60 protein-coding genes (2 of these 60 cut by a window edge) are annotated in these 57,671 nt (G+C 37.0%); 48 read left to right on the top strand and 12 right to left on the bottom strand.

Going from position 1 to position 57,671, the window contains the following annotated elements:
* The 5 genes from TTE_RS12495 to TTE_RS12475 form a co-directional block, all read left to right on the top strand.
* Positions 1 to 1,600, top strand: partial view of a S8 family serine peptidase gene (locus TTE_RS12495; protein ID WP_041587241.1) — the end only. Its footprint begins 4,349 nt before the window's first position; the window shows 1,600 of its 5,949 coding nt (coding positions 4,350-5,949); its start codon lies beyond the left edge, outside the window; it ends in the stop codon at positions 1,598 to 1,600.
* Between the two features lie 141 nt (positions 1,601 to 1,741).
* Positions 1,742 to 2,827, top strand: coding sequence for a pyridoxal-phosphate-dependent aminotransferase family protein (locus TTE_RS12490; RefSeq protein WP_011026609.1), 1,086 nt, complete (start codon positions 1,742 to 1,744; stop codon positions 2,825 to 2,827).
* A gap of 26 nt (positions 2,828 to 2,853) precedes the next feature.
* Entirely contained in the window at positions 2,854 to 4,455 is a 1,602-nt protein-coding gene (gene serA, locus TTE_RS12485) for a phosphoglycerate dehydrogenase (RefSeq protein WP_011026608.1), read from the top strand.
* An 85-nt stretch (positions 4,456 to 4,540) separates the two neighbouring features.
* A complete protein-coding gene (locus TTE_RS12480; RefSeq protein WP_011026607.1) occupies positions 4,541 to 4,816 on the top strand; it encodes a hypothetical protein in 276 nt (91 codons plus the stop codon).
* Positions 4,806 to 5,066, top strand: a complete 261-nt coding sequence (locus TTE_RS12475; RefSeq protein ID WP_011026606.1) for a type II toxin-antitoxin system RelE family toxin — start codon at positions 4,806 to 4,808, stop codon at positions 5,064 to 5,066. Before TTE_RS12480 ends, TTE_RS12475 begins: the two co-directional genes overlap by 11 nt.
* 27 nt (positions 5,067 to 5,093) lie before the next feature.
* Here TTE_RS12475 and TTE_RS12470 read toward each other — a convergent pair whose 3' ends face one another.
* Positions 5,094 to 5,912 carry a histidinol-phosphatase gene (locus tag TTE_RS12470; protein ID WP_011026605.1) on the bottom strand — a complete coding sequence of 273 codons (819 nt, stop codon included), beginning with the start codon at positions 5,910 to 5,912 and terminating at the stop codon, positions 5,094 to 5,096.
* Positions 5,913 to 6,229: 317 nt separating this feature from the next.
* On the opposite strand from TTE_RS12470, the gene TTE_RS12465 reads away from it, so the two are divergent.
* The 4 genes from TTE_RS12465 (at position 6,230) to TTE_RS12450 (ending at position 10,915) form a co-directional block, all read left to right on the top strand.
* Complete coding sequence (locus TTE_RS12465) at positions 6,230 to 7,843, top strand: CTP synthase (RefSeq protein WP_011026604.1); 1,614 nt, start codon at positions 6,230 to 6,232, stop codon at positions 7,841 to 7,843.
* A gap of 103 nt (positions 7,844 to 7,946) precedes the next feature.
* A complete protein-coding gene (locus TTE_RS12460; protein WP_011026603.1) occupies positions 7,947 to 8,219 on the top strand; it encodes a type II toxin-antitoxin system Phd/YefM family antitoxin in 273 nt (90 codons plus the stop codon).
* A complete protein-coding gene (locus tag TTE_RS12455; protein ID WP_011026602.1) occupies positions 8,216 to 8,632 on the top strand; it encodes a putative toxin-antitoxin system toxin component, PIN family in 417 nt (138 codons plus the stop codon). The genes TTE_RS12460 and TTE_RS12455 overlap by 4 nt, the downstream gene beginning before the upstream one ends.
* Positions 8,633 to 8,743: 111 nt before the next feature.
* Entirely contained in the window at positions 8,744 to 10,915 is a 2,172-nt protein-coding gene (locus TTE_RS12450; RefSeq protein WP_011026601.1) for a stalk domain-containing protein, read from the top strand.
* A 22-nt stretch (positions 10,916 to 10,937) separates the two neighbouring features.
* Here the strand turns inward: TTE_RS12450 and TTE_RS12445 are convergent, their stop codons facing one another.
* The 3 genes from TTE_RS12445 to TTE_RS12435 form a co-directional block, all read right to left on the bottom strand.
* Positions 10,938 to 11,606, bottom strand: a complete 669-nt coding sequence (locus tag TTE_RS12445) for an S-layer homology domain-containing protein (RefSeq protein ID WP_011026600.1) — start codon at positions 11,604 to 11,606, stop codon at positions 10,938 to 10,940.
* Positions 11,607 to 11,633: 27 nt separating this feature from the next.
* Entirely contained in the window at positions 11,634 to 13,331 is a 1,698-nt protein-coding gene (locus TTE_RS12440; RefSeq protein ID WP_011025469.1) for an IS1634 family transposase, read from the bottom strand.
* A gap of 159 nt (positions 13,332 to 13,490) precedes the next feature.
* The gene (locus TTE_RS12435; RefSeq protein WP_041587382.1) at positions 13,491 to 14,423 is read right to left on the bottom strand and encodes a polysaccharide deacetylase family protein; all 933 of its coding nucleotides are present in this window, start codon (positions 14,421 to 14,423) and stop codon (positions 13,491 to 13,493) included.
* A 382-nt stretch (positions 14,424 to 14,805) separates the two neighbouring features.
* On the opposite strand from TTE_RS12435, the gene TTE_RS12430 reads away from it, so the two are divergent.
* Together TTE_RS12430 and TTE_RS14370 are read left to right on the top strand one after the other, a co-directional pair.
* Positions 14,806 to 16,530 carry an S-layer homology domain-containing protein gene (locus TTE_RS12430; protein ID WP_102008951.1) on the top strand — a complete coding sequence of 575 codons (1,725 nt, stop codon included), beginning with the start codon at positions 14,806 to 14,808 and terminating at the stop codon, positions 16,528 to 16,530.
* Positions 16,531 to 16,598: 68 nt separating this feature from the next.
* A complete protein-coding gene (locus TTE_RS14370) occupies positions 16,599 to 17,171 on the top strand; it encodes a hypothetical protein (RefSeq protein ID WP_102008950.1) in 573 nt (190 codons plus the stop codon).
* A gap of 83 nt (positions 17,172 to 17,254) precedes the next feature.
* Here TTE_RS14370 and TTE_RS14525 read toward each other — a convergent pair whose 3' ends face one another.
* Genes TTE_RS14525 through TTE_RS14355 form a run of 4 tightly spaced genes read right to left on the bottom strand, consistent with a single transcriptional unit; the run spans position 17,255 to position 18,156 of the window.
* Positions 17,255 to 17,431, bottom strand: coding sequence for a transposase (locus tag TTE_RS14525; protein WP_259082548.1), 177 nt, complete (start codon positions 17,429 to 17,431; stop codon positions 17,255 to 17,257).
* Complete coding sequence (locus TTE_RS14365) at positions 17,394 to 17,744, bottom strand: transposase (protein ID WP_259082431.1); 351 nt, start codon at positions 17,742 to 17,744, stop codon at positions 17,394 to 17,396. Before TTE_RS14365 ends, TTE_RS14525 begins: the two co-directional genes overlap by 38 nt.
* A 17-nt stretch (positions 17,745 to 17,761) precedes the next feature.
* Positions 17,762 to 17,905: a hypothetical protein gene (locus TTE_RS14360; RefSeq protein WP_226990140.1), complete on the bottom strand. Its 144-nt coding sequence runs from the start codon at positions 17,903 to 17,905 to the stop codon at positions 17,762 to 17,764.
* Positions 17,902 to 18,156 (bottom strand): transposase family protein, encoded by a 255-nt coding sequence (locus TTE_RS14355; RefSeq protein WP_226990206.1) that lies wholly within the window; start codon positions 18,154 to 18,156, stop codon positions 17,902 to 17,904. The genes TTE_RS14360 and TTE_RS14355 overlap by 4 nt, the downstream gene beginning before the upstream one ends.
* 279 nt (positions 18,157 to 18,435) lie before the next feature.
* Between TTE_RS14355 and TTE_RS12420 the strand changes: the two genes are divergently transcribed.
* From TTE_RS12420 to TTE_RS12360, 13 genes are all read left to right on the top strand, one after another.
* Positions 18,436 to 19,296 carry an FAD-dependent oxidoreductase gene (locus TTE_RS12420; protein WP_011026598.1) on the top strand — a complete coding sequence of 287 codons (861 nt, stop codon included), beginning with the start codon at positions 18,436 to 18,438 and terminating at the stop codon, positions 19,294 to 19,296.
* A 354-nt stretch (positions 19,297 to 19,650) separates the two neighbouring features.
* Positions 19,651 to 20,772 (top strand): ROK family transcriptional regulator, encoded by a 1,122-nt coding sequence (locus TTE_RS12415; RefSeq protein ID WP_011026597.1) that lies wholly within the window; start codon positions 19,651 to 19,653, stop codon positions 20,770 to 20,772.
* Between the two features lie 201 nt (positions 20,773 to 20,973).
* Positions 20,974 to 21,366 carry a hypothetical protein gene (locus TTE_RS13620; protein WP_041587240.1) on the top strand — a complete coding sequence of 131 codons (393 nt, stop codon included), beginning with the start codon at positions 20,974 to 20,976 and terminating at the stop codon, positions 21,364 to 21,366.
* A 212-nt stretch (positions 21,367 to 21,578) separates the two neighbouring features.
* A complete protein-coding gene (locus tag TTE_RS12405) occupies positions 21,579 to 22,874 on the top strand; it encodes a transporter (RefSeq protein WP_041587239.1) in 1,296 nt (431 codons plus the stop codon).
* A gap of 80 nt (positions 22,875 to 22,954) precedes the next feature.
* Positions 22,955 to 24,460, top strand: coding sequence for a DUF4127 family protein (locus TTE_RS12400; RefSeq protein ID WP_193328912.1), 1,506 nt, complete (start codon positions 22,955 to 22,957; stop codon positions 24,458 to 24,460).
* 25 nt (positions 24,461 to 24,485) lie between these two features.
* Entirely contained in the window at positions 24,486 to 25,166 is a 681-nt protein-coding gene (locus TTE_RS12395; RefSeq protein ID WP_011026592.1) for a hypothetical protein, read from the top strand.
* A gap of 24 nt (positions 25,167 to 25,190) precedes the next feature.
* A complete protein-coding gene (locus tag TTE_RS12390; RefSeq protein ID WP_193328926.1) occupies positions 25,191 to 27,338 on the top strand; it encodes a hydantoinase/oxoprolinase family protein in 2,148 nt (715 codons plus the stop codon).
* Between the two features lie 4 nt (positions 27,339 to 27,342).
* The gene (locus TTE_RS12385) at positions 27,343 to 27,873 is read left to right on the top strand and encodes a hypothetical protein (protein WP_009610522.1); all 531 of its coding nucleotides are present in this window, start codon (positions 27,343 to 27,345) and stop codon (positions 27,871 to 27,873) included.
* Between the two features lie 9 nt (positions 27,874 to 27,882).
* Entirely contained in the window at positions 27,883 to 29,220 is a 1,338-nt protein-coding gene (locus tag TTE_RS12380) for an FAD-dependent oxidoreductase (RefSeq protein ID WP_041587238.1), read from the top strand.
* Between the two features lie 130 nt (positions 29,221 to 29,350).
* Positions 29,351 to 30,181: a DeoR/GlpR family DNA-binding transcription regulator gene (locus TTE_RS12375; RefSeq protein WP_041587237.1), complete on the top strand. Its 831-nt coding sequence runs from the start codon at positions 29,351 to 29,353 to the stop codon at positions 30,179 to 30,181.
* Positions 30,147 to 31,079, top strand: coding sequence for a 1-phosphofructokinase (gene pfkB, locus TTE_RS12370; protein ID WP_041587236.1), 933 nt, complete (start codon positions 30,147 to 30,149; stop codon positions 31,077 to 31,079). The genes TTE_RS12375 and pfkB overlap by 35 nt, the downstream gene beginning before the upstream one ends.
* Before the next feature lie 5 nt (positions 31,080 to 31,084).
* Complete coding sequence (locus TTE_RS12365) at positions 31,085 to 31,531, top strand: PTS sugar transporter subunit IIA (protein ID WP_031314292.1); 447 nt, start codon at positions 31,085 to 31,087, stop codon at positions 31,529 to 31,531.
* 22 nt (positions 31,532 to 31,553) lie between these two features.
* Positions 31,554 to 32,912 carry a PTS fructose transporter subunit IIC gene (locus TTE_RS12360; RefSeq protein WP_011026586.1) on the top strand — a complete coding sequence of 453 codons (1,359 nt, stop codon included), beginning with the start codon at positions 31,554 to 31,556 and terminating at the stop codon, positions 32,910 to 32,912.
* Positions 32,913 to 32,946: 34 nt separating this feature from the next.
* On the opposite strand, the gene TTE_RS12355 is transcribed toward TTE_RS12360, so the two are convergent.
* On the bottom strand, positions 32,947 to 33,378 hold the full coding sequence (locus TTE_RS12355) for a PIN domain-containing protein (RefSeq protein WP_031314291.1): 432 nt from the start codon (positions 33,376 to 33,378) through the stop codon (positions 32,947 to 32,949).
* Entirely contained in the window at positions 33,365 to 33,631 is a 267-nt protein-coding gene (locus tag TTE_RS12350) for a CopG family transcriptional regulator (RefSeq protein ID WP_011026584.1), read from the bottom strand. Before TTE_RS12350 ends, TTE_RS12355 begins: the two co-directional genes overlap by 14 nt.
* A 183-nt stretch (positions 33,632 to 33,814) precedes the next feature.
* On the opposite strand from TTE_RS12350, the gene TTE_RS12345 reads away from it, so the two are divergent.
* From TTE_RS12345 to TTE_RS13970, 3 genes are read left to right on the top strand one after another with little or no spacing between them, the layout of a single operon-like run.
* Positions 33,815 to 34,060: a hypothetical protein gene (locus TTE_RS12345; protein WP_011026583.1), complete on the top strand. Its 246-nt coding sequence runs from the start codon at positions 33,815 to 33,817 to the stop codon at positions 34,058 to 34,060.
* Positions 34,047 to 34,262, top strand: coding sequence for a hypothetical protein (locus tag TTE_RS14350; RefSeq protein ID WP_011026582.1), 216 nt, complete (start codon positions 34,047 to 34,049; stop codon positions 34,260 to 34,262). The genes TTE_RS12345 and TTE_RS14350 overlap by 14 nt, the downstream gene beginning before the upstream one ends.
* A 40-nt stretch (positions 34,263 to 34,302) precedes the next feature.
* The gene (locus TTE_RS13970; RefSeq protein ID WP_022588737.1) at positions 34,303 to 34,470 is read left to right on the top strand and encodes a hypothetical protein; all 168 of its coding nucleotides are present in this window, start codon (positions 34,303 to 34,305) and stop codon (positions 34,468 to 34,470) included.
* Between the two features lie 146 nt (positions 34,471 to 34,616).
* Here the strand turns inward: TTE_RS13970 and TTE_RS12330 are convergent, their stop codons facing one another.
* Complete coding sequence (locus tag TTE_RS12330) at positions 34,617 to 35,054, bottom strand: Hsp20/alpha crystallin family protein (RefSeq protein WP_011026580.1); 438 nt, start codon at positions 35,052 to 35,054, stop codon at positions 34,617 to 34,619.
* Between the two features lie 161 nt (positions 35,055 to 35,215).
* Between TTE_RS12330 and TTE_RS12325 the strand changes: the two genes are divergently transcribed.
* Together TTE_RS12325 and TTE_RS12320 are read left to right on the top strand one after the other, a co-directional pair.
* Entirely contained in the window at positions 35,216 to 36,118 is a 903-nt protein-coding gene (locus TTE_RS12325) for a CPBP family intramembrane glutamic endopeptidase (protein WP_011026578.1), read from the top strand.
* Positions 36,119 to 36,200: 82 nt separating this feature from the next.
* Positions 36,201 to 37,214 carry a LacI family DNA-binding transcriptional regulator gene (locus TTE_RS12320; protein ID WP_041587235.1) on the top strand — a complete coding sequence of 338 codons (1,014 nt, stop codon included), beginning with the start codon at positions 36,201 to 36,203 and terminating at the stop codon, positions 37,212 to 37,214.
* A gap of 76 nt (positions 37,215 to 37,290) precedes the next feature.
* On the opposite strand, the gene murC is transcribed toward TTE_RS12320, so the two are convergent.
* Positions 37,291 to 38,673, bottom strand: coding sequence for a UDP-N-acetylmuramate--L-alanine ligase (gene murC, locus TTE_RS12315; RefSeq protein WP_011026576.1), 1,383 nt, complete (start codon positions 38,671 to 38,673; stop codon positions 37,291 to 37,293).
* A 171-nt stretch (positions 38,674 to 38,844) separates the two neighbouring features.
* Between murC and purR the strand changes: the two genes are divergently transcribed.
* From purR to TTE_RS12225, 19 genes are all read left to right on the top strand, one after another.
* On the top strand, positions 38,845 to 39,666 hold the full coding sequence (gene purR, locus TTE_RS12310; RefSeq protein ID WP_041587234.1) for a pur operon repressor: 822 nt from the start codon (positions 38,845 to 38,847) through the stop codon (positions 39,664 to 39,666).
* Positions 39,667 to 39,699: 33 nt separating this feature from the next.
* Entirely contained in the window at positions 39,700 to 39,828 is a 129-nt protein-coding gene (locus TTE_RS14520) for a hypothetical protein (RefSeq protein ID WP_259082439.1), read from the top strand.
* 5 nt (positions 39,829 to 39,833) lie between these two features.
* Entirely contained in the window at positions 39,834 to 40,109 is a 276-nt protein-coding gene (gene spoVG, locus TTE_RS12305; RefSeq protein ID WP_011026574.1) for a septation regulator SpoVG, read from the top strand.
* Between the two features lie 102 nt (positions 40,110 to 40,211).
* Positions 40,212 to 41,585, top strand: coding sequence for a bifunctional UDP-N-acetylglucosamine diphosphorylase/glucosamine-1-phosphate N-acetyltransferase GlmU (gene glmU / locus TTE_RS12300; RefSeq protein WP_011026573.1), 1,374 nt, complete (start codon positions 40,212 to 40,214; stop codon positions 41,583 to 41,585).
* Between the two features lie 7 nt (positions 41,586 to 41,592).
* The gene (locus TTE_RS12295; RefSeq protein ID WP_011026572.1) at positions 41,593 to 42,543 is read left to right on the top strand and encodes a ribose-phosphate diphosphokinase; all 951 of its coding nucleotides are present in this window, start codon (positions 41,593 to 41,595) and stop codon (positions 42,541 to 42,543) included.
* A 69-nt stretch (positions 42,544 to 42,612) separates the two neighbouring features.
* Positions 42,613 to 43,293 carry a response regulator transcription factor gene (locus TTE_RS12290; RefSeq protein ID WP_011026571.1) on the top strand — a complete coding sequence of 227 codons (681 nt, stop codon included), beginning with the start codon at positions 42,613 to 42,615 and terminating at the stop codon, positions 43,291 to 43,293.
* A 2-nt stretch (positions 43,294 to 43,295) separates the two neighbouring features.
* Complete coding sequence (locus tag TTE_RS12285; RefSeq protein WP_011026570.1) at positions 43,296 to 44,705, top strand: sensor histidine kinase; 1,410 nt, start codon at positions 43,296 to 43,298, stop codon at positions 44,703 to 44,705.
* Positions 44,706 to 45,071: 366 nt separating this feature from the next.
* Positions 45,072 to 46,313, top strand: coding sequence for a S1C family serine protease (locus TTE_RS12280; RefSeq protein WP_407636732.1), 1,242 nt, complete (start codon positions 45,072 to 45,074; stop codon positions 46,311 to 46,313).
* A gap of 104 nt (positions 46,314 to 46,417) precedes the next feature.
* On the top strand, positions 46,418 to 46,975 hold the full coding sequence (gene pth, locus TTE_RS12275) for an aminoacyl-tRNA hydrolase (protein WP_011026568.1): 558 nt from the start codon (positions 46,418 to 46,420) through the stop codon (positions 46,973 to 46,975).
* 12 nt (positions 46,976 to 46,987) lie between these two features.
* Positions 46,988 to 47,356, top strand: a complete 369-nt coding sequence (locus TTE_RS12270; protein ID WP_011026567.1) for a hypothetical protein — start codon at positions 46,988 to 46,990, stop codon at positions 47,354 to 47,356.
* A 6-nt stretch (positions 47,357 to 47,362) separates the two neighbouring features.
* Positions 47,363 to 50,872, top strand: coding sequence for a transcription-repair coupling factor (gene mfd, locus TTE_RS12265; protein WP_011026566.1), 3,510 nt, complete (start codon positions 47,363 to 47,365; stop codon positions 50,870 to 50,872).
* Positions 50,873 to 50,917: 45 nt separating this feature from the next.
* Positions 50,918 to 51,838: a peptidylprolyl isomerase gene (locus TTE_RS12260; RefSeq protein WP_011026565.1), complete on the top strand. Its 921-nt coding sequence runs from the start codon at positions 50,918 to 50,920 to the stop codon at positions 51,836 to 51,838.
* A 100-nt stretch (positions 51,839 to 51,938) separates the two neighbouring features.
* Positions 51,939 to 52,490 carry a stage V sporulation protein T gene (spoVT, locus tag TTE_RS12255; RefSeq protein ID WP_031314282.1) on the top strand — a complete coding sequence of 184 codons (552 nt, stop codon included), beginning with the start codon at positions 51,939 to 51,941 and terminating at the stop codon, positions 52,488 to 52,490.
* A 69-nt stretch (positions 52,491 to 52,559) separates the two neighbouring features.
* Positions 52,560 to 53,414, top strand: coding sequence for a sporulation peptidase YabG (yabG, locus tag TTE_RS12250; protein ID WP_011026563.1), 855 nt, complete (start codon positions 52,560 to 52,562; stop codon positions 53,412 to 53,414).
* A 183-nt stretch (positions 53,415 to 53,597) separates the two neighbouring features.
* Positions 53,598 to 53,864: a Veg family protein gene (locus tag TTE_RS12245; protein WP_011026562.1), complete on the top strand. Its 267-nt coding sequence runs from the start codon at positions 53,598 to 53,600 to the stop codon at positions 53,862 to 53,864.
* Positions 53,865 to 53,970: 106 nt separating this feature from the next.
* Complete coding sequence (locus TTE_RS12240; protein WP_011026561.1) at positions 53,971 to 55,497, top strand: DUF3794 and LysM peptidoglycan-binding domain-containing protein; 1,527 nt, start codon at positions 53,971 to 53,973, stop codon at positions 55,495 to 55,497.
* A gap of 93 nt (positions 55,498 to 55,590) precedes the next feature.
* Positions 55,591 to 56,454 (top strand): 4-(cytidine 5'-diphospho)-2-C-methyl-D-erythritol kinase, encoded by an 864-nt coding sequence (gene ispE, locus TTE_RS12235; protein ID WP_011026560.1) that lies wholly within the window; start codon positions 55,591 to 55,593, stop codon positions 56,452 to 56,454.
* A complete protein-coding gene (locus TTE_RS12230) occupies positions 56,451 to 57,128 on the top strand; it encodes a GntR family transcriptional regulator (RefSeq protein ID WP_011026559.1) in 678 nt (225 codons plus the stop codon). The genes ispE and TTE_RS12230 overlap by 4 nt, the downstream gene beginning before the upstream one ends.
* A gap of 5 nt (positions 57,129 to 57,133) precedes the next feature.
* A protein-coding gene (locus TTE_RS12225; RefSeq protein ID WP_009610893.1) for a nucleotidyltransferase family protein crosses the window boundary here: on the top strand, positions 57,134 to 57,671 show its 5' portion. Its footprint extends 182 nt past the window's final position; the window shows 538 of its 720 coding nt (coding positions 1-538); its start codon is at positions 57,134 to 57,136; its stop codon lies off the right edge, out of view.

Raw genomic sequence — 57,671 nt, 5'->3', positions numbered from 1 at the left:
AGTGGCTCAATACATTGATGGAACAGTTAAAGGGTTAATGCCAGGCAAAGCAGTTCTAACAGCAATATATGATATTCATTCAATCAATGTACCAATTACAGTAACAGACCCAGTTCTTGAAAATATAACAGTACAACCGTCTTCTATTGAAATAAAAGTTGGTGATACGGCAAAATTGACAGTTACAGCTTACTATTCAGATGGTACTACAAAAGATATAACTGCAAATGCACAATATACTTTTGATCCAAATATAGTTTCAGTTGATAAAGGTGTTGTAAAAGGACTTAAAGCAGGGCAAACAACAATTACTGTAAGTTATAATGACAAATCTGCAGAAGTAAAAGTAACTGTTAAAGAAAAAGAAATTACACCGCCACCTGGAGGAGGTATAATACCGCCACCTGCACCAGTGACACCGCCTGCAAGTACTGAACAGCCAAAAGAAACGCCAAAAGCTGAAGAAGCATCTCAGGGCAAGGTGGTTGTAGAAGGAAATACTACAGTACTTGTGGTAGAAGAGAATAAAGTAGCAAATGAGATTAAGGATGCCACAAAGAAAGAAGTAGTATTTGATTTGACCAATGTAGGAGATACTTCTTCAAAAGCAATAGAAGTACCAGTCAAAGTGCTCAATATGATTGCAGAAAATAACAAAAATGTAGTAGTGAAATCTGGAGAAGTTGCGCTTTCAATAGATCCAAAAGCGATGACAGTATCTGAAGAAACACTTAACCTTATAAACAAGACAGGTTCAGTAAAACTTGTAGTAGAAGATAAAGGCAAAAAGGTGGCAAATTCATTAATACCAGTATCAAACGCCTATGACATAACGATAAAAACAGGAGAAAACAAGATAAAGTTAGATTCACCTGTTAAACTAACATTTGAAGTAAAGGACGTAAAAGACATAAGAAAAGTTGGAATATACTACTTAAACGAGGTAACAGGTAAATGGGAGTATGTAGGAGGTAAAATTGACAAGAATGCAAACACAATAACCTTTGAAGCAAAGCACTTCTCAACCTATGGAGCCTTTGAATATGACAAGCAGTTCAAAGATGTAGAAAAAGACTTCTGGGGCTATGATGTAATAAATGTACTGGCATCAAGGCATATAATAAAAGGCATGACAGAGGATACCTTTGCGCCAAATGCAAAAATAACAAGAGCAGAATTTGCAGCATTAATGATAAGGGCATTAGGTATACCCGAAGAACCATATAAAGGAGAATTTGAAGATGTAAAAGAAGGTATGTGGTATGCAAATGCGATAGAGGCAGCATATCAGGAAGGGATAATGCTTGGAGATGGCAAGAAGATGAGGCCAGATGACCCGATAACAAGAGAAGAGATGGCAGCAGTAATAATGAGAGTATACAGTAAACTTGCAGGCTATAAAGAGGAAAACATAGGAAATACAACTTTTGCAGATAACAACAAGATAAGTGAATGGGCAAGGAATGTAGTAGCGAATGCAGTAAAGCTTGGAATAGTGAGAGGATATGATGACAACACCTTCAAGCCCAAAGACAACGCAACAAGAGCAGAGGCTGCAGCAATGCTTTACAGAATTTTAGAAAAATCAGGGAATATATAATCAAAAAGTAAAAGAGTGCACCAGTCTGGGTGCACTCTTTTATAATGTCCTTACTTCACGGACACATGTATTTTTCACTTGCATTTTTCACTTCATTGATTTATCATATTAAATATACACCAAGTGACGGGGAGTGGGAAAATGGAAGATATGCTACTTATGACGCCGGGGCCGACAATGGTACCAGAAGAAGTGAAAAAAGTTGCAGGTATGCAGCCTTTTCATCACAGGACAGAAGAATTTTATCAATTATTCTCCAAGCTCAATGAAAATTTAAAGAAAATATTTCAGACAAAAAATGAAGTTATAACTCTTACCTCTTCAGGAACAGGTGGAATGGAAGCCGCTGTAGCTAATCTTTTCTCTGCGGGAGATAAAGTCTTAGTTGCAAGTATAGGATATTTTGGAGAGAGATTTTATGATATAGCTAGGGCTTATGGGCTTGATGCGGAAATTTATGACTTTGGGTGGGGAAATGCAGTAGATTTAGATATATTAGAAGATAAACTTAAAAAAGGGAATTATAAAGCCCTTTTAGTTACTCATAATGAAACCTCAACAGGAGTGACAAATAATATAGAAAATATAGCAAAAATCGCAAATAGGTACAATGTTCCCGTGATAGTAGATGCGGTAAGTTCATTGGGGGGAATACCGCTTAAAATGGATGAATGGGGGATTGACGCCGTCATTACTTGCTCCCAGAAGTGCTTAATGTCGCCCCCAGGTTTAAGCTTCATCGCCTTAAGTGATAGAGCATGGGAAATGACTAAAACATCCAATCTACCAAAATACTATTTTGACCTTAGAAAAGCGAGAGAAGGAGTATTAAAGCCTAAGCCTGATACGCCTGCTACTCCTGCTGTATCCACAATAATGGCTGTAGCAAAGGCGACAGATATGCTTTTAGAAAAAGGATTAGATAATGTATACAAAAAACAATCCGAGTACGGCAAAAAAGTGAGAAAATATGTAAAGGAATTAGGTTTAGACCTACTTCCTAGTGAAGAGGTAGCTTCTAATTTAATTACTGCTATAAAAGTTCCAGAAAGGTACAAAGCATCAGATATAATAAACTATATGAAGGAAAAGCACAGAGTTTTAATCACAGGAGGACAGGGGCCTTTAAAAGGCAAGATTATTAGAATTGGCCACATGGGTTATCTGACAGATGAAATGTTAGATAAAGCATTATATGCCCTAAAAGATGCCATATCCTCACTGTGAATTGAAGAAATGGGAGGGAAAGGATTTTGAAGATAATTGTCACAGAAAAAATCTCAGAAAATGGTATCGATTATCTTAAAAAATACGCTGATGTTGACGTAAAGACCAATATTTCTAGGGAAGAGCTTTTAGAGGTTATAAAAGATTACGACGCCATAATAGTTAGAAGTGCCACCAAAGTAGACAGAGAACTTATAGAAAAGGGAGAGAAACTGAAAGTCATAGGCAGAGCTGGTAATGGTGTTGACAATATTGATGTTGAAGCGGCGACTCAAAGAGGCATTCTAGTTGTAAATACTCCTGCAGGAAATACCATTGCCGCTGCTGAGCTCACTATTGGCCTTATGCTTGCCATTGCCAGAAATATACCACAGGCATACCATGCAGCTTTAAACGGCGATTTCAGAAGGGATAGGTTTAAAGGAGTAGAGCTAAACGGTAAAACGGTTGGTATAATAGGATTAGGTAGAATTGGTTCTTTGGTTGCGTCTCGCCTTGCGGCTTTCAATATGAGAGTGATTGCTTATGACCCCTACATGCCAGATGAGAGATTTGAAAAGTGCGGTGTCAAGAGAGTTACATTGGATGAGCTATTAGAGCAATCGGATTTCATCACTATTCACATTCCCAAGACTGAAGAGACAAAAAAGATGATAGGAGAAAAAGAATTTAAAAAAATGAAAAAAGGTGTGAGAATAGTAAATGCTGCAAGAGGTGGCATTATAGACGAAAAAGCGCTTTACAATGCTATAAAAGAAGGTATAGTGGCAGCTGTAGGGCTGGATGTTTTAGAAGTAGAGCCAAAGTATAATGTGGAGCATCAGGATTTTCACAATCCTTTGTTAGAACTTCCCAATGTGGTTTTTACTCCTCACTTAGGAGCTTCTACTTATGAGGCGCAGGAAAATATTAGCATAGCAATTGCGCAGGAAGTCATATCAGCGTTAAATGGCAATCTCTATGGCAACATAGTAAATCTTCCCGGACTTAAATCAGATGAATTTTCTCGGTTAAAACCTTACATGAAATTGGCAGAAGTATTAGGAGCCCTTTATTACCAGATAAATGAAACACCTGCAAAATTAATTGAAGTCATATACAGAGGAGAAGTTGCAAAGAGCAATACAGAAATTGTTACCCTGTATGCTATTAAAGGATTTTTAAAGCCTATATTAGAGGAAGATGTAAGTGTTGTGAATGCAAAGTTAAGAGCAAAAGAAATGGGCATAGAAATTGTAGAAGGAAAAATTGAAGAGATAGACCATTATTCCAGCCTTGTCATTTTAAAAATTACAGATACCAATGGCAAAAGGACACAATTTGCTGGAACAACATACGGAGAAGAATTGAGAATTGTGGAGTATATGGGACATAAAGTGAATTTTGAGCCTACAGAGTACATGCTTTTTGTCAAGAATAAAGACGTGCCGGGAGTTATAGGCCACATAGGAAATGTATTAGGAGATTTTGGTATAAACATCTCTACTATGCAGGTAAGCCCCAATAAAAATGACGGTACAGCCCTTATGCTTGTAAGCACCGATAAAGAAATTCCAGAGGAGGCCGTGGAATCTTTAAACAAACTAAATAGCATAATTAAAGCAAAAGCGGTAAAAGGGTTGGTGTGAAAATACTTGTAGCCTTTTTGAAATATTGGAATAATGATATAATAAAAGTACAGGCTTAAAATAATCTTGGGTTAAGGTGATATCAATGAGCAATAGCTACATGGTAAAAAAACTTAATGAGGTAATTAAGTCATTAAATGAGCGTGAATTATCTGAGGTAATTGATTTTGCTGAATATCTTAAAGAAAAGAAGAAAAAGGAACTTTTAAAAAGATTCGATGAATGGGAAAAAACACTTGATTTAGAAGAAATTGATATAGATGAAGAAAAAATGTTAGAGCAATTGCATGAGGATGAGAAAGATTATGTAACACTTGAGGAAACGAAGAGAATACTGGGGATAGAAGACAATGAAGTTTGAGTACAGAATTATCGTAAATAAGAAAGTATTAAAAGAATTAGAAAAACATGATAGAAAAACTGTCGAGAGAGTTATTAAAGCTATAGAAAAATTACCGTTTGAAGGTGATGTTAAAAAATTAAAAACTTCTAAAAAAGAAAAATTATACAGACTAAGGGTAGGAGATTATAGGATAATTTTCGAAGTTGATAATGAAAATTTTGTAATTAAAGTAAAAGATTTCGATTCAAGAGGGGATGTGTACAAATAATAAAGGAGCAAGGTTACTCTTGCTCCTTTAAATATTGTAAGGTATCCTTTTTCTCCCCTCAAAATAATAAAGCCTCTTTATACCGAATTCTTTTACATAGTTATAGGCTTTTTCAAATTCATATCCCACATGTTCAGGGTAGTGAGCATCGGAATTTACTACAACAGGGATATTGTATTTCTTAATCATCGCCATTATCTCTTTTGAAGGATAAATTTCTCCAACAGGTTTTCTCAATCCCGCAGTTGAAACCTCAATCACTATGCCAGTCTTAGAAATTTCTTCAATATTTCTTTCTATCTTTTCAAAAACTTTATAATTGGGTCTAAATCCAAAAATTTTCACGAGGTCAATGTGCCCTATTATGTCAAAAAGTCCTGTCTTGGCCATTTTTTCAATTATATTAAAATACTCCAGGTATACTTCATCAACATTTCTTCTGTGCCATTCCTCTATTGATTCTTCAAGGTCTATTCCCCAATCGTCAATCCAGTGAACAGAGCCTATTATAAAGTCCCACAGGTAAAGAGTTAGGAAATCCCTTATTTCTTTTTCCTTTCCCGGAAAATAATCGGCTTCAATTCCCAGCTTAACTGGAAGACCCATTTGTTTTGCTTCTTTGATAAGTTCCACGTAATCTTCAATACTTTGGTCCATGTAAGTTTTTATCCACTCTGTTCTGAATCCATCGCTTTTGTAAGCCTCAAAACCTTCTTTAAACCTGTGACCGTGTTCAGAGATACCTATTTCTTTTAAACCTCTTTTTAACCCTTGATTTACAAATTCTTTGAGCCACTCAATAGTAAATGGGCCATTTTCTATATGTACATGGTAATCTGCTGGCATAAAACCACATCCTTTCTCACATCTTTAGTGCCATTATAATATTTTGAAAAAAGGAAATCAATTTGTGGTATAATAAAATAAATCGATCTCCTCTTTACTTTTCTACTCAAATCCTATATAATGAGAAAGTATGTATGGGTTATGAGGTGTTTTTCAATGGAAAGAAGTAAAGTTTTAAAACAGAAAAGCACACTAAGAATTTTTTATTAAAGGGGTACAAGTCTCTATTTTTCTCAAAAATAGAGATTTTTTTATGTGTTAAAAGAGCTAAAAAATTATTATCAAAAAACGATATACTCATCAAGAGGTGAAAAAAGATGGCAAAGTATATTTTTGTAACAGGAGGAGTAGTCTCCTCTTTAGGTAAAGGCATAACTGCTGCATCATTGGGAAGGCTACTAAAAAGCCGCGGGCTTTCTGTTGCTATGCAGAAATTTGACCCGTATATAAACATAGACCCTGGGACAATGAGCCCTTATCAGCATGGAGAAGTATTTGTAACAGAGGACGGAGCAGAAACGGACCTGGATTTGGGGCATTATGAAAGATTCATAGATGTAAATCTGACTAAAAACAGCAATGTCACTGCGGGCAAAATATACTGGTCTGTTATCACAAAAGAAAGAAAAGGAGATTATCTCGGCGCTACTGTTCAGGTAATACCCCACATTACTGATGAAATAAAAGAAAGAGTGTACAGAGTAGCAAAAGAAAAAAATGTAGATGTGGTTATAACAGAAATTGGTGGAACAGTAGGAGACATAGAAAGCCTTCCTTTCTTGGAGGCAATAAGGCAGGTGGCTATTGAACAGGGAAGAGAAAATGTTATGTTCATTCACGTAACGCTTGTTCCACATCTGGGCAACACAGGTGAACTGAAAACAAAGCCTACACAGCACAGCGTAAAAGAATTAAGGTCCATAGGTATTCAGCCGGACATGATAGTCTGTAGAACTGAGCTTCCACTTCCTCAGGAATTGAGAGAAAAAATTGCTCTATTCTGCAATGTAAGTGTAGAAGCGGTCATTGAGAATAGAGATGTAGAATCGATCTATCAAGTTCCTCTGGAACTTGAAAGGCAGAAAGTAGACGAATATGTGATAAAAAGGCTGAATTTACCCCTTGGGCAGTCTGATTTAAAAGAGTGGAGAGAATACGTTGAAAAAGAGAAAAATCCTGAACATCAGGTAGAGGTAGCACTTGTAGGCAAATATGTCGACCTACATGATGCCTATATAAGCGTTGTAGAAGCTTTAAAACATGCAGGGGTTTATCACAAAACAGCTGTCAACATCCGATGGGTTAATGCAGAAAAAGTAAATGACAAAACAGTTGATGAACTTTTAAAAGGTGCAGATGGAATACTTGTTCCCGGCGGCTTTGGCGACAGAGGAATAGAAGGAAAGATAAGGGCAATTCAGTACGCAAGGGAAAATAAGATTCCCTATCTGGGGCTGTGTCTTGGAATGCAGTGTGCGGTCATAGAATTTGCGAGAAATGTGGCAGGGCTTAAAGGGGCCAATTCCACCGAATTTGACCCCAATACCCCTCATCCAGTAATTGACCTCATGCCCGAACAAAAAGACATAGATGAAAAAGGCGGCACAATGAGACTGGGAGTATACCCTTGTAAAGTCATTGAAGGAACAAAGGCATATGAAGTATACAAAGATGAGCTAGTTTATGAAAGGCACAGGCACAGGTATGAATTTAACAACCAGTACAGAGAGCTTTTAACCTCAAAAGGGCTTGTAATCTCAGGCCTTTCTCCAGATGAGAGGCTTGTTGAAATAATAGAGTTAAAAGACCATCCTTATTTTGTAGCAACCCAATTTCATCCAGAATTCAAATCAAGACCTTTAAACCCACACCCTCTTTTCAGAGATTTTGTAAAGGCAATGCTTAACTTAAAAATAAATAATGCAGAGTAAAGGCTGGACTCCCCAGCCTTTAAATTTTCTTTGAATAATAAAGTTAAAAACGATATAATACATTTAGAGATTAATTTTAAGATTAATCTATGAGGTGGTGTAAATGGAAAAAGTTATTGGAATAGACAAATTAAGACCCAAATTAGGGGAATATTTAAAAGAAGTCGAAAAAGGAGATGTAATAATTGTTTCTTCTCGATCTGAGCCAAAAGGAGTGTTAATTAGTTATTCTATGTACAATCAATTAAAGGAGTTTGAAAAAAAAGCAAAACAGCTGGAAATCATGCAAATCTTAAATGAATTTAGAGATAAAGCAGAAAAAGCAGGACTGTCTGAAGAGGACGTAGAAAAAGAGATAAAGGAAGTAAAAAAATGAGAGCAGTAATTGATACGAATGTATTAATTTCCGGTATTATCAGTAAAAAAAGCTATCCTGCAAAAATAATTAATTACTGGATTTTGAATAAATTTGACCCTGTAGTAAGCCCAGAAATTGTAGAAGAATACGCAGAAGTTTTAACAAGGGATAAATTTTCTGACCTAGGGACTGTTTCAATGCGCCTTGATTTTTTAAATAAACTCCTTTCTCTTGATTGGGTTTTACTCATTTATCCAAAAGAAAGATTTAACATAATAGAGGAAGATCCGAAGGACAATATTTTTCTAGAATGTGCTTTTGAAAGTAGATGCGACTTTGTAGTCTCAGGAGACCACCATTTGCTCCAGTTGGAGCAGTATGAGAATATCAAAATAATACCAGCTGAGGAATTTATAAATTTGCTCCCATAATGTAGAATTTTTTTAGTTTTTGTAACCATATTGTAATGCTTTTGAAATAAAGCTGTAACATAAGTGGTCTACAATGGAAGCAGAAGAAAAAACAAAAGAGGAGGGGAGTAATTGAGGAAGAAGCTAAAATATTTTTTTGGATTTATTCTGGGGAGCTTTTTTCTAATCCACAGCGTAGCTTCTGCGTATGGTGCTGAAGTGTACAATGTCAATGGCAAAAATGTCTACTACAATTACCCACCCATAACAATCGTGATAAATGGCGAAAAACAAAATCCACCCATGAAGCCTCTCATGTTTGACGACAGAGTATTTGTTCCTGTGAGATTTGTATCAGAAAAGATGGGTGCCAAAGTTGATTATGACAATACAAAAGTCACAATTACCTACATGGGAGACAAAATTACCCTCTACTTTTACAAAGACACGGCATATATAAATGATAAGGTAGTCAAACTAGATTCCTCAGTGAAATTAATAAATTACGGTTATACATATGTACCTTTGAGATTTATTGGAGAGGCTTTAAGAAATGACGTCAATTGGGATGGAAAGACAAAAACTGTATATATAACTTCAAAAGAGCAAAAAATTTCAATGGACGTGGTAGTAAATGGAGATAGAGTGAATGTGCGGACGGGTCCTGATACAAAGTATGACGTCATAACAACAGTAAGCAAAGGGGAAGTACTGAAAGCCTTAGCAAAATTAGGAGATTGGTATAAAGTTCAATTAAAAGACAATAAAGCGGGCTGGATTGCGGGGTGGCTGGTAATTCCAAAAGACCAGGCGCAGCAGTCTTCTCAGAATCACTCCAAAGAAGAAAATAGTCCTAATACCACTTCTTCACAGCAGAAGGATGCTTCTTTGCCCAAATATTACACTGTTGAAGATATAAAATTTAACAAACAAGGCGATTTGAAACAGGTAGTCATTTCTACAAATTCTTCGGCTTACAAAGTGACAAAAGACTCAGCTAAAAGCGCTATTCTTGTAAATTTTGACAACACGGTTTTGAAAGAAAGTTTTCCAGCAATGGCACTTGATGATGATGTAGTAAGAGGTATTATCCCAAGCCAGGTATCATCTACAGCTGTTCAAATAGCAATTACACTTAATAAAGATGCCAATTACGATTTAGTAACGCAAAATGGCAAATTGATAATAAACATAATTCCAAGTGTACAAAATGTTCAAAACCCTTTTCCACCTGCTGATACTCCAAAGCTTTCTCTACCGCCTCTGATGGTGAGTGGAAGCGTAGTAAACATAAGGACTGGTCCTGGAACTCAGTACGATATTATAACACAGGTAAATAGAGGAGAAATTTTAGAAGCATTAAATAAATCAGGAGACTGGTATAACGTTCGCCTTAAAGACGGTACAGTAGGTTGGATTTCAGCTCTGTACGTTACGGTTTACGATAAAGCGGAAAAGAAAGATTACGTCGCAGGAGCAGACAGGCGTACAGGTACCACACCTTCAAGAGGTGATATAGGTCAGGCTCTTTCTACATTGCCTTATGCTGGAAAAGGCGTGTGGTACAGCATATACACTACTCCACCTACAGCGTCAGATATAAGCCTTTTTGCGGCTTCTAACATAACTCACATTTATCTTGAAGTTGCAACGTCCATATCAGGATTTCCTGATAAGTGGAAGGCATGGCTTGATACTGTGCTTCCAGCAGCTCACAGAGCAGGCATAAAAGTTATAGCTTGGCTTTACACTGACCTAAAAAATCCCTCTTATGACGCTGACCTGACAGTACAGGTAGCGACATACGTTACCCCCAGCGGCCATACAGTGGATGCTGTTGCCGCAGATATTGAAGAATTGCCTCAAAAAGACCCAGTAAAAGCTGCTCAGATAGTTGAGGACTATGCGAAAAAAGTGAAAAGTAAACTACCTTCAAATGTATCTTTTATAGCAATCACTTTCCCGCCTCAGTACAGGCCAAGTTATCCTTATGCCACAATGGCAAAATACTTTGACGCAATAGCTCTTATGGACTACTGGAACATATCGAACAAAACTTACACATATGATGATGCAAAAAGCTTTGTAATGGACTCTGTAAATATTGTAAGGACATTGGCTGGAGATGATGTTCACATAGAAGTGATATTGCAGGGCTATCCGGAAAAGGGATTGAGCCTTCCAACTTTGGAAGAATTAAGAGGAGGAATTGACGGAGCAAGAGAAGCAAATGCAATAGGATATTCTGTCTACAAATGGAACACTCTCACTGATGAACACAAAAACTTATTTGCAAATTATTAAGGAGTAGCTTTTTGGCTACTCCTTAAATAATTTTATCCAGCAATACTGCTAACTCTTCTCTAGTCAATGTCTTTTCAGGTGATTTAAACATATTTTTATCAAGACTATTTAAATCAAAAAACTTCTTTATCACATCAACTGCTTCTTCCCAGGTGACAGGTTTTTGAGGCCTAAAAGTATTGTCCTCATATCCCTTCATAATTTCGTTATCCACTACATTTACTACAGCTTTGTAATACCACGCATTTTTAGGCACATCTTTAAAATACACTTCTCTTTCTAAAACTTTTTTCTCCTTCAAAAAGATTTTATTTATCAAAGAAGCAAATTCTGCCCTTGTGACAGGTTTCTCAGGTTTAAAAGACCCGTCTTCATACCCCGCAAAAATTCCCTTCACTATTGCGCTTAAAATATCTTTTTCAAACTGTCTTCCTTTAATATCCCAAAAAGGGACAAAGTTTATGCCGTAACTTAATTTATTAATTTTTTCCACTATATCCTGGCCTGTATCAGAATCCCGAACAGTGATTCTTTTAAGCCTCATTATGTTATCCCCGTAATAATTTACTCCTTCCTGTATTCCAAATGCCATCTCAAAGCCCACTTTTCTCGCTATTTCATCGCTTATCTTATTTCCTCTTGACTTTGTCAGTTCAAAACCCAAAAGGCTTGGGAATACAGGTATTGACAAAAAATGGGCGTGAAATTTGTCACTACATTACTTTCTCATGCTAATTAATTCCATGCCTTCCTCATATGTAATGAAATTTTTTGGTGCTTTTATTTTCATCACCTTCAATATGTCCTCAGCTTCCTCCTCCATCTTTTGTTTAATTAAATATTTCTTCCCATTTATCTCTATCTCCACAAAATTCATTGAACCTATCGCTTCTTTTATTCTATCACTGCTTAATTCTTTCCCCTTAGACCTCAGGCTGTATTCTAAAGTTCTTTCCAGTAAAAATGCTAAATAGCACACAACAAAATGCCCTCTTATCCTTTTTTCCGTCCAGTGAAATATTGGTCTTACCTCCAGACAACTTTTCATTACTCTGAAAGACTGCTCTATCTTCCATAAATCATGATATGCATTCAAAACTTCTGTCACACTCATTTCTTTCTTGCTGGTCTGAATTGCATAAAAACCGTCAAATTTCTCATCTCTCTTTATTGCTTCTTCATCCAGTACATATTCTTCTGATTCGGAAATGCGTCTTAAATATTTCCTTCCGCCTCTCTTTTCTGCTGCCCTTACATTGCCGGGCTTTTCTAAAAGTTCTTTTGCTTTTTCTACTAGCCTTTGCCTGTCTTCTTTATCTTTTTTGGCCCTCTTGCTTGAATAGGTTATTATTAGATTCTCAGGTATCTTGAATATTTCCCCTTCTCCCGTTTTGATAATATTCTCTCTTTCTATGACCTTGAATCTAAACTCTTCACCAAATATTTCTCTGTCAAATCTCCACTTTTTCTCCTCAAGAACTTGATACCCCTCTTCATCAAATACTCTATCTAAAATCTCTTTACTCATGTTTTTCAGTCTGCTTGCCACAATGTAGTCGTATCCCGCTTCTTTTATCAGCTTTAAATTAAGTTTACTGTTAAGGCCTTTGTCCGCAACTATTATTACCTGGTCTATGCAAAATTTATCTTTCAGTTTCCTCAAAATTTCTATCATGGTCTTGCTGTCAACAGTATCTCCTGGAAACAGTTCATATCCAACTGGTCTTCCTTCTTTATCTACAAGCATGCCCATTACCACTTGTACCTCATTTACCTTGTTATCCTTGCTAAATCCAAAATCCCTTAAGTTATCTTGCTTAATGCTTTCAAAGTAAAATGTTGTCACATCATAAAAAACAACATCAACTACCATGTTAAATAAATCTCTATTCTTGTGATAAAGATATAGCTCCAAATCCTCTTTTATCTGGGCCAGAATATCTAATCCCCTGTACAGCTGATTTAAATCAATATCTTCTTCAAATCTAAAGTATCTGTTTTTGCGGTAATACGTCTGAAGTTTGCTTACTGGTTGAATTAATCTTTGTACTGTCATCAAAAACGTCACTTTATCAATGTCAAACTTTATCCTGGAATTTTGAGAAATATACTGTTTGAGGAATTTATCTATTTCAAGCTCTTCCCAAAGTTTTCTATACACAATATATCCCCAGTTTTTAATAATCCCTTCTGAAACATCTTCTGGAAAAAGCTTGATGGGACCTGTTTCTTCACTGGAGCTTAAAAATATTTTTTGCAATTTATCTACAAGATTAATGAAAGAGGGATCATTTTTGAGTTCATCAATTCTACCGAGATTAAGCAAGACTTTTTGCTTTATTTTACCATTTTCGCGATAATTATGGACAATTTTGGCATACTCATAGCCACCAGCTTTAGTTATTTTGAGAAACATATGGCATCACCTTTATGTTAGTTTATTACATTATACTACAAAAAGTGAATATAGTCAAGTATTATGGCAATAATTAGGAGTAAAATTGTCCCTACAGTTTTGAAAAATTTTTTAACCCTAAAAACAAAAAACCCTTGAAAATCAAGGGTTTGATATTTTTTACCAGCCTAAAAATGGCCTCCAACTGACAAAGTCGAGAAAAGGGACAAAGTTTATGCCGTAACTTAATTTATTAATTTTTTCCACTATATCCTGGCCTGTATCAGAATCCCGAACAGTGATTCTTTTAAGCCTCATTATGTTATCCCCGTAATAATTTACTCCTTCCTGTATTCCAAATGCCATCTCAAAGCCCACTTTTCTCGCTATTTCATCGCTTATCTTATTTCCTGCTCCAAAAGGATATGTCAGGCATATTGGTGCTCTTCCTATCTTTTCTTTAATTATCTTTCTTGAGCGCAAAAAGTCTGTATAAAGCCTTTGTCTATATTCTTCCATCGTTTCAAGATGTCCATTTATTATCACAGGTCCCATCACCATAGGAATTTTCTTAAAACCATTTGATCTGTAGCCGTGAAGGTCATAAGTATGGCTTTCAATCTCTATAACTCCACTATCTGACATTTCTTTCGCCTGTTCCCATGTAAAATGGGGAACAGATACACTTGGCTTTTGTTTATTTACCTCATCTGGCACATAACTTACTATGATGTTTATAGCTGCTTTCATACCCAGCTTTTTAAGTACAGGATAAGCATAAGTATAATTACTCAAGTACCCGTCGTCAAAAGTTATTACAATAGGCTTTGGAGGCAAAGGCTTATTATAAAGCACAAAATCTCTTAACTCCTCTAAAGTTATAGTATGATATCCCGCTGCTTTTAAATAAAGCATTTGCTTTTCAAATCTTTCAGGGTCAACTATCACTCCTCCGTATTTTTTTGAATCAAAAGTCCCTTCCTTTTGAAGGTGATGGTACATCAAAACGGGTACAAAAGGCCTGTTTGACTGGGTTTTTAGCTCTATTGTTGGTACTGATACTCCAAAAACCAATGCAACTGCTACTACAAAAAAAATTAACCTTTTCCTCATACTCTTCAACCTCTCCACAAATTTATCACCAATATATCACAAGATTATCACAAATATGTTACAGAAATGTTAAAAAAACATTAAATTAAACTAAAAAAGAAGGAAAAATTAACTAAACAACGAATAATATATTATCAGTACCATCTGTTGACGAGGAAATAAAAATGTTAAACCAATATTACAGAAATATTACAAATTGGTAACAATTATTGACTCGCAGTAGAGGGGGATGATATAATATAATCAGGTTGCGTATCCAGTAGCGTACCAATATCTCTAAAATGTACTTACATAGGTAAAAATTTTTGAAAGGCGCAAGCCTTTCAAAAACAAAAATAAAAAACTCTTTCAAAATTAAAGTACAAGGAGGAGGATTAACTGTATGAAGCGCCTCAAAAAGTTAATAGCGTTCGTGGTAAGCTTCGCATTGGTGTTTGGCGCTATGGCAGTAGGCTTTGCAGCAACAACGCCGTTCACCGATGTGAAGGATGATGCGCCTTACGCATCAGCGGTGGCTCGACTGGTGGCTCTTGATATTACAAAGGGTGTTGGGGATGGCAAATTTGGAGTAGACCAACCAGTTACAAGAGCCCAAATGGTAACATTCGTCAACAGAATGCTGGGCTATGAAGGCTTGGCAGAAATGGCAAAAGCAGAAAAATCAGTATTCAAGGATGTACCACAAAACCACTGGGCAGTAGGACACATCAACCTTGCATATCAGATGGGTATCGCTAAAGGTGTAGGCGATGGCAAATTCGATCCAAATGGGCGGTTGACCTACGCACAGGCGTTAGCATTCGTACTGAGAGCATTAGGATATCAAGACCTCTCATGGCCCTATGGAGTACTTGCAAAAGCTCAGGACATAGGTTTGACAGCAGGAATCAATCTTGCTTATAACCAAGTAATGCTCCGCGGAGACCTTGCATTGGTGCTTGACAGAGCACTTCAGACACCGATGGTAAAATATGTAGATGGTAAAGAGACACAGGGAGATAAACTCATATCAAAGGTAGCAAACGTTACAAAATACTTAGTAGTAGCAACACCTGATGTAGATAGTAATGTAGCAGCAGGTAAAGTACAGGTTAAAGGCATAAAGGAAGTAAAAGATGGAGTAATTACATTTGCTGATGCTACCACTATAAATGCCGGCAATATAGATTTCAACAAATACCTTGGCAAAGTAGTTGAAGTATATACTGTAAAGAGCACAGGAGAACCTGTATTTGTAGATGTAACGGCTACACCAGAGAAATCTTTCACAGCAAAGAGGTTTGAGGTAGTTAATACGGTTGTCTACAATGATAACAAGAAAGTAGTAGAAATTCCTAGCCCTACAGAGGTAACTGTAATTTACAATGGAGGAAAGACGACATTAGATCAAGTATTAGCTAAAGCAAAAGTAGAAGATGGTGCAAGTGTAACAATATTAGCTCCAGATAATAAGACATACAATTATATGATCGTAAATGATTCATTCAAGTATCAGAATGTACGCGTTACAGCAGATGTAAAAGCTGGAGACAAGTTTATCAATGCAAATAGCAGTCTGAGAATAGCTGGAGATCCAGTAAAGACTGTCATTGTAAAAGGTTCTGTTGACAAAGTAACAGATATAAAAGCTAATGACATAATTTACTATGGCACTACGGTAGATGGCTCCAAAGTGACAATACTGGTTGTAAGAGATAAAGTGGAAGGGAAAGTGACAACGGTTATTGATGATGGCGCAAAGGTTGTAATCAACGATAAGACATATACAGTAAAGGGATATGCTGAGAACAAAACTCCTGCAGTAGGCGATGAAGGTGTATTTGTACTTGATAAAGATGGTAACATTGTATATGCTATATTAAAAGTTTCCGCAGCAGCTGAAAATTACGCTATAGCGCTTGCAGCTGAAGCATATGGTCCGCTAACAGGTGGAAAAGTTGAACTTCTTACAGCTGAAGGCAAAAAGATATTAGATGCTAAGTATGATGCAGCAGTAGCAGCAGAGACTTATGCGAGGAACAAAGATTTAGTAACATATACAGTAAAAGACAATAAAGTAGACAGTGTGAAAAGGGTAGAGTACACGTTCCTGGTTCTAACAATGTAACTTATGATCCAACTAACAAAGTATTAGGAGGAAGCCTCTATCTTAGTGATAGTACATTAATATTCAATTTGAAAGACAACTCTGTAGTAAAAGTTGGCGACATTACAGTTAAATCTCTAAATGTTGTTGGAGCTATTAAAGGAGACTACAACTATCTGAAAGTACTAGTCATCAATAGCGATATAACAACAAAACCAGAAAGTGACGTAAAATCAGTTGTATATGGTTATGTAACAGACTACGTGAAGTATACAGTTGCTGATAACAAGACATACTATAAGATCACTGCACTAGCAAATGGTGGAGAAGTAACATACACCTCTGATAAAGATGTAATTACAACTGCTCCAGAAAAAGGAAAAATATATGTATTTAAACTTGATGCAAATGGAGTAATTATTAAAGATTTAGAAGTAGTTCAAGTTAAAGATACTGGCAAAGTAGTTGATTATTCAACCTATGGTATAAAGATTGAATTAGCAGATAGTACCCGAGCAGAATATGCATTAGATAATAACGTAACAGTTGTATCAAAAGATGGTAAACTTGCTGGATTAGGAGATTTAGCTAAAGGCACAACAACAGTAGAACTCTATGTAAACAGTGTAGGTAAAGTAGTAATAATTAAGATAACCAACTAACACAAATAAAAAAAGAGTCCTCCTCCTTGGAGGACTCTTTTTTTATTATGATAAATAGTATTTTGCTCAAAGTTCAACATAACTCAAAAATCTGTATAATTAACAAAAGACTTGGGAAGGAGGTTATACAAAAAAGGCTCTTTGTCAATAGTTGGGGTGGGTATTTTTTCTGAATGCCCACCTAAGCCGTATGCAAGTCTTTTTAGTACTTTAATTTTATTGTTATAGCCTTCTGTTACAGAATTGGTGTAAGGAAACATTAGCATTTGTTATTTCTTCAAACCAACGGTTAAATACCTGTATGCATCTTTTAAATTCATCAATTTTGCTTTCTTTAGTTAATTGCATCCATCTTTTTAGTTCTATTTTTGCTTCCTTTGAATTTTTGCATTTTAACACTCTATTACTAAATTCTTCTTTTAAAAAGTGTACCATTCTTAAATCGGCACTGTGCCAAAACATTATTTCCAGCTTTTCTTTTTGTTCGGGCGTTAAGGTATCATATTTTGCAAGAAGTAGCTTACGGCTTCTTTTGAAATATCTCCTTTTATCTCTTGCTAGCTCTTTTTGCACTCTTTTCCTTACATTTTCTACCGCCCAATATACGTACCTTTAAATTCATCTATACTGATAACTTCAGGCAATATCTTATAATCAGCTTCCACTCCTACTGTATCTAAAAGTCTCATCACTGTCGTGATTGATACCCCTGTAACTTCAGATATATCTTTCATGCTTTGTTGTTTTTTAGTTGTTGTAGTATGTAAATAGATAATCTGTTGGTCATTCTATGGTAACGTGGTAAATAGTCTATATGTTCATAGAATTTCTTGCCACAGTGTTTACAAACATATCTCCTCTTTTTTAGTACTATCACTGTTGGTTTCCCGAATAATGGTACATCTTTTATTCTTTGTACTCTATAATCATGAATCTTAGATGTTATTTCCCCGCACCTTGGACAAATATGTGGTTTCTGTTTCATCTTAATATGTAGCTCTATTCTGTTGTCATTCTCTATTATATCTTCCCAAATTATATCTTCAGATTTTAAGAAATTTGTGATATAATTACCTTGCACTTATTCTGATGCCTCCTTTTGTTGGGTTGTTTTTAACCACTTCTATTATAGCAGGCATTCAGAATAAGTGCTCTCTTTTTTATAGATTTCTTTTCCACCACCCCAACATTTATTATAGAACCTGAAAAAAATATACCAGGGTTTGAGAATGTAACACTTGCCGGTACTGCACCGGAATTATATGTGAGAGAGACAAGGCATATAAAGGGATATTATACTCTTTCTATAACTGATGTGGTGTTTAATAGGGATTTCGAAGATAGGATAGCGATAGGTTCATATCCTGTAGATATCCAAGCTACTTCTCCAGATGATTATGGTTATGTTTATGGCAAACCAGTTCAATATGCCATACCTTTTAGGTGCATTGTGCCACAAAAGGTGGAAAATCTTTTAGTAGTGGGAAGGTCTGCCTCTTACAGCCACCTTGCAGCAGGTTCAGCCCGTACTATACCTATTGGTATGGCTGAAGGTGATGCTGCCGGTGTAGCAGCAGTGTACTCCATGACGAAAAATAAATCTTATAAAGAAATAATGGCCAATATGAAATACATAAAAAACATCCAATCCATACTTGTGAGTCAAGGAGCTTATTTAAAGCCATTTAAGGTAGAAAATCCTGCAGAAAGACACTGGTCTTTTGAAGGATTAAAATTGGTGTTAACTTGGGGGCTTGTTGTACCAGGTTATACAAACGACTATAAATTTGATCAGGATATTTCTAGCATTTCTTTCTATTATTTAATCTCAAATCTTGTAAAACGAGCTATACCTGAAAAGGCTGATATTGTGGTAGAGAATGCTTCTGATTTACAGAAGTTTATTGTAAAAGAACCTATAACAAAAGAGGATGCAGCAGAAATACTTTTGACCTACGGAGGGTATGAAAACGAAATAGCTACAAATAAAGGTAAATTATTTGAGTTAGCTCATCAAAGGGGGTTAATTTCTGATAAAGCATATCAGCATATGAAAAATAAAAAATTTGTAACATGGGCAGATGCTTATGATATGTCATTGACGTTGTATAGAAAGTTGAAGTAGAAAATTAAATATATTTTTTTATTTAGGCATATGCTTATTTTGGATTTATTGTTGCGGATCTGAATTCTAAAATAGCATATGCCGTATTTGTTTTATAGGAGCCAAATAGCATTTTGCTGTAAGGATATAAAGGGAACGAAATAACCATGAAAATTTTTATTTTTTTTAAGAAAATTTAGGAGGATTTTTAAAAGTGATGTAGAATATATATATTACGAAAGAAACTTATTTATTTTAAATTAGTAAGTCAAACATGAAAATATGGTTTATATAGTGATGCTACTGCAAGATAGGTATAAGAACAAAGAATAAATAACTAAACAAAAGAAAATTATATGATAGAAAGGGGTTCCTATGGCTTTTAATAGTAAGATATCAAAAGAATTAAATAAAGAATTAATTCTATCCTGTATAAAAAAAGAAGGATTGATTTCTAAAGTTGAAATTTCAAGAATAACAGGAATTAGCTTGCCATCAGTATCCAAAATAGTAGATGAATTGGTAGAAGAAGGCAGAATAATAGAATTTGGAGTTGGAGATTCATCAGGTGGTCGAAGACCTGTTTTATATAAGTTTAATGGTAATTTTAGGTATTTCGCTGTAATAATTATCAAAAAAGTTTATATGAGTATTTATTTGATAAATTTGGACGGTGATGTTATTGGTGAAGATAAAATTGCTATAGAAGGTGCTGATGATGACGATGTAGTATTTTCTATAACTAGTGGAATAAGTCGTACATTGAGCAACTATAACATTTTCATTGGCAAGCTTTCAAATATTTGCATCGCCGCACCAGGGTATTTTGATTATGAGAAGAACAAATTTTTGATAAATGGGATACCAGTTATAAAGGCTATTGATTTACATGAAAAATTGAGCAAGAAGTTTCCAAATGTTGAAATTAAATTTGTAAGTGATATTCATATGACGGCTCTTGGGGAATGGACAAGAATAAAGAATAGATCTGAAAAGAAAAGGATTGTTGTAATAGATATTGATAGGGATTTGAGAGAGAATGCCTGTTTTGCAATTATAGATAATGGGAATATTTTGAAACCGGGTAGAGGATATTTAGGAAGAATTGAGAAAGATATGATAGATATGGCTGACATTACTGCATTAAAAAAGAATGGATATGAGGAAGTAGGGAAGTTAATTAATGATGCTAAAGCGAAAAAAGCAAAAGCTATAAATTTATTAACAAACTTATTAGATTTTTTGGCACAAACAATAAAACATATACTACATTATGTAGATCCAGATTCCATAATTTTTCATGGTTATATAGCACATCAAAGTTTAATAGAGGCTGTTAAAGTCAAACTGCAAGAAGAGAATTTAGCGTGTGATATTCAGAAATCTTTACTTAATGAAAAAGCGACATTATATGGATGTATAGAAGAAATTCTGTCGAATTTATTTAGTCAGGATGAAAAATTTGGGAAAATTTATAATGTAGATTTTTACAAATAAAGTTATAGATAAGGGTGGTTTTCAGATTTTACCAGTTCATCATTCATTCAGTCCAGAAATGGGGAATGCTTGGGCATTAACTCAATGGATGATTATAGGGCCATCGGATGAAAATTCTCCATCTCCTGACGGTGTAGCACCGCTTTTTTCACGTTATTTGAGACCACGATATGATGTAGAGGTTAGATTTAATAATGGTATATGGGAACAATTGCCAGTATTAAGCAAAAAGAAGCAAAAACTGGTTCAGATGGTATATTTATAGATAACATAATATTGGCAAGGGGAGAGAATATTATACAGGCAAGAACTGTGGGGCCTGCAGGAAGAGTAAGTGAGTTTTCCGCAGAAAGAAAAGTGATTCTTGAAAATGTTCCTCAACCTCCAATTTTAGATATTCCAAAGTTGCCTACTAAATATCCAATTATAAATGTCTCAGGGAGAGCTGAACCTGGCTCAATTATTACTTTAACGATATACAATGAAAATACTGCTGAAACAACAAAAGTAGCTGATATAAGAGCTGCGGCGGGGAATTCAACTAGGGTGCCTCAGACCGGCGAGTATGCATTTTATGTTGAAAGTGGCAATTAAATTTCAATGTTTATAAGGATTTTAATGAAATAATAGACATTTTGGATTTATTTGCTTTTTCAAAGGGATTCCTATTTATAATTTTCTTTGCTGAAAATACTGGAAAACAAATAAAACAAGGGAATCCCTTTGGAAATAAATATGGAATCCCTCAATCAGTATGAGTTTTGAGGGATCCGGAAAAACTCAATAAAAATTTAAGGAGGGTTTTTATGAGTGTCCAAGGTATTTTAATCATTTTAGTGTTTGTCTTCTTTGCATACTTAATGGTTACGCAAAAAATGCCTGCGCTTTTAGCACTACCATCAATGGCTATTGTTATTGCTATAATAGCTGGGATGCCTTTAAATTACATTTTTTCCAACATAATTGGAGCTGGCGCTGTAAGACTTCAGGGTGCTATGGCCGCTGCAATATTTGGCGCAATATTGGCGCAAATAATAAACAAAACGGGAATTTCTGATAATATTGTGAGAACTGCTGCTGAGTTAGGAGGAGATAGACCAATTGCTGTTGCATTAGCTATAACTTTTGCAGTTGCTTTAATATTTACTTCTCTTGGTGGATTAGGTTCTGTTATAATGGTAGGAACTATTGTTTTACCTATTTTAATGTCGGTAGGAATCGAACCAGTTATTGCTGCTTCATTGTTGCTCATGGGGTTAAATTTAGGAGGTTTATTTAATGTTATGAACTATGCTTTTTACCAAAGTGCTTTAAACCTTGATATGGCAACGATAAAAAGTTTTGCATTAGCTTTTGGAATAATTGCAGCAGTTGTTCTTCTATTGTTTATATTTATCAATGTACCGAAAAAGAAGACTGTTGCTGCTTGGGCGATGTCCACAGAAACCCATGAGGAAAAGCCTCGTGTTTCTTGGTATGCTCTTTTGACACCAATCATACCCGTTTTACTGCTTTTTATATGGCCATTAATCTTTAAAGATGCAGAAGGTAAACCAATTCAGATAGATATCATATCAGCAATGTTAATAGGTATTCTTTATGGTATTTTGACAACGAAACCTCGTGAAATAAAAAATCTACTTACAAGCTCAATTATTGAGGGAATAAAAGATGTCGCACCTGCGCTGGGTTTGATGATAGGGATTGGTATGCTTTTACTTGCTGTTATGGATAAAACAACTGCAGCACTAATTTCTCCAATTATTTCCAAAATCTTACCAACTTCGAAAATTGGATATGTATTATTTTTTATTATATTATCACCACTAGCACTTTACAGAGGACCTTTAAACTTATGGGGACTGGGGAGTGGTGTCGCTGCTCTCATGATTTCAGCGGGTACATTACCCCCTCAGGCTATTATGGGTGCATTGATTGCTACAGGCAATATTCAAGGGGTGTGCGACCCTACTAATACTCATAACGTTTGGACTGCATACTTTACAAATACGGATACAACGACCATTTTGAAGAAGACATTACCATATATGTTAATTGTTGTATTATTAGATATTATATACGTAGCGCTTTTTAAATGGTAAAAAGAAGTAAAGGGGAGGGGGGTTATTCCCCCCTTTTATAGGATAATATAACTATAAATTTTTTGAGGAGGGCAGATACAGTGCTAAAGATAGCGTATATTCCGCTTGACAACAGACCATGCAATTATGATTTTATATTAAAAGCAGCTAAAATCAAGGGAATAGATATTATTACACCGACAGAAGAAAAGCTGGGTAAATTTACTACTCATGGGGATGTAGAATATATAAGAAAGTGGTTGATGAACCTCCGTAATGTGGATTATCTTATTTTATCTATAGATATGTTAGCCTATGGTGGTTTAATCGCAAGTAGAGAAATGGAGTTAAATGTTGATCCGTATGGGTTTGCAGAATCTATTAGAGAGTTTAAAAAGAATAATAGTAATTGCAAGGTATATGCCTTTAATATAATTATGAGAACATCTATAAGTGTGAAAGACGAAAAAACATATGAATACTGGAAACTGATTAATGAATATTCTTTCCTAGCTTATAATGAACACGAAAATTTTAGTAGAATAAAAGAGCTCGAAAAGATAATTCCTAAGTCTATTCTTGATGGTTATTTAAAAGCCAGAAGACGCAATAATGAAGTTAATAATATCTCAATCGATTTGGTAAATGAGGGAGCAATAGATTTTTTGGTTTTAGGTCAAGAAGATTGTGATAAAATAGGAATTCACCTTTTAGAGCAGGAAAGACTGCTTACAAAAATAAGAGAATTAGGTCTTGAAGAAAAGATAATGATGATGCCAGGTGCTGACGAGTTTGGTCAGATTTTATTTGTAAGGGTATTAAATGATATTTCAAGAATGAAAATTGGGAGGTTAGTGTATGATAATGATCGTCTAAAATATGTAATAGCACAATACGAAAACATACCAATTTATGAAACTTTAGATTTGCATATCAAAGCCGCTGGTTTTGATATAAATGAAGTAAATGATCAGATAATTTTATATGTAATAACGCCTAAAATATTTGATGACATTATTTGGATTGATGATGACCATTATAAATATCTTGAAGGTGTTAAAGCTAAAGATGTTTATATAAATGATGAAGAACTAGATGCCTATATAAAAGATCACAAAATTATAATATTTGATTTATGTCATGCCAATGGAGGCTGGAAAGAGCTCATTTATTTTCTTTCGGAAAACGACCTATTACATGAGATATATGGATATACAGCCTGGAATACGGCTTCTAATAGCATTGGGACGGCACTCTTATTTTATGCCTTGTTATATGAAGAGAATAAGGACAGTAAATTATTTCTTGAATTTCTTATAGAAAGGTTTTATGATGACTTTTTATACCAAAGCATAGTTCGCCCAAAAATAAATAAAATTTTACAAAAGGAAGGAGAAAATATCCATTTATTTAGAGAGTTTAAATACAATTATAATATGATATTATGTGAACTTATGAAAAAACATGATGAGATTATTAAAAAATCAATATTAAATAAACCTATTAAGATTTTAGAAAATTTGCAAATAAAAGATTATCACATTGAATGCTCTTTTCCATGGAATAGGACATTTGAAATAAAAGTGGATGTTAAAGTTCAAATATAAATTTTTCTAGAGGGGTGATATTATTATGAGATTGATTGAAAGGTTAAAAAGCAATAAAATGACACTTATTGTAAGCCTTCCTCAAAATACTTTAGAACTTGCTTTGGCTGCAGTCAATGGTGGTGCCGATGCAATTAAAGTCCATACAAATGTTTTTCATAGAGCAAGTGGCAATAGGTTTCCAAGACTAGTAGAACAAGTAGATATCCTAGAGGAAATTGTAAGAAAAGTCAAGATACCTGTAGGCATTGTGCCAGGGGGAGATGAATCTTGTATTGAAAAAGAAGAAATTAAAATATTAAAGGATATTGGTTTTGATTTTCTATCGATGTTTGTTCACCACATGCCTTTATACATATATAAATCGGGATTTACAATCATGTCTACAATAACTCGGGATTATACAATTGACGAAATAAAAACGTTAAATTATTTGAATGTTGATGTAATCGAAGCAGATATGTTGCCAGATGATAAAAAAGATATTATTCATTTAGCTGATTTAATGAGGTATAGAAAAATAATTGAATCTGTTAATAAACCTGTGGTTGTACCTACTCAAAGGGTTATCTTGCCGGAAGAAGTGGAAGACCTTCATAATATTGGTGTTAGAGGTTTTATGATTGGTGCTATAGTTACAGGTAATAGTCCAAATCAATTAGAAAGAGTTACAAGTGAATATAGAAAAGCTATCGACAGGCTTTAATGTGATTTTTAGAAGGAGGAGATAATATTGAAGGTAAGAATCGGGATAGATGTTGGAGGAACATTTACAGATGCAGTTGCTATAGATAATGACACTTATGAATTGATAGGGACAATAAAGGTACCGACGACACATACAGCGAAAGAGGGTGTTGCAAAAGGCATTGTAGAAGCCCTTATGAAACTCATGGAAGAACACAATATAAATCCAGAAGATGTTCTATTTATAGCCCATGGTACAACACAGGCAACAAATGCCTTATTAGAGGGTGATGTTGTTCCTGTTGGTATTATAGCTGCAGGGAAAGGTCTTGAAGGTATTAAAGTAAAAAGCGATACAAATATACAAGATATAGAACTTGCACCAGGCAAGATATTAAAAATTGCAAGTCAATATATTGAATTAGATGAGGAATTTGAAAAAAAGGTAGAAATGAAAATTGAAGAATTCAAAAATCAAGAGATAGGGGCGATTGTTGCAGCTCAGGCCTTTTCAGTTGATGATCCCACTATTGAAAATAAAATAGTTGAAATAGCAGAGCAAAAAGGACTTCCAGCGACGGCAACGCATGAAATAACAAAGCTATATGGATTAAAGATAAGGACAAGGACTGCAGCAATAAACGCATGTATACTTCCCAAAATGATAGAGACAGCAAACATGACAGAAGATAGCGTAAAAAAATCTGGCATAAAAGCACCTCTCATGATAATGAGAGGCGATGGAGGAGTAATGAATATAGCGGAAGTGAGAAAAAGACCGATATTAACTCTTCTTTCAGGCCCTGCTGCAGGTGTAGCAGGTGCTCTTATGTACGAAAAAGTGTCTGACGGCATATTCCTTGAAGTTGGTGGAACAAGTACAGACATTTCTGCAATAAAGGCAGGCAAAGTAATGGTAAACTATGCAGAAATTGGTGGGCATAAAACATATCTTAACTCCCTTGACGTAAGAACGGTAGGAATAGCAGGGGGAAGTATGATAAGACTGGGTGACAAAGACATAGAAGACGTTGGACCGAGAAGCGCCCACATTGCAGGTTTACCATATGCAGTTTACAGCGATCCTGAAGAAATAATAGAACCTGAAATAGTATATATAAAACCAAAAAAGAACGATCCTGATAATTATGTTGCAATCAAAAGCAAAAATGGGAAAATATTTGCGGTAACTGTATCCTGCGCGGCAAACGTATTAGGATATGTAAAACCAGAAGATTACGCCTATGGTAATCAAGAGGCTGCAAGAAAGGCCTTAGAACCAATTGCCAAAAAACTCAATAAAACAGTTGAAGAAGTAGCTGAGAGGATAATGAATATTGCCAGCATGAAAGTGGCAAAAGTTGTTGAACAACTTCTTAATGATTACAAACTTGACAAAGATACGACAATACTTGTAGGTGGAGGAGGAGGAAGTGCTTCAATAGTTCCCTATGTTGCAAAAATTATGGGTATGCACCATAGAATAGCCAAAAACGCTCAGGTAATCTCTACAATAGGAGTAGCCCTTGCGATGGTAAGAGAAATAGTAGAGCGCACAATACAAAACCCCACTGAAAAAGATATATTGTCAATAAGAAATGAGGCAAAAGAAGCAGTAATAAAATCAGGGGCATTAGAAGAAACGGTAGAAATATACGTAGAAATAGACTCACAAAAAAATATAGTAAGAGCAATTGCTACAGGAGCTACAGAATTACGTTCCAAAGATATACTAAACAAAAACTTAGGAGAAGAAGAAATAAAGAAAATAGCAGCTCAAGCAATGAAGCTAGAATCGATAAAAAACCTTCAAATAATCGATAAAACAGGTTCAATGTATATCATAAAAGGCATAGAATACAGAAAGAGATTCTTTGGGCTATTATCACAAAAGCAGGAAAGAGTAGTAGTAATAAACAAAGAAGGGGTTATAAGACTTCACAAAAATAACGGCAAAGTATATAGAACAACCATTAAAACCTTTGAAAATGATTTAAACAAAGCATTAGAGCAAAACATATTTTATGGCGATGGCGGAGCTGAAATCCCTGATTGCTTTATCATACTGCCAAATAGAATAGTAGACCTATCAGGACTTATCGACAAAGAACAAATAATTTCACTGGCAAAAGTAGAAATAAGTGGCTTATCTGATAATGACCGAATACTCATATTATTAAGCAAAAGGTGATGGAATGGTACCCTCTGTATTTCTTGATAAACAACAATTAATTTCACAAGAATTAGAGTTTGATATTTATTATAACAGAATATCCCAACATAATCTTGATGATATATTAGAAATGGCATGGAGTAGAGGAATCAGAGAAGCGAAAAGAATAAAACACAAAAATATAAAGCAGTTAATACGCGAAGAAAACATAATTGTAGAAACTGATGAAAAAACTTACAATCTCAACTATATTATTTTTAGCAGTTATGAAAGCAAAGAAAAAAAGATTACCATTTACAAAAAAAATATACAAAACATATTTATTCCTTCTATACCTGACGAATATGTACTTTGGAGAAATTACGAAAAAGTTATAGATTTGTTTCTGACCCATGAATATTTTCACCATTTAGAAGCGAACTATATTGGAGTGACAAGTGAAATAAAAAAAATACAAATAAAAATTGGTCCTTTTATCGTAAAAAGAAAATTAAGGTCTTTAAGTGAAATAGCGGCTCATGCTTTCGTAAAGGAATTTTATGATATATGGTAGGTGATGATAGTGAAATTATATGACGTAGTGGTTGTAGGGGGCGGAGTATCTGGAACAGTTGCAGCAATAGCATCTGCAAGAAATGGAGCCCAAACTCTATTAATTGAACGATATGGATTTCCCGGCGGTTCACTTACAAATATGGGTGTTGGGCCCATAATGACTTTTCATGCGGGAGACAGACAGGTGGTAAGGGGGATACCACAAGAAATAGTAGATAATCTTGTAAAAATAGGGGGAAGTCCTGGCCACGTAATAGATACAACTGGATTTGTAAGTACTGTAACACCCTTCGATGTAGAAATGATGAAATATGTTTTGGAGAAGATGCTAATAAATAGTGGTGTAGAAATACTGTATCACAGTTTTTTATCGAGCGTTGAGATGGATGGAAGCAAGATAAAATCAATTAAAATTGTGAATAAATCAGGGGAAATGACTATAAAAAGCAAAATTTATATAGATTCAACAGGAGATGCAGACCTTGCAGTAAGATGTGGTGTCGATTATTTATTAGGACGACCCAAGGATAACTTGACACAACCAATGACAATGAATGTAAGAATTGGTAATGTAGATATACAAAAGATAAAAGAATACATGATAAATAATCCAACAGAATTTAGAATGGTAGATAAAGAAAAAATCATAAAAGCAAAAAGACTATCAGTAAACGGCTTTTATTCTATACTAAAAGAAGCAAGAAAAAAAGGAGAAATAAATTTTGAAAGAGACATGGTGTTATTTTTTGAAACAAATACACCAGGTGAAGTTATAGTAAACATGACAAGGGTACAAAGGCTAAATGGTACAGATATAAAAGATTTAACCAAAGGTGAAATAATCGGAAGGAATCAAGCCATTGAGTTGTTTAACTTTATGAAAAAAAGAATACCTGGTTTTGAAAATAGTATATTGATTTCAACAGGTCCGCAAATAGGAGTGAGAGAAACCAGGAAAATAATTGGTGAATACATATTAACAGCTGAAGACCTTGTTTCAAACAAGCGCTTTGATGACTGCATTGCAAAAGGGGGTTATCCTGTTGATATACATTCACCGGAGGGTGAGGGCGTTGTTTACATGAAACTTAAAAAGGGTAGTGATTACGATATACCTTATAGAAGTTTGTATAGTAAAAAAGTAGATAATTTACTTGTGTCAGGTAGATGCATATCATCAACGCATGAAGCAAATGCAGCAATAAGAGTTTCACCAATTGCTATGGCAACGGGTCAAGCTGCAGGTACGGCAGCAGCTATAGCAGCAAAAGAGAATGCAAAAGTTTCGAATGTTGATGTAAAAGTATTAAGAAACGTTCTGTTAGAACAGGGAGCTTATATATAAGGAAGACTATTATTAACAACGAGGCACCCTGTTTTATTTTTTTATCCATTGACAAATCAAAATCGGTATTATATAATCAAAATTAAGCAAAATCATTCATATTTGAGCGGGCTAAATTGAATGGATGTGAATGAATATGGGTGTATCTGATAGGATGTTTGGAGAGGAAAGGCGCTTAAAGATTGCAGAGATTATAAGTAAGGATAAAAGTATCAGTGTTTCTGAGCTTAGCAAACTCTTTAATGTTTCTGAGTCTACAATAAGAAGAGATTTGCATGTGCTGGAGGAAAAGGGTTTCATACAGAGGACTCACGGTGGAGCTATTTTAAAGACTGGAACTCACTATGAGCCAGCCTTTTTTGAAAAGGAAGAGGTGGAGCTTGAGGCAAAGAGAAAGATAGGTAGAATTGCTGCATCTCTCATTGAAGAAGGGGATACTATTCTTTTGGATTCAGGTACTACTACTCTGGAAATTGCGAGAAATTTAAAAAATATGAGGCTTACTGTTGTCACCAATTCTCCTTTAATTGCAATTGAGCTTTCAAAGTATGAAGATATTGAATTAATCGTCACAGGCGGCATACAGAGGTGGAGGACTAAAGCTTTAGTTGGCCCTATTGCAGAGATGGTAATAAGGCAGTTTAAAGTGGATAAGGCCTTTATTGGGACGAATGCCATATCTTTTGAGGATGGACTTATGACTCCTGATTTGATTGAGGCAAATACTAAAAAGACGATGATAGAGGTAGCAAGCGAAGTATATGTAGTGGCAGACCACACTAAGTTTGGCAAAAAATCTTTTGTAAAATTTGCAGATCTAAAAGACATTACGGCAATAATAACTGATGATGAGATAGATTATGAGGTTGTGAAAAAGTATGAACAGGCAAATGTAGAGATACTAAATTTTGAAAGGGATGAAGATGATGATAACAACAGTGACAGCAAATCCAGCAATTGATAGGACAGTGATTGTCGAAAATTTAAGGCTTGGCAGTGTCAATAGGGTGATTCGTTCAAGAGTTGACGCTGGAGGAAAGGGGATAAATGTAGCCAAAAACTTAAAAAATCTTGGGGATGAGGTAATTACCTTGGGCTTTTTAGGTCCCAATGCCCAGTATATAATTGATTGCCTTGAAGAGGAAGGAATAAAGAGTGATTTTGTGAAGATAAAAAATGATACGAGGACTAATATAAAGATTTCCGATATTTCAAGAGGAGAAGTGACTGATTTAAATGAGTATGGTCCTGAGGTAAGTGAAGAAGAGATAGAGCTTCTTAAGGAAAGCATATTTAGATATGCAGAAAAATCTAAAGTACTTGTACTGTCGGGGAGCCTACCACTGGGAGTGCCTAAAACTTTTTATAAAGAGATAATTAAAGAAGTAAAAAATAAGGATTTAAAAATTATTCTTGATGCTGACAATCAAGCTCTTTTTTACGGCATAGAAGAAAGACCTTTCATGATAAAGCCTAATTTGCATGAATTAGAGGATATAGTGGGAAGAAAACTTGAGACTTTAGAAGAAATTATTGAGGAAGGGAAAAAGTTAAACAAAAAAGGTATAGAAATAGTTGCAATTTCTATGGGGAAAGAGGGAAGCGTTGTTATAACTGATGATGCTGTATTTAGAGTGAAACCTCTAAAAGTTGAAGTGAAAGGAACTGTTGGGGCAGGGGATGCATACGTTGCAGGCTTTGCCCATGGGATATATAGAGGACTTTCTCTTGAGGAGACAATAAAAATAGCTGCAGCGTTGTCAACTTCTGTGGTCATGAAAGAGGGTACAGGAGCGGGTACTATTGAAGAAGTAAATGCATTAAAAGACAAAATTGAGATTGAGAGGATAGAAAGGTGAGGGAAATGGAGATAAAAGATGTGCTTAATGAAAAGATGATGGTTTTTGATTTGAAAGCGAAAACAAAGGAGGAAGTCCTAGAAGAGTTAGTGAAAATTTTAAAGGAAAATGATGTGGTAGATGATGAAAAAGGTTTTTTAGAGGTTGTTAAGAAAAGAGAAGAGGAATTTTCTACAGGAATAGGCTATGGAGTAGCAATACCTCACGGAAAGAGTAGTCTTGTGAAAAAGCCTTCAATCGTGTTTGGCAAATCCCAAAATGGGATTGATTATAATTCAATGGATGGTAAGCCCGCTCATCTTTTTTTCCTAATTGCTGTACCAGACAATTCAAATGAGCTACACCTAAAAGTTTTGGCTGATCTTTCAAGGGCTTTGATGCATAAGGAGGTGAGGGAAGCGCTGGAGAAGGCTTCTACACCGGAGGAAGTTATAAGAGCTTTTGAAAATTAAACTTTAAGAGAGGGGAGTAATCATGAAGAAAATTGTTGCCGTAACAGCTTGTCCTACAGGTATTGCACATACCTATATGGCGGCGGAGAATCTGCAGATGGCAGCAAAAGAGATGGGAGTTGACATAAAAGTAGAGACTCAAGGGTCAATAGGTGCAGAAAATGCTCTTACAGAAGAGGACATAAGAGAAGCGGATGCTGTTATAATTGCTGCTTCCACTAAGGTGGACAAATCAAGATTTGCTGGGAAACCTGTTCTGGAAGTTGGCGTGGAAGATGCTATAAAAGATGCAAAAGGGCTTATTGAAAAAGCTTTAAAGATGGAGAAACCTACTGACTATGTGGAGAAAGTACAGGAGATTCACAAAGAAAGAGCTGCTCAGAGGACAGGAGCCTACAAGCACCTCATGACAGGTGTTTCCTACATGATACCTTTTGTAGTTGCAGGCGGTATTTTAATTGCGCTTTCTTTCTTCTGGGGATATAAGGCGTTTGAAGTAGAAGGAACCTTACCATGGGCTTTGATGAGAATTGGCGGTGGTTCAGCATTTGCGCTGATGGTACCAATTTTGTCAGGGTATATAGCATTTTCTATAGCAGATAGACCTGGCCTTGTTCCTGGTATGGTAGGTGGTATGCTGGCAGTATCAACAGGTGCAGGATTTTTAGGCGGAATCATTTCAGGATTTTTGGCAGGGTATACGGTAGACTATTTGAAGAAGTTAATAAAACTGCCTAGGACTTTAGAAGGTTTAATGCCAGTATTGATATTGCCGGTATTGTCTACTTTAATAGTAGGACTTTTAATGATATATGTGATTGGTTCACCAATGAAAGCTATTATGACATCTTTGACTAACTGGCTTACAGGGATGAGCTCTACAAATGCGGTTATTTTCAGAGCAATATTAGGACTTATGATGGCTTTTGATATGGGTGGTCCTGTTAACAAGACAGCTTATACCTTTGCAACAGGGCTTTTGGGCTCAAATGTGTTTACTCCGATGGCAGCAGTTATGGCAGCTGGTATGACACCGCCACTTGGCCTTGCACTTGCAACAGTTTTATTTAAAGATAGATTTACAAAAGATGAAATAGAAGCCGGTAAAGCAGCTTGGGTATTGGGAGCCTCCTTTATAACAGAAGGGGCTATACCTTTTGCAGCAGCAGACCCATTTAGGGTAATACCTTCTATAATGGTGGGTTCTGCAGTTACAGGCGCACTTTCAATGCTTTTCCACATTGAATTAAGGGCTCCTCACGGAGGTATATTTGTGATACCTATAGCTGTTTCAAATCCACTTCTTTATATTGGTGTGATAGCAGTCGGTACAGTTGTAACTGCCTTAATGGTTGCACTTCTTAAAAAGAAAGTAGAATAAAAAATCAGGGCAAGCTCTTGTTTGCCCTGACTTTTTATTTGTTAAAAGGATTTTGCACTCTTACTTTACCAAAGTACTGCCCTGAATTTAAATCCTCGCTCCATATTATTTCACAATCAAGATTAACTGCACTGACAATTATCAACGAATCCCAAAAAGAAATCATATAGCGTTGGGAAACTCTAATTGCTTCCAGGATATCTTTAATATCTATCACACTCAATTTCCAACTTCTAAGGTCCGAAATAATTTCTGCAGCTTCTACTGGGGACAAAGGTTTTTTTACCTTTTTTGTAATAGTTACATAAAATTCTTGAAGGACTTGGGTGCTTAAACAACCATTCCTTTCATACCATAACTCTTTTAATAGTTCTTTTGCGATTTCATGTTTTTCACCTGCAGATACATCATATGCATAAACTAAAACATTCGTATCGACAAATTGCAAATCTTTATTGCCTTTCATATAAATCATCTCTGCTCCACGTGATTTTACCTTCTGTACCCAAGTCAAAACCCTTTTCTAATATGCTTATATGACGCAGCTTAGCTCTCTCATACAAATCTTCTTTTCTTACTATTTCTTCTAGTGTTTCTGTTAAAAGGCCGGATACTGATGTTTGTCTGTCTATGGCTATATGTTTTATCTTTTGCAATAAATCCTTAGGTAAAGATAGCGTGATATTTTGTATTTCCATTTTTCGTTTACTTTTTTTCATAAAATCCCCTCCTTCCACGTAATCTAGTATATCACATTTTTACGTGTAACTCAATTGACAAATTATATTTTCCCTAGCGTATAGATTTTCTTTACTACTGAGGGAGTACTACTATATGCATAGGATACATGGTATAATATCTATAAAGTAAATTTGTTGTATGAGTTGAGGGGAGTTGAAAGCATGAAATTTATTAGGAAAGTTGCAAATAGTGATATATTGGCAGATATAATGGAGATTCCGGAAGAATTAAGAGGGAAAAAGGTTGAAATAATTGTCCTACCATACGAAAATATGGAGGATGTAGATTCAAAAGAGCAAAAAAGACGACTGCGAGGAGCATTATCAAAATATAAAAATGAAAAGCTTATAGAAAAAGAGAATGAAGCTTGGGCAAGTGCGGTGATGGAAAATTATGAAAATAGTTGATGCAAATATAATTTTAAGGTATCTATTAGATGATATAGATGAATTAGCAGAAAAAGCGTCACTTAGCCAAGTTTCGTTTTCTTTTTATTTGTTAAAAGGATTTTGTACCTTTACTTTGCCAAATACTGACCTGAATTTAAATCCTCACTACATACGAGAAAAAAGCAGCCAGAGCCAGAATATTAGCAGAATTGGTCTATAAGAAGAATGCTGTTGATAGAATGTTTGCGGAGGTGATGAAAATGTTAAGGCTTGAGGATTCTGAAACTTACAGAAAACTAATAAAAGAAGGAGAAAGAAACAAAAGTATAGAGATAGCTAAAAAACTATTAAAAGAAGGAATGGATATTGATAAAATCGCTCAAATAACTGAGTTGCCAAAAGAAGAAATAAAGAAATTGTTAAATTAAAAAAAGAAGTATATGGAAAGGTAAATTAAAACCTGCCTCTTTTATTTTTTTTATGGGGGTACTATTCAAGAGTACTTTTTCATAAAAATATCACTCTGCGTAATTTAGCGAGAAAAGTAAAAGAGGCAAGCAGTAACTTGCCTCTTTTACTCTATATCAATTCTTCTTTTCTTTGGCTTGCTCGGATGGAGTTTTGGCATTGTGATTTTGAGTATTCCATTTTCAAATTTAGCTGTGGTCCTTTCAGGGTCCACTTCTGCGGGTAACTCAATTCTCCTCGCGAAGCTTCCATAATATCTCTCTCTGATGTAATAGTTTTTGTCCTCTTTTTCTTCGTCTACTGAAGTCTGCCCTTTTATTTCCAATATGTTGTCGTAAACATTTATTTCTATATCTTTTTTGTCAACTCCGGGAAGTTCAGCAGTTGCAACTATTTCTGTCTCTGATTCTACTATGTCCACTCTTGGCCTTGAAAACAGGCCGGATAAGGAAGGGAAATTTATGTCAAAGATGCTGGGCAGGTTTCTTATGTTGATGTCAAAGGGCCAGTCCCACCAGTCTCTTCCTCTTCTCATTAAGCTCATTTTACATCACCTCCATATTTTTCTATTATTTATTATAGCACATTGATAAATTTTTGCAATTATTAGGATTCACAAAAACTTCACATTTAATTCTTATTTTTATATTCTTTTTGTGGTAAAATTTATGAGGGCATGTAGAAAAGATATGAGGAAGTGGTGGAATGAGGCCGGATGAAAAAGATGTAGGCAAGTTGTACTTTTCTGTTATGGTTCTTTTCATAACTTTGGGATATCTGGTTCAAAAAGCGTCATTGTACATAGGGATATTGATTACTGAAATTGTTTTTGTGTTAATTCCTGTAATTGTTTATCTCTTAATTAAGCGCTATGATGTAAAATATGTGCTAAGGTTAAATCCTTTAAAAAGTGAATTTGTCCTCCTTCTTGTATTCATTGCTATTGCTTCCTGGGGTGTGTCCGGATTTTTGGCAGTTCTGACAAATTATTTTCTTTCAAAGCTGGGGAAAGTTCCTGTGATGCAGATTCCTCCTGCTCAGGACTTTAATGAACTTATTATTCAATTAATAATTTTTGGGCTGGTGGCAGCCTGCTGTGAGGAAATTTTTATGAGAGGCCTTGTAATGAGAAGCTTTGAAATGAGAGGATCCATAAAGAGCGTTGTTATTACAGCAATTTTATTTGCCATGCTTCATTTGAATGTGCAAAATTTTTTAAGCATATTGTTTTTGGGAACTATATTGGGGTATGTGGTTTACAGGACGGATTCTATATTTGCTGGAATGATAGTGCATTTTACAAATAATGCTATTTCAACTATTTTGTCTTACTTTATTTCTCAGTCAGGTATGGCTAATGTATCAGGTGTGGAAAGAATAAGCATACCTTTTTCGGCGGTTTTATTCTACGGTGTCATTGCAGTTTTTTCAGGGATGATTCTTTATGCTCTTTTGAGAAGATTTACCGCTATGACTACACCGTATGTAATAAAAGGAGGTACAGGGGTAAAAGAGGATGTAAAAGTCTTTTTATACTGGCCTTTTTTCCTTTCTATTTTAATATTTTTGTATAGAGTCACGTGGCAAATGGTAAAAATAGCTCAGTAAAAGTTGTTGACCTTTATGGTATAATAGGGTAGAATAGTGGATAGAGGGGAATGCAATCGGTTTCATATGGGTGGTGATGAGAATGAATGTTACAATTAAGGATGTAGCGAAAAGAGCCAATGTAGCGCCTTCTACGGTTTCCAGGGTTATTGCGGACAGCCCTCGCATTAGCAAGGAGACAAAGGAAAGAGTCTGGAAGGCAATGGAAGAACTAGGGTACTACCCAAATGCCATTGCCAGAAGCCTTGCCAGCAAGGTGACAAATACGCTGGGGCTTATAATGCCCCGTTCCACAGAAGAAGCTTTTTCCAACCCCTTTTTCCCTGAGGTTATGAGGGGTATAAGCGTTGTGGCCCACAGGGAAAAATATGATTTGCTTTTGTCAACCTCCGGGAATAAAGAAGAGGAAAAAGAAGCGGTAATAAGGATGGTAAAAGGGAAAAGGGTGGATGGGATAATTCTTTTGTCCTCAAGAACTACTGATGAGCTTATACCGTGGTTAAGGGATGAAAAATTTCCTTTTGTGGTGATAGGCAAACCTCTTGATGCTAGAGGTGTTTACTGGGTCGACAATGACAATATAGGTGCTTCCAAGCTTGCTACGAATTACCTTATAAAGCACGGGCATAGAGAAATCGCTTTTATAAGCGGTTCGCTGGAGTATGTGGTGAGTTTGGACAGGTTGGATGGTTATAAGCTGGCTCTTGAAGAAAATGGATTGACTTTTAAGAGGGAGCTGGTGGAGCAGGAGGAATTTTCTGAAGACGGTGGATACAGGGCTATGATGAAAATACTTGAGAGGGCAAAGCCCACAGGAGTAGTTGTCACAGACGATGTGATGGCTTTTGGCGTGATAAGAGCTACTATTGACAAGGGATTTAGGGTACCGGAGGATATTTCTATAGTAGGCTTTAACAATATTCCTTTGTCTGCTTTTGCGAATCCACCTCTCACGACGATAGATATATCCACTTTTGAGCTGGGGATAAAATCAGCAGAACTTCTAATTGCAAGGTTAAAGCAAAAAGAGATTGAGTCGGATCATATAATTGTGCCGGTAAAGCTTATAGAGAGAAAATCTTGTGTTTCCAGATAGAGGTGTATCCAAAGGGGTTGTATTATATGACAGAGGAGAAAGGAGAAGACTTACCTGAAGGAGTAAATCTTCTCCTTTATTTTTTGTTCTCTTCTAGAAATTTTTCTCCTACCTCGTATATGTTGCCAGCTCCTATTGTGAGGACTAAGTCACCTTCTTCTGTGTTTTCTTTTAGATATTCTACAATGGAGTCAAAATCCTTTATATAAAGGACGTCCTTTCCTCTTTTGAAGATCAAATCTACTAAGTCTTTTGAAGATACAATTCCTGTGTCTTTTTCTCTTGCGGCATATATGTCAGTTATTATTATTTTGTCAGCAGCATCAAAAGATTCGGCAAAGTCGGAAAGCAAAGCTTTTGTCCTTGAATAGGTGTGGGGCTGGAATATGGCTATTATCCTTTTGTGAGGATAATTTTTCGCAGCCTCTAAAGTTGCATGTATTTCTGCAGGGTGATGAGCGTAATCATCTACAACTGTAACCCCTTCTACTACTCCTTTGACTTCAAATCTTCTGTGGGTGCCTTTAAATTCTTTTATATATTCTTTAGCCTTTTCTGTGTCAACTCCTAGAAGGTAAGTTACAGCAAGAGAAGCGAGAGCATTGTATATATTGTGCTTGCCAGGAATGGAGAGCTTAAAATGCCCTATAAATTTTCCTCTGTAATAAACATTAAAACTTGCGCAGCCTTTTTCATCGTAAGTTATATCTTTTGCCTGCCAATCGCTTTTTTCGTTAATGCCGTATGTTACGATGTTTTTCTCCAAGCCTTTTATCACATGCATTGTATTTGCATCGTCTTTGCAGGCTACTACAAAGCCATCTGAAGGAACAAGGCTTGCAAATTGTCTGAAGGACTGCTTTATGTTGTCAATATTTTTAAAGTAGTCCAGATGGTCTGAGTCTACGTTTAGTATTACAGCTATGTAGGGATAAAATTTGAGGAAGCTGTCCGTGTATTCACAGGCTTCTGTGACGAAGTATTCACTTTTTCCCACCCTCACATTTCCGCCTATTGCATCTATTTCTCCTCCAACCAAGACCGTTGGGTCATAGCCTGCTCTGTCAAGTATTACTGAAATAAGAGAGGTTGTGGTGGTTTTTCCATGGCTTCCTGCAACAGCAACACCAAATTTGTATTTTTTCATTATAAGGCCTAGAAGTGTAGCCCTGTCTATTATGGGAATTCCCAGTTCTTTTGCTTTTTGGTATTCCACATTGTCATCATGTATCGCTGCTGTATATACCACAAGGTCAGCGCCTATCACGCTTTCTGCCATATGAGGGATATTTATTTTTGCCCCTTCTTTTTCGAGCCTTTCAATCAAATGAGAGTTTTTTATGTCTGAGCCTGTTATTGTATGTCCTTCCTCCAGCAGTATATGAGCTAACCCGCTCATGCTTATACCGCCAATTCCAATAAAATGAATTCTTTTAAATTTTTCAAGATCTATTTCCATAAAATGCACCTCTCGTTTCTACTTCATATTATTGCCATCATATGGTTAGAATATGCTAGACGCCTTTTTGTTGTCACTGTTTTATAAAAAAATTATACCACATGTTGCAGAAAAGTGAACTTTTAAATATAATTTTAGTATAAAAGTTTGTGAATTGGAGGTTAATTTTTGATGGAAAAGTATAAAAGGTATGAGAGGCTTGTGGCTCTTCTCAAATTTTTTACTGACAATCCCAACAAATTGGTAAACCTCGAGCAGTTTATGGATATGTTTAATATAGCTAAGTCTTCGGCTTCAGAAGATATAGATATTTTAGAAGAGATATTAGAAAAATTTGATATGGGGAAATTGATGACTTTTCCGGGGGCTGGCGGAGGAGTCAAGTATATCCCTGTTTCAAGTTTAAAAAGCTATGTGCCTTTTGTGAAAGAGGTATGTGAAAGACTTAAAGACCCTTCAAGGATAATTCCAGGGGGTTTTCTGTACACAGCTGATTTGATTTATTCTCCTCCCATTGTGAGTAAAATTGCTGAGGTTTTAGTGTATCCCTTTATTGAAAAAGAGATTGACGCTGTTGTTACTGTGGAGACAAAAGGGATACCTATTGCCCTCATGTGCGCAAGGGTTTTGAATGTGCCACTGGTGATAGTGAGGAAAGACAGCCGTGTGACAGAAGGTTCTTTTGTGTCCATAAATTATGTGTCAGGTTCTCAAAGGCATATAAGGTCTATGTCGTTGGCAAGAAGGGCTCTTGACAAGGGAGCAAAAGTCCTCCTGGTGGACGATTTTATGAAGGCAGGAGGCACTTTGAAGGGCATGACAGAGCTTATGGAAGAATTTGATGCTCATGTTGTGGGGGCAGGAGTGATGATTGCGACAGAGGAACCTAGGGAGAAGTTGATAGACAATTACATCTCTATTTTTGTGTTAAAAAATGTGGAGGAAGAAAAGAATATTGTAGAGATAGAGATAAGTGACTGGATCTTAAAATAAAAATTTTTATTTCATGAAGGAAATTTTAAGTTTTTGGCGAATATATTAAAGAGAGGGATAAGCCTGATTCTTGCGGAGATTGCAAGAAAAAGACAGCAGTCAATGAAGCAGGAAAAGGCAGTTCCTAATTCAACACAGGTCTATGCTTCAGGAAGGTGGTGAACTCAATGAAGATTACAGACGTAAGGGTGAGGAAATTAAACGACGAAGGCAGGATGAAAGCAGTTGTTTCTGTGACTTTTGACAATGAATTTGTAGTTCACGACATCAAAGTTATAGAAGGGCAAAATGGTTTGTTTATTGCTATGCCTAGCCGTAAAACTCCTGAAGGGGAGTTTAAAGATATCGCTCACCCTATAAACTCAGATACGAGGAATAAGTTGCAGAAGGCTATCCTTGAAGAATACGAAAAAGCAAAAGAAAACAATTCTAACAAGGAATAAAAAGGAGCTCGTCTCCTTTTTATTTTTTTGTTGAACTTTGCGGGAATTATAGTTAAAATAGTATAGGGCGGAATAGTAGATTTTTTATAGAAGGTGGGTAAAGTGGAAGAGCTAGTAAGTGTGATTCTGGCGGCTGGGTTAGGGAAACGAATGAAGTCAAAGTATCCAAAGGTTGTTCACAAAGTGTGCGGCAAGCCAATGGTAAAATGGGTAGTGGAGGCAGCACAAGAAGCAGGCAGCAAGGAAGTAATCGTTGTAGTGGGGCACGGCCGGGAAATGGTAGAGGAAGTGCTTGGGGATGAGGTGAAGTACGCATACCAGAAAGTTCAGCTTGGAACAGGTCATGCTGTGATGATGGCAGAAGAGTTTTTGCCTCTTGAGGGAATGGTTTTAATACTCACAGGGGATACTCCTCTTATCACTTCTGACACCTTGAGAAAGCTTGTAGAGTATCACATCAGCGAAGGAAATGATGTTACTATTTTATCTTCTATTTTTGACGACCCTACAGGCTATGGAAGGATAATAAGGGATGAAAGTGGAAACGTTGTAAAGATTGTGGAAGAAAAGGACGCAAGCGAAGAAGAAAAAAGAGTAAAAGAGATAAATTCGGGGATGTACGTTGTGGATATCGCGAAATTAAGAGCTGCTTTAAAGGAGATAACTAATGATAACGCTCAAGGAGAATACTATTTGACAGATGCTGTAGAGATTATAAGGAATATGGGAGGAAAAATTGGTGCTGTAGTTGGGGAGTCAGAAGAGATAATAGGAGTAAATTCCCGAGTTCAGCTCTCAAATGCGGAAAAGGTGATGAGAAGGAGAATAAATGAAAAGCACATGGAAAATGGAGTAACGATAATAGACCCAGACAGCACTTATATAGATGCAGAAGTTGAAATTGGACGGGATACTGTTATCTTGCCAGGAACTATTCTGCAGGGTAAGACTAAGATAGGGGAAGACTGTGAAATAGGGCCTAATTCGAGGATTGTGGACTCTACCATTGGAAATGGATGCAATGTTATGTATTCGGTAGTGCTCTCATCAAGTGTGGGCAACAATGTTAAAATAGGGCCTTTCGCCCACATAAGGCCTGAATCTGTGATAAAAAATAATGTCAAGATTGGCGATTTTGTTGAGATAAAGAAGTCTGTGATTGATGAGGGGAGTAAAGTGCCTCACCTCACTTATGTAGGAGATGCAGAGCTTGGGAAGAATGTCAACATGGGTTGCGGTTCGATCACTGTAAATTATGACGGAAAGCAGAAGCACAAGACCATTATTGGGGACAATGTGTTTGTGGGTTGCAATGTCAACCTTGTAGCACCTGTGAAAATTGGCAATAATGCGTATATTGCTGCGGGGTCTACTATTACAGAAGATGTGCCTGAAGGAGCCCTCGCCATTGCGAGGAGCAGACAGACCAATAAAGAGGGCTGGGTAGAGGAAAGAATAAAAAAAGGGAGGCTTTAGTGTAAAAATGGCGAGGTATACTAACTCACTTAAGATTTTTACGGGAAATTCAAATCCTAAGCTGGCCAGTGAAATAGCTGAACACTTGGGTCTTAAACTGGCAGATTCAGAAGTTGGCACATTTAGCGATGGAGAAATAAGTGTGAGAATAGGGGAGAGCGTAAGGGGAGCAAGCGTTTTTGTAATTCAGTCGACTTGTGCTCCTGTGAACAACAATTTGATGGAGCTTCTCATAATGATTGACGCTTTCAAAAGAGCTTCAGCTGCTGAGATTAACGCAGTCATACCCTATTACGGGTACGCAAGGCAGGACAGGAAAGCAAAAGCTAGAGACCCTATAACTGCTAAACTGGTGGCTGACCTCATCACAGCAGCAGGAGCCCACAGAGTAGTCACGATGGACTTGCACGCTCCTCAGATTCAAGGGTATTTTAACATTCCTGTAGACCATCTATTAGGTGGGCCTATTCTTGCCAAGTACTTCATGGATAAGGAATTGGGAGATGATGTGGTGGTTGTGTCTCCTGACCATGGAAGTGTCACAAGGGCAAGGTATTTTGCAGAAAAATTAAATGCTCCTCTGGCCATCATTGACAAGAGAAGGCCAAAAGCAAATGTAGCCGAGGTTATGAATATAATTGGCGATGTCAAGGGTAAAAAAGCGATACTTGTAGACGACCTAATTGACACTGCAGGGACGCTTGTACAGGCGGCAGAAGCCCTTTTAGACCACGGAGCAGTGGAGATTTATGCCTGTGCAACACATGGTGTGCTTTCAGGTCCTGCCATTGAAAGGCTTAAAGAATCTCCTATCAAGGAAGTTGTCATAACCGATACCATTCCTCTCCCTGAAGAAAAGAAGATTGACAAGATAAAAGTGAGGTCTGTGGCGCCGCTTTTTGCAGAGGCAATTTTGAGAATACACGAGGGCATGTCTGTCAGCAAGCTTTTCACATAAGGCACTTTATGTGCCTTTTTTGTTTATGGTATAATTTAAAAAAGAACATATGATACAGAGGGTGGTTTTGTGGGAGAAAGCCAGAAGATTTATGTGGTGGATGATGACAAAAATATATGCGAAATTGTCTCTTTATATCTCGAAAAAGAGGGTTTTGAAGTGGAGCAGATATACGACGGGCAGACAGCTCTTAGAAAGATACAGGAAAAGCCTCCAAAGCTTGTAATACTCGATATAATGCTTCCGGGAATTGATGGAATTGCACTTTGCAAAGAAGTAAGAAAATTTTCTAAAGTGCCAATAATTATGCTTACTGCAAAAGGAGACACTTTGGACAAGGTTTTAGGACTTGAGATAGGAGCTGATGATTATATTGTCAAACCTTTTGACGGGAAGGAGCTTGTAGCAAGGGTTAAAGCAGTTTTGAGAAGGTATGAGGGCGAAAGTGAGGATAAATCTGTGTCCTATCCTGACTTGTACGTTAGTTTAAGCGAGTACAAAGTCATCTACAAAGGAAAAAATATTGACCTTACGCCGAAGGAGTTAGAGCTTCTTTATTTTCTCTGCACACATCCCAATAGAGTGTTTACAAGGGACCAGCTTTTGGAGAATGTGTGGGGCTATGACTACATGGGGGACAGCAGGACGGTGGATGTGCACATAAAGAGGTTGAGAGAGAAGGTGGGAGAGGGTCCAAACTGGAAGCTCACGACTGTTTGGGGAGTAGGTTATAAGTTTGAGGTGAACTGAATTTGAAGAAAAACAGGCTTTTTAAAAAGCTTTTTATAAGCAATATAATAATTGTTGCCATAACTTTGGCTGTCGTCTCTATAATGTTTTACATCATGTTTCAGAATTACTATTTTGCTGAAAAAGAAAAAATAATGCTGGAAGAGGCACAGGAGATAAACGCTATTTTGAACGAGTTTGCGGTAGGGGATATAAATTTAGATAAGTGGAATCAGGAGCTTAATGTTGTGACGAGACTTATTAATGCAACAGTGTGGATTGTGGACAAGGAGGGCCTTGTTTACAGCCAGTCTCAGCAGGGAAAGCCGTGGATGAAGATTACTCTCAGTAAGGCTGATATACAAAATATTTTAAAAGGAGAATCCATTGTAAAAAAAGGCTATTTTGGAGGGGCTTTTACAAGCCCTGTGCTTACAGTGGGAGTTCCTCTTGTGATAAAGGGGCATATTGAAGGAGCCATATTCATGCACGCATCACTGGAAGAGATGAACAGGACGGTTTTGAACATTTTCCTTTTGATGCTTTTATCAGGCGGAATGGCTTTTGTAGTGAGCTTTATATTGATATCCTACACTTCAAACAGAATATCTGAGCCTCTTAAGAAAATGAGCCTTGCTGCAAGAGAGATAGCAAAAGGGAATTTTTCTGCAAGAGTTGACCATTTTGAAGAGGATGAGATAGGGGATTTAGCACGGTCTTTTAATGTGATGGCAAGGGAACTTGCACAGCTCGAAGATATGAGGAAAGAATTTGTCGCAAATGTCTCCCATGAGCTCAGGTCTCCAATAACCTCAATACAAGGCTATATAGACGGCATATTGGATGGGACTATTCCTAAAGAAAAAACTTATGATTACCTCAAAGTGGTGCAGGAAGAGACGAGAAGGATGTCCCGGTTGATAAATGACCTTCTGGAGATGACAAAGCTTGAGTCGGGAGAGTTTCCTCTTAATAGAACTGAGTTTGACATAAATGAGCTCATAAGAATTTGCATTATAAAGTTTGAAAAAAGAATAGTAGAAAAAGACCTTACAGTAAAGGTGGATTTTGAGGAGGATAGGAGGTTTGTTTTTGCAGATAGAGACAAGATAGAGCAGGTCTTGACAAATTTAATAGACAATGCTATAAAGTTTTCTAAGCCAAAGGGCATTATTCACCTCTTTACTGAGGTTAAAGGGGATAAGGTCTTTATCACTGTTAAAGACAATGGAATAGGTATATCTCCTGAAGATTTAGAGCACATATGGGAAAGATTTTACAAAGCGGATAAGTCAAGAGGAAAGGACGGCGCTGGTCTTGGCCTTTACATTGTGAAGAAGATAATAGAGGCTCACAAAGAGGAGATATGGGCAGAAAGTGAGCTTAAGAAAGGGACTTCTTTTACCTTCACTCTTCCGATAAAAAAAGTTTAAGAAATTACAATAAAATATTTACATTTTGTTAACAGTTTGTTAACAATTTGAGTTTATAATAACAATCGAGAGAGACAAATGCCTCTCCTTGAGCTCCCTTATCATAGCGGTCCAAGAGAAATTCTTGGGCCGCATGTTTATTTCAAGATGAAAGTGTGGAAAATTCTTAATAAAAACTACCCAAAATCTTTACATGGTGTTCATAATTTGTTAATAAAAAGGAAGTATAATTAGAATCGAGAAAAGGAAAGGGAGTGAGTGAGGATGAGCATGGACTATGAAAGAGATTTTGAAAATAATATTGAAAAAAAGGACCCTGAAAGCATGGTTCCTCCACAGGAAAATTTAGAGGATATGCCACAGGAGATGTCGGAAAAACCTTCTGTGGACACAGCTTCTCCTGCTCCAAAAGTGGAGTTCAGGAACAATAAAAAGAGCATAGGGCGAATGGTCAAGAGGTTCAGAAGAAAGCTGATTGCCTCTTTTGTGGCAGTTGCTTTAATCGCCGCTATAATTGGTGGCGGTGTGACAGGAGCTGTGATGAAATACTATGGAACCCAAAATGATGCGTCAACACAAGTTGTTACAAGATATTTACCTCTAGATGCTACTTCATCAGACGAAAGCGGTATTTTAAATTTGATACCTAATATTTACAAAATTGTAAGCCCAGCAGTTGTGGAAATTGACACAAGTACCGCTTATAGAAGTGGCTACAGGACAGAATACGTGCCTAAAGGAAGTGGCTCTGGATTTATCATAAGCACAGATGGATATATTGTCACAAACAATCACGTCATTGAAGGAGCTTCAAAGATTACAGTAAAACTTTTAGATGGCAGAAGTGCTGATGCGAAATTGATAGGTAAAGACCCAAGGACAGACCTTGCAGTTTTAAAGATTAACCTTCCTAATTTACCTGTTGTAAAACTTGGAGATTCTTCTAAATTGCAACCTGGTGAACTGGCAATAGCTATAGGCAATCCTCTGGGAGATTCCTTTGCAGGTACAGTGACAGCAGGGATAATAAGCGGACTCAACAGAAACTTGCAAAGTGATTACGGGCCTGTAAAACTCATACAGACAGATGCGGCTATAAACCCCGGTAACAGCGGTGGACCTCTTGTAAACAGCAAAGCAGAGGTTATAGGTATAACAAGTGTCAAGCTTACTTCTATAGGACCTAGCATCCAAGACCCATTTGGGCTTTTCCAGGGGCAGAGCACTCCAGTTGAAGGCATGGGATTTGCTATTCCGATAAACGAAGCTAAGCCTATAATTGAGCAGCTCATAAAGCACGGGTACGTTGAAAGGCCTATGATGGGAATAGGTGCTCAGACAATAACGCCACAAGATGCAGCTCAATACAACTTGCCAGTAGGAGTATATGTGGTACAGGTTCAGCCTGGAAGCGGTGCAGAAAAAGCAGGAATTCAACCAGGAGATGTGATAATAAAAGCGGATGGCAAGCAGATTAAGTCTTTTGAAGACCTACAGAGCGTTATAAACAGCCACAAAGTTGGAGATGTTATAAATGTCACCATCTGGAGAAATGGAAGGACATTCACAGTTTCTGTAGAATTGCAAAGCAGTGCAAACTTTCAATAAAAAATAAAAGGCCTCCCACGCACCTGCCTGCCGACTTTACAGTCGGCAGGTTGTTTTTTATTGACTACATATGTATAATTAATCTTATAAGGAAGGGTGAGAGCATGTACATAATAGCTGGTCTTGGAAATCCGGGAAAAGAATACGAGGGCACGAGGCACAATGTAGGCTTTATGGTGATAGATGCCCTTTCAAAAAAGCTTGGGATAGAGGTTTCAAGGCTTAAATTCAAGTCCCTCATGGGGGAAGGGCATTTTAAAGGCGAAAAAGTGATACTTTTGAAGCCTCAGACGTTTATGAATTTGAGTGGCGAAGCCCTGTACGATGCTGTAAATTTTTATAAAATTCCGCTTGAAAATGTAATTGTGGTATATGATGATAAAGACCTTGAGGTGGGAAAAATAAGGATAAGGAGAAAAGGAAGTTCAGGCGGTCACAATGGCATGAACTCAATAATATATCTTTTAAACAGCGAAGACTTTCCTAGAGTGAGAATAGGTATTGGGAAGCCAGAAGATGGCGACCTTGTAAGGCACGTTCTGGGGCGATTTAGCGATGAAGAGAAAAAGGTGATAGATGAGGCGGTGGAAAGAGCAGCAGAAGCCGTGATTGACATAATGGAGAATGGAATAGAGCATGCCATGAGCAGATTTAATGGCTAGAGGAGTTTGAGGATGTGGGTTTTATCAGGAATGGCAGGTATTGTTGTAGCATATCTTTTAAATAGCGCTGTGGTGAAAAGGTATGGTGAGAGGGCTGTAATCTACATCGTCCCTTTTATTGAAGAAAGTTCAAAGACTGTCTTTGGGTATCTGACATCTTCTATTCTTGCCTCTCACTTTATGTTTGGGATTGCAGAAGCAGTAAATGATTACACAAAAGCTTCATATAAAATAAATGGAAGGGCTGCAGTTTTGAGCATCTTGAGCCATTCAATTTTTGGAGTAATTTCTTATGTGCTTGTTGAAAAAGTTAACCTTTTTGTGGCGATTTTATCTGCTTCACTTCTTCACTTGCTTTGGAATAGGTTTATGCTGAGGTGATAAAACATGTTTACGGTGCAGATTGAAGAATTAAAAGAAGTAAAAGCGATAGAGGAAGAGTTAAAGCAAGGAAGAGGACCTGTTCTGATATACGGCCTTGCAGATTCTCAAAAAGCTCACATAGCACATTATCTCATGAAGAAATTTAATAAAAAGGTCCTAGTGATAACCCCTGACGATGTGGAGGCAAGGAGAATATACGAAGACCTGTACTCCTTTAATGAAGGAGAGGCTTCTCTTTTCCCTAAACGGGATATAGTGTTTTACAAAATAGACGCAGCAAGCCACGAAATCGTATTTGAGAGACTTAAAGTGATAAAAAGGCTTTCTGAAGATAGGCCTTATGCTGTTGTTGCTTCCGTAGATGCTTTACTTGACAAGATGCCTCCTTTTTACCTTTTTAGAAAGTACCAGTTCAGCCTGAAGATTGGTGACAAAATTGATTTAGGAAAGTTTCTAAAAAAGTTAGAGGTAATGGGATATGAGAGAGTGCAGATGGTGGAAGGGAAAGGGCAGTTCAGCGTAAGAGGCGGGATAATCGATATTTTTCCTTCTACTGAAGAGTATCCTTTCAGGATAGAGCTTTTTGACGATGAAGTGGATTCTTTGAGGACTTTTGATGTCATGACACAGAGGTCTATTAAAACAGCAGAAGAGGTTTTTATCTTCCCGGCTACTGAATTTATAGTGGAAGAAGAACACATAAAAAGAGGAATATCTTCTCTGTCAAAGGACTTAAATTCATATCTTTCAAAAATCAGGAAGACAAAAAGTGGAATGGCCGAAAAGTTAAGAGAGAAGTTTGACGAGATAATGGAAGAGATAAGCCAGGGGAAAAAGAGGGAGAGCATAAAGGTACTCATAAACTATTTTTACGAAGACCTTCAATCTATCAAAGATTACGTAGGAGAAGATGCTATTGTAATTTTGGATGAGACAAACAGGATTAAGCAGAGGGTAAGTAATCTGCAATTAGAATTTAATGAAAATTTCAAAAATTTACTAGAAAGAGGAGAAGTGATCCCTGAGCAGAGAGAAATTTTCTTTGACTACACTGAAGTAGAGGAAAGGCTCAAAAACAATTTTTTGGTAATAATGAACACATTAGCGAAGCCGGAGGGAGAACTTCACCCGCAAAGGATTGTTAATTTTGTATCAAGGTCTATGCACTCTTTCCACGGAAAAATGGACCTTCTTGTGGAGGACCTTAAGTACTACAAAGCGACTGGATATAGAGTGCTTCTTTTAAGCGGCAATAAGGATAGGGCAAAGATTTTGAAGGAGACTTTGGAGGAGTACGGCATTGACTCTGTTGTGGTGGAGGATAATGAATATGACATACAAAGAGGGCAGGTGGTGATATACCCTGCTTCCATCACAAAAGGGTTTGAATACGTGGATGCTAAATTTGCGGTTATAAGCGATAGCGAAATATTTGGGCAAACTAAGAGGGCTAGAAAGCCTGTTAAGATGAGAAACGCTGAGAGGATAAAGAGTTTTACTGAGTTGGAAGTGGGCTCCTATGTAGTGCATGTCAATTACGGCATTGGCAAGTATGAAGGGATAGAGAAGATAAAGGTGGACGGAGTCATAAGGGATTATTTGAAGATAGTTTACGCCGGAGGCGATGTGCTATTTGTGCCTGTTGAGCAATTAGACCTTGTTCAAAAGTACGTAGGGCCTACTGACAACCCTCCAAAGCTTAACAAGCTTGGAGGAGGCGAGTGGATAAGAGCTAAGAGAAAAGCTAAAAAGGCGGCAGAAGACTTGGCAAAGGATTTAATCGAGCTTTACGCTAAAAGGCAGATGGCGAAAGGACATGCTTTTTCTCCCGATACGCCGTGGCAGAAGGAGTTTGAGGACCAGTTTCCCTATGAAGAGACTGAAGACCAGTTAAGGTGCATAAAAGAGATCAAAGAAGATATGGAAAAGGATAAGCCAATGGACAGACTTCTCTGCGGAGACGTGGGTTACGGGAAAACAGAGGTGGCTTTAAGGGCTGCTTTTAAAGCGGTGGCGGATGGTAAGCAGGTGGCGTTTTTGTGCCCTACTACTATTTTAGCTTATCAGCATTATACCAATTTTCTGGAAAGGTTTAAGGAGTTCCCTGTCAAGATAGAGATGTTAAGCCGCTTCAGGACTCCAAAAGAGCAGGCTCAGATAATTAAAGGGCTGGCGGACGGGACTATTGACATAGTAGTCGGAACCCACAGGCTTTTGCAAAACGATGTGAAATTTAAGGATTTGGGGCTTTTGATAATAGACGAGGAGCAGAGGTTTGGGGTGGTCCACAAGGAAAAGATTAAAAAGCTTAAGGAAAACATAGACGTTTTGACTCTTTCTGCAACGCCTATACCTAGGACACTGCACATGTCCTTAATTGGAATTAGGGATATGAGCATACTGGAAAATCCTCCTGAGGACAGGTTTCCTGTGGAGACCTATGTGGTGGAATTTAACGAAGAGCTCATAAAGGACGCTATTCTAAGAGAAGTGGGAAGAGGAGGACAGGTGTACTTTGTATACAACAGAGTACAGGGGATAGAGAAAATGGCTAATTTTATAAAGGAATTGGTGCCAAATTGCAGAATTGCAGTTGCTCACGGGCAGATGGAGGAAAACAAGCTGGAGCAGGTTATGGTGGATTTCTTGAAAGGGGAATACGATGTACTTGTGACTACCACTATAATTGAGACAGGGCTTGACATACCAAATGTGAATACCATAATAGTGTACGATGCGGATAAGCTGGGGCTTGCACAGCTTTATCAGCTGAGGGGAAGGGTAGGAAGGTCAAATAGGCTGGCTTACGCTTATTTTACCTACAGAAAAGATAAGGTGCTAAGCGAGGTGGCAGAAAAGAGGCTGGAAGCCATAAAAGAGTTTACTGAATTTGGTTCAGGTTTTAAAATTGCCATGAGGGATTTGGAGATAAGAGGAGCGGGAAATTTGCTCGGTGCAGAACAGCACGGGCACATTGATGCCGTTGGCTATGACCTTTATCTTAAGCTTTTAGAAGAGGCCATAAGGAATCTCAAAGGGGAACAGCCAAAGGAGGAAATAACTACCACTATAGATTTAAAAGTGAGCGCCTACATCGATTCCTCTTACATTGAGGATGAAAACTTAAGGCTTGAAATGTACAAGAAGATAGCTTCTATAGAGTCAAGAGAGGATATGATGGAGGTAGCAGAAGAGCTTATAGACAGGTTTGGCGATTATCCAAAGCCTGTTGAAGCACTTTTAGATATAGCCTATATAAAAGCGGTTGCGTCAAAACTTCACATGGTGGAAATAAGTGAAAAATCGAGTGGCGTAATTTTAAAGTTTAAAGATAAAGACTCTGTTGACATGGAAACTGTAGAAAAAATGGTAAGAGAGTACAAGGGCAACCTCACTTTTTCAAGCCAGTATCCGCCCTATCTTACTTATAAATACAACAAAAAAGAGACTTTGCTGAAAGAATTGATAGAACTTTTGGAGAAAATGAAAGATTTGCAGTTGGCAAAGAAATAAGATATAATAAAGCTATGTCAAATTTAAAATTAGGAGGCTGTAATTTTGAGGAGAAAAATTGCTTTATTTTTAGCTCTTATTTTTGTTGGAGTATCTCTTGTTTCATGTTCTTCTAAAAAAGAAGCTGTATCTGGGGATGTCGTCGCAGTAGTGAATGGAGAAAAGATTACTAATGCGGAGTACCAGCAAATTTTTGAACAGGTGAAAGAGCAGATTGAAAGTGCACCCACCTACACAAAAGACATTTGGAATCAGGACTATCAAGGCAAAAAATTTCTGGATTTTGTTAAAGAAAATGTTTTAGACAGCCTTGTGGCGCAAAAGCTTCTTGTTCAGGAGGCTAAAAAGAAAAACATCACTGTCACGGATAAGGAAGTAGAAGAAGAGTATAACAAGGAAAAGCAATTTAACAGCAAAGTTACAAAGGAGCAGATAAGAGAATATCTTTTGATAGACAAGCTTTTAGCAGAGTACACTAAGGATGTAAAAGTTACTGATGAGGAGCTTAAAAAATACTATGACGAGCACAAAGAGAGTTTTGAGGTCATGAGAGCTCGTCACATCCTCGTGGCTGATGAGAAGACGGCAGAAGATATATATCAAAGGCTTATGAAAGGTGAAGACTTTGCCGCTTTAGCAAAAGAATATTCCATTGATACAGCTACAAAGGATAATGGCGGAGATTTGGGAGAATTTCCCCATGGGGTGATGGTGCCAGAATTTGAGGAAGCAGCATTTTCCTTAAAGCTAGGGGAGATTTCTAAACCTGTAAAGACGCAGTACGGTTATCACATAATAAAATCAGAAGGAATTACTGTGAAGCCTTTTGATGAAGTGAAAGGAACAATTGAGAGCTACCTTTTAAATGACAAAAAGAACAAGGTCATAAAAGAAAAGTACGACGAACTCGTAAAGGCTTCTAAGATACAGAAATTTCCTGAAAATATAAAAGTGAAAGTAGGGTAGAGCTGGCATATAATTGCCAGCTCTTTTTTGCGCATAAATTTATGGAAAAATATAAATACTAATCTTGAGCTAAAAATTTTAGGAAATGGAGGTATTTACTTTGAAGGCTACAGGAATAGTTCGCAGGATAGACGATTTGGGAAGAGTTGTCATACCTAAGGAAATAAGGAGAACCCTTCGCATAAAAGAAGGGGATCCATTAGAAATCTTTACCGACAAAGAAGGGGAGATAATCCTAAAGAAGTACTCTCCTATAAGTGAATTGAGCGACTTTGCACAGGAATACGCTGATAGCATATACCAGTCTACAAAGCACGCTGTGTGCATAACTGATACAGACACAGTAATTGCTGTAGCAGGGGTTCCCAAAAAAGAGCTTATAGATAAACCCATAAGCCAGGAACTAGAGAATTACTTGGAGGAGAAAAAGACAGTAATTTTAGGAACAGGGAAAGACAAAGGGCCGATTAAAATAGCCGAAGGGCAGGAGTTTAGCATAACTTCTCAGGTGATTGTCCCTATAATTTCTAGAGGGGATACTATAGGAAGTGTTGTGATATTTACAAAAGAACCTGGAGAGACTGTGACAGAAGTGGAGGCAAAAATTGCTGAAACTGCTGCAGCTTTTTTGGGCAAACAGATGGAAGAATAAAACTATATACACCTTTTATATACCCCTCTGCATATTATGGAGTATGAAGAAAACGCAGGGGGGTATTTTATGGCTTTTCGCATAAATGACATTGTGATGAGGAAGTCCTATGGCTCTGACATTTTGTTCAGAGTCATTAATGTCATAGATAACAAAGGAGTAAGATATTACCTTCTGCACGGGCTTAACATGAGGATAATAGCAGATGCACCTGAAGATGACCTGATTGAAGCCTCCCGAGCTAAAATCGTGGAATACGATAGGCCTTATAGGGAAAAGGCAGAGTATCTTTTAAAAAAAATTGCTCAGTCAAAAAGCCTTCAGCGAAAGAAAGGCATGGCAAGAGGAGTGCGCCAGGAACCCTACGGAAGGCCAGGAAAGGTCCTTCACATCGACGGAGATGAAGAGTATTTAAATATATGCATGGAGGCTTACAGGAAAGTAGGCATGGAAGTGGTGGGGGTAGTTTTAAAAGAAGAGGAACAGCCGGAAAAGGTCTATGACCTTTTGGAAAGGTACAGGCCAGATATTTTAGTTATTACCGGCCATGACAGCATAAAAAGCAGTGCCAGAGATTACGGGGACTTGGAGAGCTATAGGAATTCAAAATATTTTGTTGAGGCAGTTAAAAATGCCAGAAAATATGAGCCTTCTCTTGATAACCTGGTAATTTTTGCTGGAGCTTGTCAGTCCAATTATGAGGCTTTGATAAAGGCAGGAGCGAATTACGCCAGTTCACCAGAAAGGGTGCTAATCCACTGTTTGGATCCGGTACTTGTTAGTGAAAAAGTGGCTTTTTCCCATATAAATGAACTCGTAAAAATAGAGGACTTGATAGAGCACACTATCACTGGTGCGGCTGGAATTGGAGGCCTGCAGACGATGGGAAAGTTCAGATATGGTGTGCCTAAAGGAAAGTATTAAAAGAATTTGTGGCATAAGGGCTTAAAAACCTGCAAATACCCAAGCTATTTGCAGGTTTTTTTATTTTTTTGAATAAAAATACTTGTTGACAAGAAGACATGTACCTTGGTATAATATTATGCCCTTGACATTGTCTGAAAATTGTGGTATACTATTTTCAGCACTGTTAAGGAGTTGATGCAAGTGGCTGACAGATCAACCCTTGATGAGATAAAGAAGCAATTGGAACAGCACGTAGGGGCGCGGGTCAGGCTGAAGACCAATGGAGGAAGAAAAAAGACGATAATAAAAGAAGGGCTACTGGAGAAGACTTATCCCAGCATTTTTATTGTAGTGCTAGATGGACATGGTACGACCCGCAGGGTATCCTACAGCTATTCTGACATTTTGACTGAGACGGTTGAACTTACTGTAATGGATGAGAATAAAAGAATTCCCTGTCTGCAGTGACCGAAGTTTTTCGGTCTTATTTTTTTGGCATAATTTTATCTCTGCCACTATATATTATACTAGCATATTCTGTTGAAGTGATATATCTTTTTAAGGAGGTAAACTTATGCCGCAGGTTTATAAAGATATCTTGGAGTTTGATGTGGTGGCAGGGAGTTACAATACGGAATTCTTAGTTGAAGGTGATATTATTGTCCCAGAGAACGACCCGGATATACTGACAATTTTGGCAGTAAACCCTAGAAGTTACATCGAAGAGGTTTTTGTGACCTCAGGGAAAGTTCAATTTGAAGGGAAACTTAATTTAGAACTCATTTACATAAGCGAAAAGGACGGAGAGATTGAGTCGATCGAAAAAGAGGTGGATTATTCTCACACCATAGAAGATGAAACGATTGACAAAAGGTCCAGATGCCTTGCGAGGGTTTCTGTCGAAAATATCGACTACAGGCTTGTAAACAGCAGAAAGGTAAATGTAAAAGCAGTGGTCAGAATACAGTCAAGGCTTTTGGTCTCTGATAAGAGAGAGGTAGTGATAGGTGGAGAAGAGGCTTTAGCTTTGCAGACTTTAAAGAAAAGAGTAAAACTTGTTCATACGGTAGGGCAGAACACCGGAGAAGTTTTTGTAAAGGAAAAGGTGAAAGTAGGGGATGAAGATAGGCCCATTAAGAAAGTCATAAAAAAAGAAGTGAAAGTAGTGCCTGAAGAAGTAAAGCTTTCTGAAAACAAGGTTATAGTTCAGGGGAAAGTGCAGTGCAGGATCTTGTACGTCTCTGAAGAAAATGAAGTAAAAAGTCTTGATGCAACCTTAAACTATGCTAATTTTATAGATGTTCCGGGGACATTAAGTTACATGAAAGCCAATACATACGAAGATGTAATAAATGTGGATGTTACGGTCACTCAAGATGAAAAGGGAGAGAACAGGCTTGTAGATGTAGAGGTTACTTTGAAGGTAAAAGTGGAGGTTTTGGAAGAAGAGGAAAGAGAAATTCCTGTGGATGCCTACGGGATAGAGAAGTACGTTGAACCTTTGAAGGAAAATATAAAGGTATTGGGGGATATAAAGAGCTTTTCTTCTCAGTTCATGGTGAAGACAGAGGTTGAACTTCCTTCTGTGGTGAGGAAGGTTTTAGAAATTTTTGCCTTACCAATAGTGTCAGATTACGCTTTAGATGGGGATAAGCTGATTTTAGAGGGGATATTAAACTACACCCTGCTTTACGTATCAGAAGATGGCGGCATAAAGGGTTACAGGGATGAGTATCCGTTTAGGACATTTGTAGAGATAGAAGGAGAAGTGGGAGAGGTACTGACAGAGGTTTCTACAGCTTATGTGTCTTATGAAATAAACAGCTTAAAAGAGCTGGAATTTAAATTTGCTATAGATAGCTGCGTTGAGGTTTTGACAGAAAAAGAAATGACGTTGATTTACGACCTCAAAGAAATTGAAATGCCAAGAGGAGAAGAGGTGCGTCACAGCATAATTATTTACATGGTGCAAAAAGGAGAGAGCCTCTGGGATATAGCGAAAAGGTATAGGGTCAATGTGGAGGATTTAATTACGGCTAATGACCTTAAAGAGGATAAGGTTTTTGAGGGAGAGAAGTTGATTATCCCTGTTAAAAAGTGAGTTTTTATGCGCAGTCTACTGCGTATTTTTTTTACAGAAAATTTGTTGTATAATGTATAATATGAAACTATAATATTGAGTAGGGAGAGTTAAATGAAGCTTAGAATAAAGGCCTATGCAAAAGTAAATCTCACGCTTGACGTTTTGTCAAAGAGGGAAGATGGATATCATGAAATTTTAAGTGTGATGCAGTCAATTGACCTGGCTGATGTGATTGAATTTGAGAAAGCAAAGGAAATTTTGTTTGAATGCGACCATGAGAGAGTTCCCAAAGGAGAAGAAAACCTCATAATGAAGGCTTTTAATGCGATAAGAGATAGGTATTTTTTAAATGAAGGTATAAAAATAAAGCTTTTTAAAAATATTCCTTTGGCTGCCGGCCTTGCTGGAGGAAGTGCAGATGCTGCTGCTACAATTGTAGCATTAGATAAGCTCTGGAATTTAAACCTTACAGAAAAAGAGATGGAAGAAATAGCGTCAGAAGTAGGGTCTGACGTGCCTTTCTGCCTTAAGGGAGGAACAAAGCTTGCTAGTGGAAGAGGAGAAAAGCTTCAAGATTTAGAGGGAATTCCTTTGAATTTGCTTCTTGTCAAGCCTGATTTAGAAATTTCTACAAAAGAAGTTTACACTGAATGGGATAATTCCGGGTTTAAAAGCTTAAACTCTACTTTTTTATTTGTTGAGGCTTTGAAGAAGGGGGATTTATTAGAAATTGCTAGGAATATAAGCAATGACCTTGAAAGAGTGACCTCTCAAAAGTATAGAGTGATTGAAGATATAAAGAAAAGTTTGATAGAGAAAGGAGCTCTATCTGCTTCTATGACAGGAAGCGGTCCTACGGTATACGGTGTTTTTAATGATGTTGAAAAGCTTGTAAGGGCTTATCATGACCTTAAGGGAGTTTATCCTTTTGTTGCCATTTCTAAAACTATAGACAAGGGGTTAGAAATATTATGAGCGAGTTTTTTACTCTGGAAAATTACAAGCCGCTACGGGATCTGGTTTTTGACTACATGAAAGAAGCTATAATAACAGGGAAGCTAAAGCCAGGAGAAAGGCTTATGGAAGTCCAGCTGGCAGAAAAGCTTGGGGTGAGCCGCACTCCTGTTAGAGAGGCTATAAGAAAGCTGGAGCTTGAAGGACTTGTTGTAATGGTGCCTCGAAAGGGAGCGTATGTGGCGGATTTGAATGCGAAAGACCTGTTGAACGTGTTGGAGGTCAGAAGTTCTTTAGAGGGATTGGCGGCTTCTCTTGCTGCAGAGAGGATTACTGATGAGGAAGTAGAGAAGCTCAAAAAGATCGTAGAGGAGTTTAGAATTAAAATGGAAGAGGGAGATTTAGAAGCGTTAATAAGGCTTGATAAAGAGTTTCACGATTTAATTTTTGCCGCATCCCGTAATGACAAATTAATACAGATAATGAATAATTTACAAGAGCATGTCCACCGGTTCAGGGTAAAATACATCACTGAGGAAAAGAAGGCAAAGAGAATCTATCAGGAACACAAAAAAATAGCTGAGCTAATTGAACAAAGAGATGCAAACGGGGCGAGAAAATGGGCAGAAAAGCACGTTCACAATTTTCAGGAAGAAGTAGTAAGGGATTCAAAGTACTTCAGCGATAAGGAGTGAGGCTGATGAACGCTGTTATTTTGGCCGGCAGTACCAAGGAGGACAAACTGCCTGATAAGGCATTTGTGAACCTTAAGGGGAGATACATGATTTCTTATGTAGTAAAGGCTTTGAGAGAGTGCGATAAAATAGAAAAGATTGCGGCAGTAGGGGACCCTGAGAGGCTTAAAGAGGTTGAGGGTATAGACATTATAGTACCACAAACAGATACCATAATGGACAATGTGTTAAGGGGAGTGGAGCCTTTTAAAAATGACAGAAGAGTTATCATTTTGACTTGTGATATACCTTTTTTGACAGGAGAGGCTGTGTGCGATTTTATTGAAAAGGCTGAAAAGACAGGAGCGGACTTATGCTATCCTATCATAAGGAAGGAAGATAATTTAAAAAAGTTTCCTGATGCTAAAAGGACTTATGCTAGGGTGAAAGAGGGAGTTTTTACTGGCGGAAATATTTTTTATGTCAATCCTGCTGTGATAGACAAGTTGGTGAAAGAAGCTAAAAAGTTTATCGCTTACAGAAAAAAGCCGTGGAAGCTAGGGA

Source organism: Caldanaerobacter subterraneus subsp. tengcongensis MB4 (assembly GCF_000007085.1).
GTDB classification, from domain to species: domain Bacteria; phylum Bacillota; class Thermoanaerobacteria; order Thermoanaerobacterales; family Thermoanaerobacteraceae; genus Thermoanaerobacter; species Thermoanaerobacter subterraneus.
Note: the sequence above shows the minus strand (reverse complement) of the source record. Positions and strands in the feature narration are given on the sequence as shown.

Bases quoted from the DNA above. Each gene is read 5' to 3' on its own strand.
- TTE_RS12490 (WP_011026609.1), top strand. From the start codon at position 1,742: ATGGAAGATATGCTACTTATGACGCCGGGGCCGACAATGGTACCAGAA.
- TTE_RS12480 (WP_011026607.1), top strand. From the start codon at position 4,541: ATGAGCAATAGCTACATGGTAAAAAAACTTAATGAGGTAATTAAGTCA.
- TTE_RS12475 (WP_011026606.1), top strand. From the start codon at position 4,806: ATGAAGTTTGAGTACAGAATTATCGTAAATAAGAAAGTATTAAAAGAA.
- TTE_RS12470 (WP_011026605.1), bottom strand. From the start codon at position 5,912: ATGCCAGCAGATTACCATGTACATATAGAAAATGGCCCATTTACTATT.
- TTE_RS12465 (WP_011026604.1), top strand. From the start codon at position 6,230: ATGGCAAAGTATATTTTTGTAACAGGAGGAGTAGTCTCCTCTTTAGGT.
- TTE_RS12460 (WP_011026603.1), top strand. From the start codon at position 7,947: ATGGAAAAAGTTATTGGAATAGACAAATTAAGACCCAAATTAGGGGAA.
- TTE_RS12455 (WP_011026602.1), top strand. From the start codon at position 8,216: ATGAGAGCAGTAATTGATACGAATGTATTAATTTCCGGTATTATCAGT.
- TTE_RS12440 (WP_011025469.1), bottom strand. From the start codon at position 13,331: ATGTTTCTCAAAATAACTAAAGCTGGTGGCTATGAGTATGCCAAAATT.
- TTE_RS12435 (WP_041587382.1), bottom strand. From the start codon at position 14,423: ATGAGGAAAAGGTTAATTTTTTTTGTAGTAGCAGTTGCATTGGTTTTT.
- TTE_RS12430 (WP_102008951.1), top strand. From the start codon at position 14,806: ATGAAGCGCCTCAAAAAGTTAATAGCGTTCGTGGTAAGCTTCGCATTG.
- TTE_RS14525 (WP_259082548.1), bottom strand. From the start codon at position 17,431: ATGTTTCCTTACACCAATTCTGTAACAGAAGGCTATAACAATAAAATT.
- TTE_RS14360 (WP_226990140.1), bottom strand. From the start codon at position 17,905: ATGAAAGATATATCTGAAGTTACAGGGGTATCAATCACGACAGTGATG.
- TTE_RS14355 (WP_226990206.1), bottom strand. From the start codon at position 18,156: ATGAAACAGAAACCACATATTTGTCCAAGGTGCGGGGAAATAACATCT.
- TTE_RS12415 (WP_011026597.1), top strand. From the start codon at position 19,651: ATGGCTTTTAATAGTAAGATATCAAAAGAATTAAATAAAGAATTAATT.
- TTE_RS13620 (WP_041587240.1), top strand. From the start codon at position 20,974: ATGGGAACAATTGCCAGTATTAAGCAAAAAGAAGCAAAAACTGGTTCA.
- TTE_RS12405 (WP_041587239.1), top strand. From the start codon at position 21,579: ATGAGTGTCCAAGGTATTTTAATCATTTTAGTGTTTGTCTTCTTTGCA.
- TTE_RS12395 (WP_011026592.1), top strand. From the start codon at position 24,486: ATGAGATTGATTGAAAGGTTAAAAAGCAATAAAATGACACTTATTGTA.
- TTE_RS12385 (WP_009610522.1), top strand. From the start codon at position 27,343: ATGGTACCCTCTGTATTTCTTGATAAACAACAATTAATTTCACAAGAA.
- TTE_RS12375 (WP_041587237.1), top strand. From the start codon at position 29,351: ATGAATATGGGTGTATCTGATAGGATGTTTGGAGAGGAAAGGCGCTTA.
- pfkB (WP_041587236.1), top strand. From the start codon at position 30,147: ATGATAACAACAGTGACAGCAAATCCAGCAATTGATAGGACAGTGATT.
- TTE_RS12365 (WP_031314292.1), top strand. From the start codon at position 31,085: ATGGAGATAAAAGATGTGCTTAATGAAAAGATGATGGTTTTTGATTTG.
- TTE_RS12360 (WP_011026586.1), top strand. From the start codon at position 31,554: ATGAAGAAAATTGTTGCCGTAACAGCTTGTCCTACAGGTATTGCACAT.
- TTE_RS12355 (WP_031314291.1), bottom strand. From the start codon at position 33,378: ATGAAAGGCAATAAAGATTTGCAATTTGTCGATACGAATGTTTTAGTT.
- TTE_RS12350 (WP_011026584.1), bottom strand. From the start codon at position 33,631: ATGAAAAAAAGTAAACGAAAAATGGAAATACAAAATATCACGCTATCT.
- TTE_RS12345 (WP_011026583.1), top strand. From the start codon at position 33,815: ATGAAATTTATTAGGAAAGTTGCAAATAGTGATATATTGGCAGATATA.
- TTE_RS14350 (WP_011026582.1), top strand. From the start codon at position 34,047: ATGAAAATAGTTGATGCAAATATAATTTTAAGGTATCTATTAGATGAT.
- TTE_RS13970 (WP_022588737.1), top strand. From the start codon at position 34,303: ATGTTAAGGCTTGAGGATTCTGAAACTTACAGAAAACTAATAAAAGAA.
- TTE_RS12330 (WP_011026580.1), bottom strand. From the start codon at position 35,054: ATGAGCTTAATGAGAAGAGGAAGAGACTGGTGGGACTGGCCCTTTGAC.
- TTE_RS12325 (WP_011026578.1), top strand. From the start codon at position 35,216: ATGAGGCCGGATGAAAAAGATGTAGGCAAGTTGTACTTTTCTGTTATG.
- TTE_RS12320 (WP_041587235.1), top strand. From the start codon at position 36,201: ATGAATGTTACAATTAAGGATGTAGCGAAAAGAGCCAATGTAGCGCCT.
- murC (WP_011026576.1), bottom strand. From the start codon at position 38,673: ATGGAAATAGATCTTGAAAAATTTAAAAGAATTCATTTTATTGGAATT.
- purR (WP_041587234.1), top strand. From the start codon at position 38,845: ATGGAAAAGTATAAAAGGTATGAGAGGCTTGTGGCTCTTCTCAAATTT.
- spoVG (WP_011026574.1), top strand. From the start codon at position 39,834: ATGAAGATTACAGACGTAAGGGTGAGGAAATTAAACGACGAAGGCAGG.
- TTE_RS12295 (WP_011026572.1), top strand. From the start codon at position 41,593: ATGGCGAGGTATACTAACTCACTTAAGATTTTTACGGGAAATTCAAAT.
- TTE_RS12280 (WP_407636732.1), top strand. From the start codon at position 45,072: ATGTCGGAAAAACCTTCTGTGGACACAGCTTCTCCTGCTCCAAAAGTG.
- pth (WP_011026568.1), top strand. From the start codon at position 46,418: ATGTACATAATAGCTGGTCTTGGAAATCCGGGAAAAGAATACGAGGGC.
- TTE_RS12270 (WP_011026567.1), top strand. From the start codon at position 46,988: ATGTGGGTTTTATCAGGAATGGCAGGTATTGTTGTAGCATATCTTTTA.
- mfd (WP_011026566.1), top strand. From the start codon at position 47,363: ATGTTTACGGTGCAGATTGAAGAATTAAAAGAAGTAAAAGCGATAGAG.
- yabG (WP_011026563.1), top strand. From the start codon at position 52,560: ATGGCTTTTCGCATAAATGACATTGTGATGAGGAAGTCCTATGGCTCT.
- TTE_RS12240 (WP_011026561.1), top strand. From the start codon at position 53,971: ATGCCGCAGGTTTATAAAGATATCTTGGAGTTTGATGTGGTGGCAGGG.
- ispE (WP_011026560.1), top strand. From the start codon at position 55,591: ATGAAGCTTAGAATAAAGGCCTATGCAAAAGTAAATCTCACGCTTGAC.
- TTE_RS12230 (WP_011026559.1), top strand. From the start codon at position 56,451: ATGAGCGAGTTTTTTACTCTGGAAAATTACAAGCCGCTACGGGATCTG.